Source organism: Nocardiopsis sp. JB363 (assembly GCF_900143625.1).
Taxonomy (GTDB): Bacteria; Actinomycetota; Actinomycetes; order Streptosporangiales; family Streptosporangiaceae; genus Nocardiopsis.
Window position 1 is genome coordinate 1 of record NZ_FRFF01000182.1, and the last position, 41634, is coordinate 41634.

The following is a 41634-nucleotide window of genomic DNA, read 5'->3' on the forward strand; positions in this document are numbered from 1 at the left end:
GCGGACGGTTGACCGACCCGCCCCCGCCCGGCTCGGTCAACCGTCCGCAGCGCTGGTCCCGTCAGTAGCGGTCAGGAAGGGCTGTTCGTCCCCTTCGGATCTTTAGCTTCCGCTTCCCTGGTCTCCATCGCTGCGCTGATCGCGTGGACCGCCGCCGCCACGACCTCCCTCTCCGGCGGGGTCCTCTCGAAGGTGGCGTGCATGGGCCATCCCTCGATGAGCACGTCCAAGGCCTTCGCCATGTCCGGTGAGAAGTGCAACGCGAGACTCTCCCGGCTGGTGTACAGCCAGGTCCGCGTCAGGTCCGCGACGGCGGCGTTGTGGCGGGCGTAGGTGTACATCTCGAAGAGCAGGACCATCTGTTCCTTCGACAGGTACGACGATGACACGTGTGTCGGTGACGCGTACGTCGGGCCGCAGATCAGGTCGACCACCGCTGCCTCCGCCTCCGCGCGTGAGGAGGCGTTCTCCATGCGTTCCCGGTACTGGGCGGACATGCGAACCATCAGCCGGGCGAAGGCTCGGGCCAGGACGTCGTCGAGGTTGGTGAAGTGGTAGGTCACCGAACCCAGGGGCACCTCGGCCCGCGCGGCGATACGCCGGTGCGTGGTGCGGTGTACGCCGTGTTCGGCGATGACTTCGAGGGCGGCGTCGAGGATGCGGGCTTTACGGTCGGGGTCGTTCGGTACGTCCCGGCGGCTTCTCGGCATGGCCCGGATTCTAGGCGGTTGACTTTCATGGAACCAAGTGCGTACGTTTGTACACTCTCGGTTCCCCCTTCCCCGCCTCTCCGCTCGAAAATCGAAGGTCGACACCCATGCCCGATTCCGCGCTCAAGCGGCGCAACGCGCTGTTCGTGCTGTTCCTTCTCCCCGGGTTGGGCATGTCGTCCTGGGTGACCCGCACGCCCGACGTGCGCGACCTGGTGGGTGCCAACACCGCCCAGATGGGGCTCATCCTGTTCGGGCTGTCGGTGGGGTCCATGACCGGGATCCTGAGCTCGGGCCCGCTGGTCTACCGGTTCGGGACACGACCGATCATCGTTGCCGGCATGCTGTCGACCGCCGTGGGCGTGGGCGTGGTGGGCCTGGGAGCGATGGCCGGTAACGGGGCGCTGGTCGCGTTCGGGTTGGCGCTCTTCGGGCTCGGCATGGGCAGTGGGGAAGTCGCTCTGAACGTGGAGGGGGCCGAGGTCGAACGTTTGCTCGTCAGGTCGGTCATGCCCGCCATGCACGGGTTCTTCAGTCTGGGAACGGCCGTCGGTGCCTGCTTCGGCTTGCTCGCGACGGCCCTTCGGTTCCCCGTGGTCGCCCACATGCTCCTCATGAGCGTCGTCATCCTGGCCGGATTGGCGCTGAGTATCGGACGTATCCCCGTCGGCTTCGGTCGCCGCGAGATCGTCGACCACACCGTCTCCGAACCCGCCCCCAAGGCGGCTCCATGGCGGGACACCCGTCTGGTCCTCTTGGGCGGTGTCATCCTGGCCCTGGCGATGGCCGAGGGAACGGCCAACGACTGGCTCCCGCTGGTCATGGTCGACGGACACGGGTTCGACGCCGTCTGGGGTTCGGCCATCTTCGCCGTGTTCGCCACGGCGATGACGCTGGGCCGGTTCGTCGGCGGGTCGTTCGTCAACAGGTTCGGTCGCGCACCGGTGTTGGCCGCCAGTGCGGTCATCGGTGCCTTCGGGATGGCGGGGGTGATCTTCATCGACCACCAGCCGTTGGTCGTGGCCTCGGTGGTCCTCTGGGGGCTGGGGGCCTCGCTCGGCTTCCCGGTGGCGCTGTCCGCCGCGGGCGACACCGGGCGTGAAACCAATGGCTCGGAGACGGCGGCCCGGGTCTCCTTCGCCGCGACGATCGGCTATATCGCCTTCCTTGTCGGGCCTCCCGCCCTGGGAATCCTGGGTGAACAGTTCGGGCTCCGCCCGGCGATGATCGTGGTCCTGGTCCTGGTCATCGTGGCGGCACTGCTCACCCCCGCCGCCCGCACCCCCCGACCGACCAACGAACTGAAGACGGAGCCGGCGGGGGACCGGGGCCACGTGTGAGCCCCGAACCTTCGCCGTCCGCGTCGGATCCCTTCGCCTACTCGGAGTCCTTCCGGTCCGTGTGACCGGGTCGCGGGAGTCTCCCGGCCTCGGCACCCCGCAGCCGGGTCTACCCTTCCGGTTGGGCACCCCCGTCCTTCAGAGGTCAGGAACGGACGGTGCGGGGCCGATCCCCCGTCGGATCGATGCAGGGCCCACCGGGTGCGCGTCTCAGTCGAGGGTGGCCTCCGCATGGACGAGAAACCACCCTTGCCCGGGCCGGCCGTTCCCAGATCGCCGGTGAGCATCGTGAGCTGTTGGACCAGGTGCTCGGCAAGCTTTGCGAGAGCCCGCGTCGCAGAAGTCCCTGACCACCCCACTGCGTCGGCTGGAGCGCAACGGCATGGTCGAACGAGTGGTCATCGGCACCCGGTCGGTCGCTGTCGAGTACCGCATCAGCGCACTGGGAACACGCTTCAGGAGCTCATCGACGCGCTTTTCGGTTGAGCCACCGCGTATATGCCGGAAGTGGAACGGACCCGGGAGAGGTTCGATGACGAGCACGATGTCCAGGGGGAGAGGTGTGAGGGGCGACCGGTTCCGGGGAGAACGGGATACGCGGCTGGGGCATGGATCAGGATGGATGCTTGGGCGCCGGGTCCAGCGCCCGGCGCTCTCCGGAGCGGGCGGCCCGCCATGCGCGTTCGCGGCCCCGGGGGACCAACGCGCCGGCGGCGACGGTGGTGAGGATGAGTGCCACCGCGCCGCCCACCACCGCCATTGTGCCGGGCAGGGACACCTCGCCCGGCCCGGGGTCGGACACGAACGCCGTACCCGGGGAGGGGTTCTCCCCAGACATGATGGGAGCGGTGGTGAGCGCGCCGACCGGGTCCACTCGCCCGCTGCCGCGCATCGTGTCACCGCGCCCGTAGGGTGAGGAGTAGGCGGTGGCCAACAACCGTTCTCGGACATCGGACGCCGACAGGTCGGGGTCGTAGGAGCGCAGGAGGGCGGCGGTGCCTGCGACGAATCCGGCCGCGACGACGTCCCCGGAGCCCACGAAGTGTCCGTCTCCCCCTGGCCCGACGCTGACGATCAGGTCGCCGGGGGCGGTCAGGTCCACCCGCGCCGGCACACCGTTGGAGTCCAGCGCCGGGGATCCGGCGACAGGGGTACCCTCCACCCCTACGGCGGCCACGCTGACCGCCTCAGGATGGTTTCCCGGTGAGGCGGGGAAGGAAATACCGTTGGCGGCGACCGTGGCGGGTGCCACAACGAGCACGTCGGCCTCGGCGGCGGTGTCCACCGCTGCTTCCAGTGCGCGGCTGGATTCAGCGATGGCCGCGCCGATCAGCACGATCTGGGCTCCTTCGCCGACCGCCGTGTCGATGCCGTCGGCGATGCCACCCGCGGTGGCGGCACCCTGGTCGTTGGTCACGGGGACGTCGAGCACCCGTGCGCCCGGGGCGACCCCCCGCAGCCCGCTGTCGTTCTGCGAGCGAGCGGCGATCAGCCCGGCCAGGAAGGTACCGTACCCCCGGCAGTCGTCGCCACCGGAGTTGACCAGTGCCATGCTGACCGCGGTGGCGTCGGCGTCGATTCCGCTACTGAGGACGGCGACGGTGACGCCGTCCCCTTCCGACAGGTTCCAGGCGCTGGTCAGATCGAGCAGCGGGGCGGTCCACGGTTTCTCCGCCACCACCGTGGACGAGGCGGCCACGCACTCTCCGTCGGGTGCGACGCCGATCGCGGGAAGTGCCTCCGATCCCGGCTCTGCGGCCCCGTCCGGGGAGGCCTCCGAGGAAGGCTGCGCCGTGTCCGCCGAAGCGGGCGAGACGGGGACGGCCGCCAATCCGCCGCAGGCGGCGGCCAGCGCGGCGGCGGTCGCGAATCGCACTGCCAGGGCCGTCCTGTTCCACAAGGTCATGGGGCACTCCATAAGCTGTCAGGTGACCGGGGCGAGTTCGCACGAGGGGAGGGGCCGGCTCGCCCTCGGCGATCCCGGACCGTGGGGCCGAGGCCTCGAGTGAGGTGTCGGCGCCACCGCCTCAGTCCTCTTCTTCCATGCCCTCGGCGATCGCGAGCTGGACCGGGACCGGATCGCGGCGGGAGATCCACAGGGCCCGGCCCGGCGACATGCGCTGGGCGCGCACGTTGCCGAAGAGCACGCCCTCCGATGGCGGGCTCGACAGCAGGATGCTGGGAGTGTTGCTCTCGATGAGCGACCGAATCGCAGGGTCGGAGGTGGCGCGGCCGAAGCCGCCCGCGGCCCGCGCCATGATGAGGTGCATGCCGATGTCGACGGCCTGCGGCAGCATCTCGATGATCGGCGCGAGCGGGCTTCCTCCCCCGGCGCCGGAGACCAGGTCGTAGTCGTCGATGACGATGAACAACTCCGGGCCGCTCCACCAGTCGCGGCGGCGCAACCGGTCAGGGGTGATGTCGGGGCCGGGCAGTCGAGCCTTCATGGCGTGCGCGGCGGCGCCCATCATCTCGCGAGCGCCCTCCGACGACACCGCGTAGCCGAGCTGCTGCTCCTTGGGAATCGCGTCGAAGAGTTGGCGGCGTAGGTCCACCAGCACCACCCGTGCGCTCTCGGCGGAGTAGTGCTCGCGGATGGCGTTGGTGATGTGGCGCAGCAGCGTGGTCTTACCGGTCTCGGTATCGCCGATGACCAGCAGGTGCGGGGTGGCGGAGAAGTCGTGCCAGAACGGGCGCATGCCCCGTCCCTCCAAGCCGAGCGGGATCCGAATCCCGCCGAACTCGGTGAGCTCGGCCGTGGGGAGTTCGGCGGCCAGAAGCCGGGTCGGCAAGGTGCGCACGGGCGGGGCGCTGGGACCGCTCCAGGCCCCGGTCACTCGGCCGACCAGCTCGGTGACACCCACCGAGAGCGAGACCGGGTCGCCGACGCCATCGGCGCGCGGCAGGCCGGTCAGGAAGTGGTACTGGTCGAGGGTGAGGCCCCGTCCTGTGATCCGTGGCACGGTCTGGGCCTTGCGCATATTGACGTTGGAGTCGACGGCGTCGCCCAGCCGCAGTTCGAAGCGGCTGCCCAACAGGTCGCGCACCCCGGAGTGGATGTCGGCCCAGCGGGGCGAGGCGACGACGAGGTGGACGCCGTAGCTCAGCCCGCGCTGGGCGAGCTGGGTCAGCGGGGTGACCAGGTCCATGAAGTCCTGGCGGATCGTGGACCAGCCGTCGATCACCAGGAACACGTCGCCGTAGGACTCCTCGGAGAACTCCCCGGCGGCGCGGCGCCGCCGGTAGGTGGCCATCGAGTCCACCCCGTGCTCGGCGAAGAATTGCTCGCGATGAGTGATGATCTCCATCATCTCCGACACGGTCCGGTTGATACGGGCGGTGTCCATCCGCCCGACCACGCTGCCCACGTGGGGTAGGCCGCGCAACGCCTGGAGAGCACCGCCGCCGAAGTCGAGTACGTAGAACTGCGTCTGGGCGGGGGTGTTGGTGAGGGCCAGGGCACAGATCAGGGTGACCAGCATGGTGCTCTTGCCACTCTGGGGGCCACCTGCGATGCCGATGTTGCCGCCCGCGCCGAGCAGTTCGGCCTTGAGTGGCAGCCGCAGCTGCTCGAAGGGCCGGTCGATGACGCCGAGCGGGACTTCCAGCAGCGGTTCGGACGACCACGCGGGACCGCTGTCCGGGAGTGGGCGGCCGATCATGGAGAGTAGTTCGTCCAGGGTGGGCGGCACGCCGAGCGGCGGCAACCAGACCCGTCGTGCCGGGGGACCTACGTTGTGCAGGCGCTCCAAGGCGACGTTGAGCAGGCTCTCGGTGTCCTCGTCCTCCTCCCTTTCGGCGACGGGCTCGGGCGCCGGTGTGGGGGAGCGGTCGGCGACGTAGCCCGACAGGAAGGGGACGATCTCGGTGGCCGCGGCGGTCTGGGGGCCGCTGCGCCGACGTACCCGGTAGGCGCCGGAGACGTAGGCGGCCTTGAACCGGGTCAGCTGGTCGGTACCGGTCTTGAGGAACCCGTTTCCGGGCGCCGGGGGGAGCTGATGGGCGTCGGGCACACCCAGGACGCTGCGACTCTCGATCGCGGAGAAGGTGCGCAGCGCGATCCGGTAGGACAGGTGGCTCTCCAGCTGGTGGATCCGACCCTCGTCGAGGCGTTGGGAGGCCAGCAGAAGGTGCACGCCCAGGCTGCGGCCCAAGCGCCCGATCATCACGAACAGCTCCATGAAGTCCCGGTGGGCGGCCAGCAGTTCGCTGAACTCGTCGACCACGACGAACAGCGTGGGCATGGGCTCCATCGATGGGTTGGCCTGGCGGGCCTTCTCGTACTCGTGGACGGAGCTGAAGTTGCCGGCGGCGCGCAGTTGCTCCTGGCGGCGGATGAGCTCACCGTGCAGGGCGTCCTGCATGCGTTCGACGAGGGTGACCTCGTCGGCGAGGTTGGTGATCAGGGCCGAGGTGTGGCGCAGTTTGTCCAGGCCGATGAAGGTCGCGCCGCCCTTGAAGTCGACGAGGACGAAGTTCAGCGTATCGGGGGAGTGGGTGAGCGCCAGTGACAGCACGAGTGTGCGCAGCAGTTCGCTCTTACCGGAGCCGGTGGCGCCGATGAGCATGCCGTGCGGGCCCATTCCGCCCAGCGCGGACTCCTTGAGGTCGAGTTCGAGGGGGGCGCCGTTCTCCTCGACGCCGATGGGCACCGCCAGTCGCGAGTCCTGGTGCAGGTCGCCCCACATCCGCTCGGTGTCGTGGACGTGCATGTTGGGGATCCCCAGCAGGGAGGTCAGCTCGAAGTCGGTGACCAGCGGCTCGACCACCTCGATGGCCATGCTCATGCGGTAGGGGGCGAGTAGCCGGGCCAGCGCGTGGACGCGCGCGGGGCTGAGCGTGTCGGGGCGGCCCAATGGGGTGAGGGTACGCCGCCCGCTGTGGTCCTGGCCGACCACCTCAAGAGCGTCGGGCTCAACCTTCAGTCCCAGGGTGAAGGGGGTACCGTCCCAGGGCAGCGGGTCGTCGATGTGCACGATGACGGTGTTGCGGTAGCCGCCGGAGGCGAACCGGGTGGCCGATTGCGCTCGCCCGCTGTCGACCACGATGACGATGAAGGGCTCTTCGCGGGAAGGGGAGCCGCCGGGCTCGAAGCGGGGACGGTCGGCCAGGTCGGGGCCGATGATGCGCTCCAGCTCGTCGGGGTCGCTGCCGATCAGCCGGACGGGGCCGGCACCGTCTCGGTCGGTGGGGTGCATCGTGTGGGGTAGCCACTTGACCCAGTCCCAGGCGGCGAGGTGCTCGTCGGCTGCGCACACGGCGATGCGCAGTTCGTCGTGTGCGTGGAAGACGGCGAGCTGGCCGATCATGGCGCGCACCATGGCGCGTGAGGCCTCGGCGTCGCCCTCCAACGAGATACGAGCGTATCCGCGTAGGTAGACGGCGACGGGCTGGTCTTCGACGGTGGCGTAGGCTCGGATGAAGCGGCGCAGCGCGTGGGCGCTGAGCGGTTCGAGGTCCTCGACCGGTTTGGTGGACAGCGGGGCGATGCGCATGCGCATCGCCTGCTCGCCCACCGCCAGCCGGACCTCGGCGAAGTCATCGTGGGTGGAGCGACGCTCCCACAGCCGTGAGGTACGCACCAGGGCCCACAGGGCATCGGGGGCGGGGGCACGCCACAGCATGGCGTCGCGCTGGGAAGTGACGACCTCGCGCGCCTTGGCTCGGCTCTGGGCGAGGTAGCGCAGGTAGTCGCGGCGATCGCCGTTGAGTTGACGCTTGCGCTCGCTGCGGGCGCGCACGTACTGGCCCACCAGCATGGCGACGGCGCCCAGCAGCATCATTCCGCCGGCGACGTAGGGCATGAAGGTGTTCATAGCACTGCCCTGGGCGCCGGGCCGGATGAACAGCAGGACCATCGCCATCGAGGTCATGGCCATCGGCAGGTAGTTGAACACCGCCGACATGGTCGATTGCTCCTCGGGGAGCTCGGGCGGCTCTTGGAGCTGGAACTCTCCGTCGGGCATGTCCGGCCCGGGGCGGCGGGACGGTCGGCGGACGAGGATGGTGCTCACGGAGGCGATCGTCTCCTGGCGGTTGGGGCGGGGTCGGCGACGTGGAAGGTCCGGAGAGGGCCGCACACGGGTGTCAGGACCTGGCGGGAACCAGAATTATGTCCCCAAACCAACATAAAGCCAACAGGACACAACATCTGTTCCCACATGGTGCCAATTTCGGTCCGACGGTGTTACCGTTGCGAAAGTCGTTGAATCATGAGGTTTCCTGCCAGTTACCGAGTGTAGTGTCCGCTTCCTCCCCCGGGTAGCACGAGACAGCACCATCGGTGATCCCGCCTCCGTCCCGAGTAGTAAGAACCAGATGAGCGACTCCTTTGCCCCCGACCTTTGCCGACTCGTCATCCGTGCCCCGGACCGCACTTTCGAGATCGCGGTTCCCAGCGACGTTCCCTTGGCCGAGCTACTGCCCACGATCGTCCTCTACGCCGAGGGTGACGGTGGCGAGGACCTCGACGAGGGCGGGCTCGAACACGACGGCTGGGTCCTCCAGCAACTCGGTTCGCCCGCCCTGGAGGAGGACGGCACCATACAGACCCTGGGTCTCTTCCACGGTGAGACCCTCTACCTGCGCCCGCGCCGCGACCAGCTCCCGCCTCTCCACTTCGACGACCTCATCGACGGCGTGGCCACCGGTATGGTCGAGCGGAGTCACGCCTGGCGCCCCACCTACACCCGCCGACTGCTGCACGCACTGAGCCTGTTCACCCTGTTCACCGGGTTCGCCCCGCTGGCGATGGGCGGCATGAACGGGCTCACCGCCCTGATCGCGGGCGGCGCCGCCGTCATTCTGCTCTTGGGCGCGTGGGCCGCGTCCCGGGCGATGGGCGACCTCACCGCCGCCACCGGCTTGGCCGCCGCCGCCGTGCTCTACACGGGCCTGGCCGGGGCCGCGATCCCCACCGGTGATCCCGGGGTGCCCCTTCTGGGCGCCCGTGCCCTCGCGGCCTGCATGGCCGGCGGGGGCGCCACAGTCCTGGGTCTGGCGGCCGTCGCTGGGGCAGTTCCGTTCTTCGTGGGACTCATCGTCTTCGAGGTCTTCGGGGCGGTCTCCGCGGTGACGCTGATGCTGGCGCCCGGTCTGACCATGACCGGCATCGCCGGGGCCGCCAGCGCCCTCGCGATCCTGCTCGGCACCTTCGCCCCCGCCATCGGCTTCCGTATCTCGGGGCTGCGGCTGCCCCCGCTGCCGTCCAACCCCCAGCAGCTCCAGGAGGCCATCGACCCCCACCCCGCGCGCGACGTCCTCGACCGCACCGCGCTGGCCGACAGTTATCAGGGGGCCGTGCTCGCGGCCACCGGCGCGCTCCACGTGGTGGCCCTACTCATCCTGGCCTCGGGTCCCGGCTGGCTGCCGGTCACCCTCGGCGTTGTGGTGGCGCTGGTCCTGCTGCTCCAGAGCCGTGGCCTGGCGGACGCCTGGCAGAAGCTCTCCCTGACGGCCCCCGCCTGCGTCGGCCTCGCCTTCATCGTCATCGCCGCCGTGGCCGACACCAATATTCTGTGGAGGCTGCTGGCCCTCCTGGGTGTCTTCGCCGTCGCCGCAGGCCTCACCGTCCTGGCGTGGATGATCCCGGGCAGGCGCGGCCTGCCCCACTGGGGTCGCGCCGCCGAGATCATCCAGCTCCTCGCGGCCATCGCCATGGTCTGCTTGGTCTTCGGCAACCTCGGCCTGTTCGGCCTGCTCCGCGGGATCGGGGGCTGAGCAGTGCAGACGCGCCGCGACCAGGTCGTCGCCCACAACTTCATGGTGGGCCGCCTGGGCACCGCCATGCTGGAGGCCGACCCCGACGCCATCGACGCACCCATGCAGCGCACCCGGCGCGGGGCCTTCATCGGGCTGGCCATAGCCGCCCTGCTGTGCGTCGGGTTCCTGGTCTTCGGACTGATCTTCCCGGGAGGCAATAGCTCCTGGCGCACCGAGGGCAGCCTCGTCCTGGAACGCGAGACCGGCGCCACCTACCTCTACTCCGGCGGCGCGCTGCGCCCCGTCGCCAACTACGCCTCGGCCCGGCTGGTCCAAGGTAGTCAGATGACCGTCCGTTCGGTCAGCGCCGATTCGTTGGCCGGGGTCCCCAAGGGCGGCCCCGTCGGCATCCCCGGCGCTCCCGACTCCCTGCCCGACGCCGAAACCATGTCCGCGGCCCTCTGGCGCGTGTGCGCGGTCCCCCCGGGGCAGGAGGACGGTGAGCCGCGAACCGCCCTGTCCATCGACGCGACCCCCGACGACGGCGCCCTGCCCACCGAGTTCGCGGTACTGGTCGAAAGCCCCGACAACGATCACCACCTGCTCTGGAACGGCACCCGGCTGCGCTTGGACGAGGAGAACGGTGCTCTCCAGGCCCTGGGCTACGGCACCAGCCCGGCCCGGAGCGTCAGCCGCGCGTTCCTCGACTCGGTTCCATCCGGGGGCGACCTCGCCGCCCCCGAGGTCCCTGGCGGGGTCGGCGAACAGAGTCCTGAGATCGGCGGCGAACGGCGCGTCACCGGCCAGGTCTTCGTAGTGCGCGGCGACGGAGACGCCGACCAGTACTACCTGCTCGGCGGCGGGGGCCTGGTTCCGGTCAGCGCCGTCCAGTCTCGGCTGGCGCTCGCCGACACGCGCATCACCGACGACGCCTACGGTGACGCCGCACCCGAACCCGTCGCGCTCAACGCCGCGGACGTCCAGCGCAATCTGGCCGAGAACGCGGCCGCCACCGACGACGGGCTCCCGGTCACCCCGCCCGAGCCGGCGGCCACCGACGGGCAGGCACCGTGCATGCGCGTCTCCGCCGACGGTGACGCTCAGCTCGTCCTGCATCCGCTGGAGGCGGTGAGCGCCTGGCCGGTCCAGGACCGGCCCCACACCGCCCACGGCTGTCCCACCGCCGACCTCATCGGCATCCCCGCGGGGACCGGCGCGATCGTCCGCGCCGAGCCCACAGGGGGTTCGACCTCGGACCCCACCTACTACCTGGTGACCGACGCCGCCACCAAGTACCCGTTGCCGTCCGCCGACACCGCTGGGGAACTCGGCTACTCGGCCGAGGCCGCAGCGCGCGTTCCCACCTCGCTGCTGCGCCTGCTGCCCACCGGGCCGTTGATGTCGGCCGAGGCCGCTGCCCAGCCGGTTCCGGCGACGGCCGCCCCGCCCGCCGCGGCCGGATGCGGCGAGCGGGAGGGAACCTGACCGCACCACCACGCAACCACGACCGGGGCCCAGTACCCCTTAACCGAAAGGAGAGGTGGACATGGTTCAGACCACCAGTACCGAACACGGCATGAGCACGGGCCGGATGGCGATGGAGACGGCCTACAACGAGTGCAACGCCGTCTACACCAAGGTCGACTTCCTGCGCGACTCCCTCAAGAGCACCTGGGTCGGCGGCGCCGAGCAGGGCTATGAGACCGCGCTGGTGAAGTGGCTGGAGGAGCTGCGGCTGATCGTCAACGGCATGAACAACATGATCGGCACCTTCGGCGGTACCACGCGAGGCATGTTGAACCTGGAGGACGAGAACCTCGTACTCTCCTCCACCTGGAACGACCAGCTCAACCCCAACCAGGGCGGCTGAGCGGAGCAAGGCGATCCCACCTGAGCGCTTTCCCCCTCCCCCCTGCGACGACCGCCCCTGTTGGTGGACCCGGAAGCGAAAGTAGGCAGCAGCCGATGAGTGACTTTTCCGTCCGTTACGCGGGCATGGACGATTCCGCGTTCGACCTGCGCGCTCGTACCCAGGACATCCGCAACTCCCTTGACGAGTTGGCCATGAAGATGTCCACGGTCCGCGGTGAGCTCGATGGTGCCACGGCCGAGAACTATGACACCAGCATGGCCCAGTGGCGGCTCAACGTGCAGGACATGGAGTTCCTGCTCACCAAGGCCGAGCAGGCGTTGATCATGATCCGTGACAACTACCAGAACACCGACAACAAGCTGTCCCTCGAATGGGTCTCGCAGAACATGTAGCCGCCCGCCCGGGCCGGGGCCGACGCCGGCCCCGGCCCCCCGGGCGCCGGAGAGTGAGGAGAGCAGACGATGGCCGAAAGCACCGAGATCACCTTCGGCTACATGGACGCCTTCCGGAAGGACAAGATCCTCCCGATGTTGGAGGACCTGAAGGAGCAAAGGTCTGCCCTGAACGACTACATCGACGACGGCGAGAATGCATCGGTGGTCGATCGTATCCGTGCGGGGAACGCGGACATCTTCCCCGCCGCGGGCCAGTTCGCCTTGGCCGTGAACACCAACGTGCGGGAGATGCGCGACCAGCTCAACGTCCTGATCGATCAGTTCGAGGAGCTGGACAGGAGACTGGATCAGGCGCACATCCGGTTCGAGGACGCCGAGGATGACGCGGTGATCACCGCACGCGATCTCGCGGAACTCATCGACCCCGGGAACGCGGCGTCGGTAAGGGCCGGCTCGGGAGACTCCGGCGGCGACGATGGCGATTCCGGCGGCGACGATGGCGATTCCGGCGGCGACGACGGCGCCTCCGGCGGCGACGACGGCGCCTCCGGCGGCGACGGCGAAAAGTGACCGTGGGAACCCCGCCGGTGCTCTGAACCGTCCGGGGCGAGCGTTGAGTGGTGCCGTGGAGAACGAATGAGGAGGCGTTGTGCCAGAAGGGAAAGAAGGGGACATCCCTCTTGGGTTGGACGAGGATCTGGGAGAAGGCGAGGGGCTGGGAGAAAAACCGCCGGCCGAGCGCGCTCTCGAAGGCTCGCCGTTTCCCAAGGATCTCCACTACATCATCAACACCTATACCGACCCGGACATGGGGGATACTTATCCACCGATGATGTCGCCCGACGAAGTCATGAAGGTCGACTGGTTCCTCAGCTTCAGGTCCGACCAGGAAAGCCCGGATGGTCTGGACCACTGGATGCAAACCAGCCTCACCTCGGGTGGAAACCGCAGGGGTACTGGGTCGAGTGATCCTGGCTATCAACCGAATACCGATTCGAAGACGACGTCATATTACTCCGGTATCGTCTACAACAAGAACTTCATGTACGAGCCCGCCGGCCGGACGTTCTTCCACCACTTGTGGCTCGCCCTCAACGGGCCGTGGAATGGGAAGGACGGCAGGAACTTCAGCCCGACGGCCATGGACAACCTCGCCACGGCAATCGAAGACCTGGTCACCATGGTGAGGGATGCCGAGAGCAAGGTCGGAGAGTGGCGTACCACCGCCAACGACACCTTGAAGGGGGCGACCGCCGACGTCTTCGTGGAGTACCTGCGCAATATCCAGTTGCGCTTCGACGATCTCGGCCATCAGGCCGCCAGTTACCCCGACCCCCTACGGAACACCCGGGACCTGGTCGTCAGCACGGCGGGCCAAAATATGCGCAACCTCTACAATGAGTGGCTCGCCACCGGTTTGTGGAATCCCTACCACGTCATCAAGAAATGGTTCGCTGAGAACGCCGACATCGCCACGCTCAACAAGGGCGATAACACAAGCCAGATCGGGGACATAGGTAAGGCGAACAACCCCAACACCTGGAAGGAGATCCAGGAGCGGATCAAGCAGGACTGGCGTAACCGGCTCCACGACCTCACCGCAGGTGCCGCCGAGAGCATGGAGACCATCGCCAACGGCTACACCGACAACCGCGGAAAATTCATCGAAGTCAAGGCGGACCAGGGGCTGACGCTCGACTGGTCCCCCGTGGGCCCCGGCCCCGGCTCCGGAGGTGGCCTCGGCGGTGGCGGTGGGGACGATGGTAAGTCCGACGCCCAGAAGGAGTACGAGGGGACGCTCGAAGAATGGTATGAGGAGCAGACCCAGTGGATGAAGGACGATCCGCCCGGCGGCGGTGGGGGTGACGAGGAGGGTAGCGGCGGCTCGTCCAAGGAGGGCGAGTACAACGACGCGCTCGACGAGTACTACCAGAGGATGATCGACGAGATGGAGAGCGGCCCCGAGGCCAGTGAGGGTGACCTCGGGGGCGGTGGTGGGAATTCCGGTGGTGATGGTCCGGCGTCGGAGGGCGAGTACAACGACGCGCTCGACGAGTACTACCAGAACGCGACCGATGAGCTGCGCGCCGGACCCGACGGTGGCGGGGGTGACCTCGGTGGCGGAGGCGATCTCGACGGCGACGGTGCGGGCGGTTCGACCTCGGAGGACCGGTTCAACGAGACACTGGACGACTACTACAACCAGCAGACCGATGAGCTGGAACAGGAGATGAACACCCCGCCCCCACCTGTGGGCGGCGGTGGGCAGCTGGGCGGCGGAGGAGGGGGCGGCGGTTCCGGCAACCGGAACCGGTCGTCGGAGGACCGCTACAACCAGGCGATCGACGACTACTACGACCAGGCCTCCAGGGATCTCGACGAGCAGCTGAACGGCGGCCCCGACTCCGGTGGCGGCGATCTCGGCGGCGAGGGCTCCCAACCATCGGCCGAGGAGTACGAGCGACGCCTCGAGGAGTACTACAACGAGCAGACCGGCGACCTCGACCGCCTCATGAAGGAGTCGCCCGACCCCGACGGTGACGGCCGCACCGACGACGGCCAAACGCTCACTCCAGCGCAGCAGGAGTACCAGAGCCTGTTGGACGATTACTACCAGGAGCAGTCCGCCAACCTGGAACGGCTGGAGTCCGGCCCCGAAGGGAGCGGCGGAGATCTCGGTGGCGACGAGTCGACGCCCGAGCAACGCCAGCAGCGCCTCCAGGAGTACTACGACGCCGAGAAGGCCGACCTCGATCGGCTGCGCTCCGATGTCAACGGGATCACCGACGAGAATGGGAATCCCGCTCCGGAGCTGGAGGAGTACCGGGAGCAGCTGTCGGACTACTACGACCAGCGCAGCCAGGAGTTGGACGACCTCGTCGCGGGTCCGGACTCCGGCGGTGGGGATCTGGGCGGTGGCGGATCGGGTTCCGAGGGTGGTGCTGACGGCTCTTCGGCCGATGAGTACCAGAACCGTCTGGATGAGTACTACGACCAGCAGCGCGCTGACCTCGAAGAGCGGATGAACGCCGGCCCCGAGAGCGGGGGCGGCGGCCTCGGTGACTCTCTGGGCCGCGACAACGGTGGCGGGGAGAGCGAAGGGACCTCCTACTCCATCGGTGACGGGTGGGGCAGCCCCGAAGCCGAAGACCAGATGCTCGCCCCCAATGCCTCGGGCGTCCAACCGGACGCCAACGGCATCCAAGCCGGCGGCGGCGACCTCCGTGGAGAGCCCGGTTCCGGTGGTGGCGACGCGTTCACCGGCGCGGTCAGCGGAAACGGCGGCGGAAACGGCGGCGGAAGCTTCGGCGGACTGGGCGCGGGTGCGGGAATGGGAGGCATGGGCGGCGGCACGCCCATGATGCCGCCCATGGGCGGCGGTATGGGAGGAATGGGCGGTGGCGGGGGACAAAACGACAACTCCCGTAACCGCTCCACCTGGATCTCCGAAGACGAACGAGTCTGGGGCACCAGCGAAGGCGACAGGCTCTCGGTCCTGGGAAGGCCCGGACCCGGCGACAACACGAAGGGAAATCCGAATGAGTACGTACCCGGAGCAAACGGAGCAGGCTCTCGCACGTCTACGGGAAGACCAGGAGAAGATCGCCCGGGCAAGCGCAAGCCTGGCATCGGAAACCGAAGAGGCCGTCTCCAAGGACCGGGCGATCAGCGCGAAGATCAACGCTGAGGGGGAGTTGGTCGAGCTGAAGTTCCGTACCAGTGCCTATAAGTCGATGGCGCCCGCGGAGCTGTCGGCGGCGGTCATGGACGTGATCAAGCGCGCCCATGGGCGCATGCAGGCTCGGGTGGTGGAGGCGTACGCGCCCTTCGCACCCGAAGGCATCGACCTGGAGACCGCGCGGGAGGGGGGATTCGACCCGGCCAAGATGCTGGCCGACCTGGGCCTGGACAAGTTCGACTTCTCCGACCTGGGCCGTCCCGGCCGTTGACCGACGCGGCGGCCCGCTCACACCGGCCGCCGCGACCCCTGGACACCGAAAGGAGCAACGCCATGTCCGGTGATTCCCTGTTCGTGGGCCCCGACCTGATGACCAAGTACGGCGCCATGCTGAACGAGCCGGCGGACCTCGCCCAAGAGATCCTCGCGCAGTACCGAGGAGGAAAGGACGCCCTCGGCGAAAAGCCCTGGGGTCACGGAGACGAGATAGCCGTCCTCTTCGAGGACAAGTTCGTCCCCGGCGAGCGGGACTTCCAGGACTACGTCGGCATCCTCGTCGACGTGTTCCGGGAGACGGCCACCAACACCATCCACACCGCTGAGCAGTATCGCAGGGCCGAGCTGGGCAACGAGGACATCTCGAGCAACCTCTTCCAGGACCTGCCAGACTCCCCCGACGGTCTCGGCGCTCCCGGAGGTATGCCCGGCGGCGGGCACGGTCGGCGATAAGGAACAACGGGGGGTATCCGGTATGGGAATGCAGTTGCCGTCGGGTCTGCGGAACCTTTTCTACGGGCTGACGGGCTCGAAGTGGTTCACCGCGGACGAAACGACGCTGCGTGCACTCTCCGATCTCCTCGACCAGACGGGCGGCCGGATCGAAACCGAGATCCCGCCGCTCGTCACCTCCGTCAAGCGCCGGGTACGCACCACCTTCGACAGCCGTGCCGCCGACTACTTCGAAGAATCGATCGACAAGTTCACGGCGGGGAACACCAATTACGTCAAGGCCGCCGCAGACGCGGCCCACCAGCTCGCCGACTTCGTTCGTGAGGCGGCCAACCAGGTCGAGTACGTGAAGTGGATGATCATCGGGCAGCTGATCCAGCTCGCCCTGGAGATCGCCTGGGCCATCGCCATGGCCAAGTGGAGCTTTGGGGCGAGCCTGACGATGATCCCCGTCTTCGAGCGGATCGCCAGCTTGGCCATCCAGCAGCTGCTGAGATTCCTGTTCAACACGTTGTTGGTGCACCTGGTGGTCAGCGTCACCTTCGCGATGACCTTGGACCAGCTCATTCAGCGGGCCCAGATGGCCAAGGGCAACAGGAAGGGCAACGACGACGAGCTCAGCACGGCGGCGGGTGTCGGTGGCGTCTTCGATGGTCTCTTCTCGGCCGGGTTCAGCTGGCTCGGTGGGAGGTTCGCCGATTGGATCACCGACAACTTCGGCGGCATCCTCAAGAACTACTTCAAAATCGAGCCGGACGCCGCGCTGCCGCCCGGTGGAGGCAGGGGGCCGGGTCCCGAGGACCTCCCCGGGAACGGGCCGCCGTCGCCGAAGATCGGTGGGGACGACCAGGTCGGAGGCGCACCGACGCCCAAGGGAGGACGCGACGACGTCGACGCCGATGGCCCGCGCCCCAAAGGCGATGACGCCCCCACACCGGCGCCCGTGGTGCGCGACGAACCGACCCCGCAACCGCCCCCCGTGAGAACACCCGAAACGGTGCCGCCGCGCCTCGCCGACGACATGGCCGACGCGCTCGCCCGCAACGCCTCCGACCTGGCCCGGCCCTTCGGGCGCAACCCGAGACCCTGGGACAACGTCGCCACCACGGCGCGATTTCGCGACGACGTCGGGAAGGTGTTCGAGAGCAACCTCGGTGACCGGCTCGGCCGTGACGCCGCGCGCGACCTCGGCCGGAACTACGCCGACACCTTCATCGCCAACTGGGGTACACGCGACATCGGTGGCTCCCTCGCGCGGGTGCTGAACGACGCGCCCACGGGCCTGGGAGGTCGACAGCTGTCGCCGGAGACCCGTGCCTTCCTGTCCCAGACCCTGCCCGAGGGGACCACCAAAGGCCTGACGGAATTCGCCGACAACTGGCGGCGCACCGCCGCGCACTTCGGCACCAACGTCGCCGAAGCGGCCGGGTCGAACTACCTGGGCGAGGGGTTCAGCAACATGGCCCTCTCAGAGGACCATAAGTTCGACGCGAACGGCATGTCGGCCGTCGCCGGGGCTGCGAACGTGGCCCTGACCACGGGCGGCGTTCTGGGCGGTATCAAGGGCCTGGACGCCCTGGAGAACCTGTTCGGGTCCAACATGACGGTGGACGTCCCGCCCCCGCCGGTCATGGAATCGGATTCCGTGGGCGCCGCCAACGACTCCGAGGTGTCGACCGGCGGTGGGAGCACGGGCGGCTCCGGAGGAGCCGGTGGCTCCGGAAGTGGGGGAGGCTCGGGTGCCCCTGGGCGCGGCAACGGGCCCGAGGGCGGCGAGGCGCCGTCGGACACCGACGCGGGCCCTGGAACCCCCGAGGCCGAGAACGCCGATCTCCGGAACCCCGCCGACTCGCCCGGGAGCGGAGACGTACCCGACACCGACGAGCGCGTGCGCCCGGTGCCACCGCCGGACGTGCCGTCGAGTCCCGAGGTTCCGATGACGGCTCGGGACGATGGCGACCCGACGGTGGAGCCACCGTCCGGGGCACCCCAGGGCCAGGACACCGGCGGTACGGATGCCCCCGCCGCTCCGCCCCCGCGCATGGAGGATCCGTCCATGTCCCGGTTCGAGGACGACGGCGGGGACAGGCCGCTCGTCGACGGGCCATCGGACGTCGTCGCCCCTCCCGACGCCGGGACGCCGCAGGACGTGACCGACACGGACGAGGTACGCGACCACCCGTTCGACGTCCCGGTCGCCGGGGACGGGTTCACGGGCGCTCCGTCCGCGATGACGGGGACGCCCCCGCCCGCGCAGGGTGGTGACGGTGCGGGAGCCTCCCGGCCCGGCTCGACCCCACGCGGCGAGGGCACCGCCTCCCAGGCAGCGCGGACACAGGCCCCGTCCTCGGAAGCGGACGCACCGTCCCACTCCCCGGACACCGGTCGGGTCCGCACCACCGGCGATACCGATTCGTCCGCCGACTCGAACAGAACCGACATCCAGAGCGACCCGGACCGCCCCATGTCGGATCGGGCGCCCGAGTCCGACCCCGAGCGGGTCGGGCCCGAGGTCGCCGACGGTCCGCACGAGGGCACGACCGAGGCCCCTCGGACACCGTCCCCACACGCCGACCTCGACGAACTCGGAGGCTTGTACGACGACCCGCCCGCACCTTCGCGGACCGAGTCCGACCCCGTCGACCCCGATGATCCGTGGCGGGGGAACCCTCCCAAGGGATTGGACCTGGGAGCCCTGCAGGACCCCAAGGGGGGCAAGGACCAACCTCCCACGATCGGTGAGGTCATCGCCGACCTCACCGAGTACCGGTACGCGCTCGACGACGTTCTTCCCTCCGCTGGCGACGCCCCCGCCCTCTCGGTGAACCTCGCCGATCGGTTCCACTACCACCGCTCCTACGACGACGGCTTCGCGGACTATGACGACGGCTCCAATGGTCAGTACCCGACCTCGGCCGACGACGGTGAGATCTTCGATTTCTCCCCGTCCACGTCCCCGACCCCTCAAGGGGGCGGCGGCTACGGCGGGTACCCCTCGCTGCCGACCTCCGGCCACCCGTCCACCCACCAAGGACCGGGCGACCGCGCGCCCATCGATGGCGACTGGACCCTGGACGACCTCGACGACCAGAGCCCCGAAGACGCCTTTTACCACTCCGACGAATCAGACGCCGTTCCCGCCCAGCCGGTCCAGAGGCATCCCCGTGTTCCGGGAATCCCCACGCACAACCCCTTCTTGTCCGGACCGGCGGGCACGGGGCTGCCGCCCGTCGTCGGTGGACTGCTGGAATTCCACGCTCTCTGGGGGGTCGGCGCCACGGCGCCGGACGTGCGCACGTTCGCCGACAACGCGGAGGCGATCGGGTTCGGCCGTGACCACTGGGACGGATACGTACAAGACCTACCCGAACGCGAGGCGGACGCGGTTCGCGCCTATACGGCTGCGGGCACCTACCGCCAGATGAACACCGCGCTTCGCTCCGGCGGTCGCCTCGACTCCGAGACCCGGCAGTACATCCGGAGGATGGACCGGGCGCTGGCCGGAAGGCCGGTGCCCGAGGACGTCATGGTGACCCGCGGCATGGGAATCAGCCACCTGCCCATGTCTCCCCAGGACATGGTGGACCAAGGAACCCGTTTCCACGAAAGGGGCTACCTGTCCACCGCCTTGGGACACGCGGCCCCGTCCTTCGACAACAACGAGGCGGTGCTCTACATGCGGATTCCCGCGGGCACCCCCGCCATCTGGATGGAACGGCTGTCCACCTACGGTGTTCAGGAGCGGGAGCTCGTGCTCGGCCGTGATCTGGAGTGGTCGATCGTCGACGCCGTCCATCGCGACGGGCAATGGCACATGATGGTCGAGGTCGCTCCCGACTCCCTGCCCGCCGCTCGCGAGGGCGCCACCACATCCAGCCGCTTCGACGGCAACGGCGATCACCACGATCCCAGGCATGACCGCACGGGCGGCGACCAGCATGGTGGGTTCACCGATTCGGGCGGACGGATCGGGCAGCGGACGGCTCCCCTGGAGACGGGGCGAACGGTACGATTCGATCCACCGGAGGTCGCCTCCGCGCACCCGTCCGCCACGCGGTCCGCGGATCCCGCCGCGGACCGGCCGGTGACCGCCGTCACGCGGACTCCGGTCCCGGACACCGCCGGCGCCCCGGTGTTCGGGCCGCCCGTCAACCACCGACCCGGCGACCCCGCGCCGCTTGTGGCGGACCTGCCCGGATCCGACCAGTGGGGGCCGGAGCAGAAACCAAAGGTGCGAAGGTTCTCGGGGCTTTTCGCGGACACCCTGAAGCCACCTGCGGACGCGCCGCCGTTGACGGTCGATGTGAACACCGAGAACGGTCCGATGCGTGCCCGGGTGCGGATCCACAACCTCTTCTTCGAGTCCACCACGAGAGAGATCCACCGTGAGAGTGACGATGACGAAGGGCCGTCCTCGGTCCTTGACGTGAAGCTGCGGGTCCTGAGCCTTCCCGCTCAATCCGGTATGGACAAGCAGGCCCAGGCCGCCGCGTCGCGGGCCCTGAATCAGCACGTCGAGGCGGTGTTCAACGACCAGTTCGTGTTGCCGCGCGGTGGGCGGCAACTGAACGTGAGCGTCGTTCCGGTGACATCGGGCACGCTTGAGAACGTGCACGCCCGGGTGTCCTGGTCCCCGGTGCCGTCCGCGGCCGATGGTTCACCGCCACCCGCTCTGGGGCCGGACACCGACGGCCGGGGGATCGGCGAGGTGCTGCGTCGGCTGGGGATGCTGGACGGGGACCCGGCGCGCGGTGAGGGCCACCCGTACGTGGCGCGGCGGACGCTGGAACGGATCGAGACGATGGTGGAACCGCGTCCGGCGCGCCGGAAGGTCGATCCCCAGCGCGTCGAACCCGCACGGGTGCACACCGGCCTGGCGGATCCGTCCGTGTGGGAGGGCGCACGGGCCGACGTGCCCGTCCACCAGGTGGGCGGGCCGAACGTGAGCGCCGAATGGGCCGATCCCGGGACCGACTCCCGCGCCGCTCGCCCGCTGGACATCGGCCCCGGTGGTGACCCGGTCGACCCGGCGACGGTGGTGGACAACCCCGACGCCCGTCCCGGTGATCCGCAACGGTTCGTCAAGGCCGAAATGAACTCCCGGTGGGCCGACCGCAGGTTCGAATGGGCGCGGATCCCGATCCCTGAGGAGAACCGAACGCAGGGAGGCCCGACCCATGTCCTGGAGCTCACCTTCCGCCCGCGAATCCACCGCGACGAAGGCACCACGACGCCAGAGCGGTACGAGACCTACCTACGGGAGTACGCGGCCACGCTGGACGCCATGTGGAACCGGCAATTCCGGATCCGCGGGGACGGAACCGTCGTGGGTGCGAAAGGCACTCGGGTGCACAAACTCGGCGACGACCTGTTCAGCACCCTCTTCGGAGAGGGGAGCAGACCGGACCGGGACGACATGGAAGTGGCCTATTCCGTCTCGGGTGCCGAGTCGCCCCCGCACGGGAGCGGGGACCAGTTGCACATCCGCCTCCTCTTGGCCGACGACTCCACCCCCGATGACCAGGTCCACAGCGAGATCTACTTGGAGTCCCGGCCGGATACGGACCGCATGGACATGACTACCTGGAACACGAGGTTCCCGGTGGAAGCGGGAGTCCATGAGACCGGGCACAGGCTGGGGCTAATCGATGAGTACTTCGACCCGAGCACCGTCTTCCGAGGGAGCCGGGACGCCAACGCCGTGCGTCCCGGCGACGATGCCCACGGCTACGGCGTCATGGGCAACGAATGGGTGAAGCGTGGCGCCGACGGGAAGCGGTACAAACACCGCGACCCCGTCGTGCTGAACGGGTACCTCGACACGATCACCTCGATGGTGGAACACGGCACATCGGATTACACGCGGCCACCACGGGTCGCCGAGCTGTCCGCCGAAGTGAAGTCGGACATCCTCCGGATCCTCGACCCCGGTCTGACCGAGAACGATCCGCGGCGGTTCGAGGTGTTCGAGCGGTTCGCTCTGGCCATCGACGTGTTCGCTCGCGGTTGGGGCATCGACCGGGTTGCCGAACAGTTGGTGGCTCCCGGGGACGCCGCGGCGCTTGGTGTCGTTCGGGAGCAGCTCGGTGCCGCCGCCGACGCGCGTGCCGAGGCTCGTCGTGAGGGGGCGCGTGCCGAGCAGGCCCGTGCCCTTGGTGACGAAGCCGGAGCTCAGGCGGCTGCCGCTCGTGCGGGCGAGTTCGAGGCGGCGGCGCGTGCCGCTGACGTGCGTGCGGCCCAGGCCCGTGCGCGTGCGACCGACTCCGGTGTCGATGTCCGTCTCGCCCAGGCCCGTGCCGCCTTCGAAGCGAACCTCGGCGGTTGGCGGGAGAGCGGTCGGCTGGCACGGGCGATGGACCTCGCGGACCGGAACGGGGTGCGCGTTTCCACCTCGGTCATGATCGACGTGTTGCCCGGGGCCATGCGGGACACGCTCGAAGACGTACTGACCGATTCGACTGATCTGGCCAACGCCGACGCGCTGGCCATCTTCGCCGCTGGGCGTGACCACATCGCAGGTCGCGCGCGGATCGAGGACATCCCCGACGTTCAGGGACGCCCTCACATCACGGCCGGTGATGTCAAGAGGCAGATCGACAAGTGGCGTGGCAGAGATGAGCTGATCGATGCGTTCATCGTGCTCGCCGACAGCAGCCTGGGGGTGACGGGCAGAGAGTGGATCGGAGCCCTGCCGGAGAGAACGAAGGAGGGGGTCGCCCGCCGTTTGTGGTCCGGATCGGATCCGGCCCTTGGCGGCCTGGGTTTGGGCCTGGACCGGGGCTTGGACCAGGCGGGGCTGAGCCACGTGGCCCTAGAGGTGTTCAGCGCCGGGTTCGACCAGATGCTGTATCGTGCACCGGCACGAGGACTCACCATCACCGTTCCGGACGGCTCACGAGTCCAAGTAACCGCGACGCAGGTGTACGGGCAGCTCAAGGCATGGCGGAAGCAGGGAACGCTGGCCGATGTGCTGAACATCCTACGGAACTCCGGTGTCGTCGTTCCCGACGATGTCCTCGCCCGAGCCTCCACCAGGCGGGCCGGGCAGCGGACGGTCCCCGTGGGTCCGGGACGGCCGGTGCCGTTCGAACCGACGGACGTCGTTTCCGCGAACCCGTCTGCCACGGCCCGCACCGCAGCACCGCCTCCCGCGGACCACAACGACGTGCTCACGGTGCCGTTCGCCAGGAGCGACGCCGCGCTGAGTGAGGCCGGCCGGTCGGAGATCGAGGACTTCGTCCAGCGCAGAGTCGACGAAGCCTACCGGGCGCTGCTGCACAACAGGCAGTTGCCCGCCACGGAGGTGCGGGGCCACGGCAGTCGGGCCGGCGCGTCCGACACGGCGGAGTCTCGTGGGGAGCAGGTCTCCCACGCGTACAGGGAATTCGTCCAGAGGCGAGGCGTGCACAGGCTCGGCATCTTCGCGGACGACCTGTTCCCCACCGTTCTGGCCCCGTCGAGGGGGCAGGGCGGGAAGGAGACCAACCGTTCCGCGGAACTGCGCAGCGTCGCACCACCGGCGCGGCGAGTCGTCGTCGGCGGCCCCGGAGACAGCGGCCGACAGGTGCCCCGCATCCTGCACATGAACTGGTTCCACGGAAAGATGCCCGAGGCCAGCGCGCAGAACATGCGGCACTGGGTCACGCGTGCCACGAAGGCGGGCTGGACGGTCCGCCTGTGGACAGACGATTCGGCGAATCGGCGCAACAGAGCACTGTTCTCCGACCTGGCGGGCACAACCGGGGCCGATGGCCGGCCAGCAGTGGAGGTCTCGACGTCCCCCGCCGACGCCCTCGGTATCAAGGGCGGAGCACGCGAGCTGCACGACTTCGCCGTCGAGCGGGAGGTGTGGCCGATGCAGTCGGACATCGTCCGTTATCACGCCCTGGCCACCCACGGCGGGATGCACGTCGACTCCGACATCGGCCCGGGATCGATCGACCTGAGCCTCTCCCCACCGCCGATGGACGCCGACTCCGTGCCCATGCTCGCCCCGCTGCTGCGCGACCAGGAACAGGAGCACCAGGTTCAGCAGAAGGTGTCGGGCCTGGGGCTGCTCACCGGAGCCGGCGAGGCCGAGCTTCCCACACCCGCCCGATACCAGTGGCGTTTGGGAGACTTCAACAACAACCTCATCATCGCTCCACCCGGCTCACGCTTCCTGAACGAGATGATCTCCGGGCTGGCCCTCACCGACGAGGTCCGCAAGACCGTCCCACGGCCGCTGCCGCAGCTTGAGGGCACTCAGGCGGAAGGAGCCAAGGGTGCTGCCGCCCAGTTCACCGGACCGGGCAGGATGCGCACTCGCCTGGCCTTCCACATCGCGGCTCAAGAGCCCCGGCAGATCGATGGCAGACACCTCTTCGGTGAGTTCCGGAAGGGCAACTGGACGGTCGACCCCCGCTATGCCGACTACCTCTCGGGCGTCGTGTGGGTCACTGACGACAGCGCCGACTACGACAAGTACGTCGCCACGGACTCCGGCAGCGGCTCCGACTCCGGTGGAGGACCCGTGCGCGCCGGGACCGCGCAGGCACCGGACGAAGGGCGGCGGGATCCCGCCACGTCGTCGGTCCGGTTCACCGCGAGTTCCGAGATCGGTGCGGGGACTTCGGCGGCGGGCGGTCCCACGGCAGGCGATTCGGCGGCGGGAGGTACTGGTCGCGGTGGGCGCGAGCCGAGGTTCCTTCTCCGGGAGCCGGCACCCGTCCGGGACGACCTGCCCGCGTTCGATCCGCGACAGGAGACGGGACGGTCGGAGTGGGTGCGGTCCTACCCCTTCGTAGAGGAGCCCGATGGAGCGCCTTCCCGGGTGAGCGTCGAACTCGACACCTCCCACGGCCGGATGCGCGCGGATGTGGAGGTCCACCGTCCCTTCTACGACTCCTCCGTGGTCGAGGTCCCCGGTGAGAACGGTGCGGATAGCCGCTACGTTCGCCAGATCGAGGTGCGATTCCGCGCGCGTGCCAACCTCGACGTCGCCTCCCGGGGCGCCGCGACGGCGGCCTCCGCGGCGTTGCGGCAGCAAATCGAGGCCTTGTTCAACAGCCTGCACGTCCTGCCGCACAGCGGTGACCAGTTGCATGTGTCCGTGGAGCCGGCTGAATCCGGGCGGCCTTACCATGCCGACGTCGTATGGCACCAGGTTCCGCCCGCGGTCGACGGGGCGCCGCCGGTCGTTCCCGGGCCGGCCGCCGACGGTCGGGGAACACGCGACCTCCTACGGCGGTTGGGATTGCTCGACCATGACCCGGCGCGCGGCCGAGGAGAGCCGTTCGTGGCTCGGCAGACGCTGGAACGGATCGAGAACGCCGCGCCGACTCGGGACGGCCTGTCCGACTTCGACCAGAACTGGTCCAGGAAGAGGAAGCGGGGGGACACTGAGCCGAAGTCGGAGGACCGCTGGTTCTCCCGTGACCTCGCCAACGCCCTCAAACTGCCGGATGACGCCCCTCCGCTGAGCGTCGAGGTGGGTACCGGCCGCGGACGGATACGCGCGAAGGTGGCGTTCGACGCTCGATTCTTCATGTCCGACTCGATCGAGACCGTCCGAGGTGGGGGAGAGGGTGACCGGGGTGGTCCGGTGTCCTTCCGGCGAGTTGTGCTGAGGGTGCGCGCCGCCGCGGGCGACGGCGTGGACGAGCCGGGCGCGCTCGCGGCCACCATGCAGGTGAAGCGATATGTCGAGGAACTGTACAACCGCAAGTACGTGCTGCCGCGCAGCGGCGAACAACTCCATGTGTCCGTCGTGGTGCTGGAGAGCGACCACCCGCTCGACCAGGTCCACGCCACTTTGACCTGGTCTACGGTGTCGTCCTCACAGGACGGCGCGCAGGACCCTGCTCCCTCCGGCGCTCTCGAGGTTGCAGGGATCGGCGAGGTGCTGCGTCGGCTGGGGATGCTGGACGGGGACCCGGCACGGGGCGAGGACCACCCGTACGTGGCGCGGCGGACGCTGGACCGGATCGAGGCCATGGCGGGGACAGGACCGCCACAGCGGAGGGCCGATCCTCAGGGTGAGGTCCCGCTTTCCGACCATGAACACAAGGTGGTGGGGAACCCGGCGAAGTGGCGGGGGGCGGGGAGGGACGAGTGGGAGATCGCGCGGGCGGCCGCGCGGGTCCACCAGGTAGGTGCACACGTGAGTTCCGCGGGGGCCGAGATCCAAAGGTCCGCCCGCGCGGCCCGGCCGCTGGGCGAGAACGACTTCGATGCGCACGGTGCCCTCAAGAATCCGGCGGGGGTGGTGGCGGAGGGCACGGCCCTGGGCGTGCCGCGCTTCGTCTCGGCGGATATGAAAGCCAAGTGGGTCGCTCCGCGCAGGTTCGAGCACCGGCGGATCCCGATCCCCGAGCGGTACCGCAAGAAGACCGGGAAGGATGGCCCGACCCATGTTCAGGAGATCACCTTCCGCGTGCGGCCCATCCGCCACTCGAGCATGACGAAGGGACAGTTCGACGCCTATCTCAAGGACTATGCCAAGAAGCTGGACGCCATGTTCAATGGCCAGTTCCGGTTGCGTGGGGACGGGAGCCTCCTCGACCAGAGCGGTACGGTGGTGCACCGGCTCAGCGGGGACCTGTTCGAGACGCTGTTCGGCAGGGACAGCGTTCGCGACCCGAAGGACCTGAAGGGCAACGAGATCACGGTGCCCGGCGCCGACCCGTTGCCCGGAACAGGCGACCAGCTGCACATCCGCCTCGAACTCGTCAAGGACACCACACCCTCGCGCGACGTGCACGCTACTCCCATCGTGCGCCACTACGAAGACGGGGCCCAGTCCAAGGACATCCCGGGTATGGACATGCTCAGCTGGCACGACGGGTACCCGGTGGAAGCAGCCGTACATGAGACCGCGCACTGGCTCGGGTTGATGGACGAGTATTTCGACCCGCGTTCGGTCTTTCGCTGGCGTCGGAGAGCCGGCGCCGTACGTGTCGACGGTGCTCTGATGACGAACGTCTGGACCAAGTTCTCCGAGGGTCGGGTTCGGAAGGTCCAGGACCCTACTCTGCGGACCCGGTACGCCGACACCATCGCTTCGGTCATGGACCACGGCACCTCGGACTACGCGCCACCACGTTGGGCCGACATGACAGACGAGGACAAGTTCCTCATTGTCCATCTCCTCGAACCCGGCCTGGGCACGTCCGACCCGCGGCGGTTCGAGGTGTTCGATCGGTTCGCCCCGGTCATCGACGTGTTCGCTCGCGGTTGGGGCACCGACCGTGTTGCCGAACAGTTCGTGGCTCCTGCGGACGCCGCGGCGCGTGGTGCCGTTCGTGAACAGATGAGTATCGCCGCTGATGCGCGTGTCGCGGCCCGTCGTGAGGGGGTGCGTGCCGCGCAGGCCCGTGCCTCCGGTGAGGACACCAGGGCTCGGGAGGCCGATGCTCGCGCGGTCGAGTTCGAAGAGGTGGCGCGTGCCGCCGACGCGCGTGCGACCGTGGCCCGTAAACACTCTGCCGACTCCGGCGCCGATTCCCGCGTAACCCAGGTCCGTGCCGCTTTCGAAGCGGAGTTCAACGGTTGGCGGGCCGACGGTCGGCTGCTGAGGGTGATGGACATGGTGATGGCGTCCGCCGATCTGTTTGATGCCCTTGTGCCCCCCACGGCCTTGATCAGGGCGCTTCCCCCGGGCGCGATGCGCTCACTCGCTCAGGGCCTGTCCGGTTCGAACGACCCCGGTAACGGCAACCTCGCGCTCAGCATCTTCGCCGCGGGTTTTGATCGTGCCTTCGGGCAGGGGCCGTTCACCGACATCCCCGCCGGGCACGGGCACCGTGCTATTTCGGCGCGTGGTGTCGAGGCTCAACTGGAGCACTGGAGAGGCGGGAACACCCTGGTGATGGGGCTCCGCGTCTTCCACGACCACGGTGCGCGGGTGTGGGGTCGCAAATGGATCGGTGCCCTGCCCGACGCCGGCCGCGCAGCGGTCGTGGCCACCCTGCTACCTGTGGGCGGCCCGCGGCAGAATTCGGTGCTGGGCGGTCTGGGACCTCTGCCGCGGCCTGTGCTGGAACGGGTCGTTCTGGACCTTCTTGGTGTGAGGTACGACCATTACTACAATGACCGGCTGCTGCGGGGTATCAAGGTGGCCGCCCCAGGGCATCCGGACGTCCTGCTGACCAAGGACCAGGTGGACTCCCAGCTGAGGGAATGGTCCACCGAGGGCGTCCTGGCCCCCGCTGCGAAGCAGCTGGCTCGGTGGTATGTGCCCACGAACAAGCCCGGCCCCAGGAGCACCGTGCCCGCTTTGACGGTGCCGCCCCGACAGCAGGCGGCTCCGGGGGGCGAGGGAGCACCCGCTCCCTTCACGGCGGACCCCCACAATCGTCCAGCGGAATTCGTGCCCGCCCAGGAGACGGGGGGCGGGCACGAGGAACGGGGGAACCCGGTGACCGCCTTCACCGGTCCCGCCTACCTTCCCGAGCCCGTGCCGGAGCCGACGGACGCGATGGCCGGGCTGGACCGTGCATATCTCGACCCCGATCCCGTGGTGGCAAACTCGGACCCGCGCCGGTTCGTACCCCTGAGTCCCGACAACTTCGACACCGACACCGCCACCGAGCCGGCCGAGGCCGCGCCCGGTCCGTCCGTGCGGGAGGCGACCCGGGTCGCGCCGCAGGACGGGAGCGCGACCGCGCCGACGCCCCCGGATACGTCGGGGCGGACGCCGCCCGCCACCGAGCCACAGCCGTCCCTGGCGGACACGTGGGACGGCGTGCTCAACCCGACGTCCCGCAGTCGTGACGGCTCGGTGCATGGGGACGCCCACCACCAGGTGGCCCCTTCCGAGAACGGTACGGACACCCTAGGGGCGCGGAACGTCACGGAGCCGGCCGAAAGCTCCCGCGCCGAGGACGTCCCGCCGGTCGTCGGCGACCCCGACCCGGTCCGGGAGAGGACCGACGCCGAGCACGAACGCGAACTCGCGCGTGCCCGTCGGGGCAAACGGCCCGAACCGGCCGCCGCCGAGCGATTCGAGGCCGAGACGCTGGAGGCAGAAGCGGATCAGGCACGGCTGCGGGCCGAGACGGAGCGCGACCTCGCCGACGAGAGCGCGATCCGGACAGCGGCGGCCGCACGGGACGCCGCGCCCACCACCTCGTCGCGTGTCGAGGACATGACCACCGAGGCCGCGGTCCGCGAGGACCAGGCGATACGGACCGACCGTCTGGCCGAACACATGGGCGATCTGGCCCGCCGGGCGCGGTTGCGCGCCGAGGCCGCGAAGCGGGCCGCGGACCGCGAGCTGGACGAACCGGCCCGCGAGCGTCCCACCGGTACCAGGCCCGAGGTCGCCCGTGCGGGAGGGGTGGAACCGGACACTCACGCCGCCCGCACACCGGGGCATGCCCGGGACACGAGCGGCGCTGAGGAACGGGCCCCCGGCAGTGAACCGGTCCCCCAGACGGCTCCGGAGCCCGTCCCGGGTGTCCCGGAGGTGACCGAGGCGTCCCATGGGCAGGAGCCGGGCGCACCACCGCACCCCCCGGTGACCGTTGACGCCGCGCCCAAGGACCGTTCCGACGTCACCGACGCACCGCCCACGCCTTCCCAACCGGACCAGTCGGCCCAACCGGCCGGAGCCGATACGACGCGCGGCACGGAACCCCCGGTGGTCCCGCCGCGTCCACGCCCACGGCGCACCGGCCAGGACGGTCCCGACCCGGTCCGGCCGCCGGAGCAGCGGGACGACGTTTCCGGGCGGGCACGGAACCCCGAAGATCGGGAGGCCACCACGCCGCCGAGTCCGGACCCGGCCGCAACCCCGTCCTCGACCCCGCTTCCGACCCCCGGCCGAAGGCTGAACTACCTGCTGAGGAGCGGACAGATCGACTCCCCGCTCATCGGCCCCGCCGCGGACCGGATCATCGCCCGGATTCGGGCCGACCTCAGCGGGCGGCTCTCCCACGGCGAGATCAACGCCATCGAGCGGCGGGTGCGCGCCGACTTCGCGCGCGACTCCCGCCCCTACTTCGCCCCAGGAGGCCACACCTTCACCATCCCGGGTCGTAGTGGCGAACGGAGGGTCATCCTGAAACTGTCACCGGAGGGCGATTCCTGGCGTCTCGCCCCCGAATCCGGCCTCGCGGCGGAGGAGGGGCCGGACAGCGCTCCCAGGGCGAAGACCAAGAGCACGGCGGAGCACAAGACCAAGGTGTCGAGGAAGGGCGCGGCGACCTCCACGGCCGCGGTCGGCGGGTCGTTCAAAATCACCGCCTACGGGCTGGTCCCACCAGATTCGGCTGTCGGTCCCGCGTTCAGCTTCTCGATCAAGGGGGCTCACAACCAGCGCTCCACCAGTTACTCGGTGAGTGACGGCGCCGTCGGCAGGAGCGAGGTGTCACTGAAGGGCGACCTCGAGGAGTTCCTGAGCGATCTCCGGGTGGAACTGACCGTCGACCCGCCCGTCGACCCGCTCGCCGCCCCGCGCGGTGGCCTCCAGGGGATGGCGGACCGGTTCCGGGACCGCCAGGGCAGCGCCGACGTGGAACTGTCCGAGCGCCCGGTGGTCTTGAGCGTGGTCGAACCCGGTGGGCTGAGCATGTCCGTTCCCGGCGGGCTCAAGGACCGTGACGCGGCCGTCGACGCCGCCACCGATGCCCCGGAGCGCATCGTCTTGCCCGACCCCTTCGACAACGGGCCCCGCATCCCGGGTACACAGAACGGGCAGGGGACCCGGGTGGGCAGCGGGCACCCGCTCGCCGTTGAGCCCATCCATGGCCTGAAAGGGCAGATTCGCCAGCAACTCGGCGTCGACCGGAACAACCCCAGTAGCGCCGAACTGGACCTTGCCACGGCCCCTGATGCCCTTGAGAAGAACCTTGCGTCGCTGGACCGCGGGCCGACGCCGATGGCCTTGGTCGCCGACATCCACGGTGTGCCGCGAGTCCTCATCATGTGGTCGGTCCCCCGGGAGCTGACGAGGGTCGAGGACGCGCCGGGGAAGGCGTCCTTCAGCCGCAGTCGAAAGGGCGACAAGAAAGCGGGCCTGACGGCGAAGCGGTCGACCAACCTGACGATCGGCGCCGGGTTCGGTGCGGTCGTGACCCTGCTCCAAGGCACCCTCCGTCTCAACATGCCCCACTTCGACGCCTCCTACAAATTCGACGCCGTGTCGACCAGGGCCCTCTCGACGGAGGGTGCCCAGACGGCCAAGGCGCATTCCAAAGAGGTCGAGACCTACAAGGTCGAGCGGGTCTTCTACGCCATGCTCTCCGGCGACGCCACACTGATGAGCTCGTGGGGCCGGTCGATCGAGCAGATCGCGGTCGCCGATGCCCGACGCATGGCCGGCCTGGACGAGCCGACGGACGAAGCGGGGGCGCGGCGCGTCCCCCGCTTCGACCACCTGGCCGTGGACCGTCCGGCCCATTGGGGAGGCACGACCCTCAGAGAGGTGGTCCACGAGGACGGTAGCCGTTATCGGACCGCGACGCCGGCGAACGGTGCCACCAACTCCGCGCCCCGGCCCACCACCGTCTATGAGGACTATGCGAGTGCGGTGCTGAACGGGATCGCCGATGAGCACCCGGGGATGGTGGTGCCCGATCTGGTCACCGGGTCCAAGGCGTCCTACGCGCGCCGTCCGGGCGCGGGGCCGGACGGCCACCGCACGCCGCGTGAGTTCCCCGTTCTGCGCCGGAACTACCATCAGGCCATCGCCAACACGATCATGGTGTTGGACGCGATGACCCCGCACAACCTGGAAGGGCGGCCGGACGAGTGGATGGGGGCCGGGATCGACCTGCTCCTGATCGAGACCACGAGCATCGACCCCACCCTGGCCAACCGAGGCGGCCTGTTCCGGCCCCCGTTCGTGCCGGTGCGACTGTACGCCGACGCCACCGGGCGCGTGTTCGGGGGCACCTCGACGATGGGGACCGAGTCCACGGTGGCGGGATCGGCCGGGCAGACCGACGGGCGCGAGCGCACCCACACCTGGACCGAGCAGCTCAGCGTCGGGGTCCGGGGCCGGGATCCGGCGGTCGACGCGGCCGGCGCGCGAAAGAACGTCGGGATGCTCGACGCGACGGCCGAGGCCTCGCAGCCGCGCGGACGTACCCAGGAACACGGGGTCAAGGGGGCGACCGAGAGCACGGTCAAGACCACCGGCGACACCGATGTGTGGCGCTACGGCGTCGACCTCATGGCCAAGATGGGTAAGTTCCGCAAGGCCGACGACCTGGCCGTGATCGACGATGACGACGGCGGCGCCGCAGCCCGAGCCCGGGACGGAGTCGTGTACGACGGGCACGCCATCACCATCCAGGGCCCACGTGCGCGGCTGGAGGTGGAATCCCCGGCGGGACGGGACGTGGAACACGCCGCCGACCGCACCACGGCCATTCATCAGTCCACCACGCAAGACGGGACCACCGACCGGCCGACGGGCCGGCGCCGTCTGTCGGACACCGAGGCCCGTGCGGTCGTGTTGGGCACCGCGCGGCCTCCGGCGCCGCACCCGATGGACGGTGTGCCCACCGCGACCACTACCGTGACCGCACCCGATCTGTACCGGCTGGGCAACCGGCTACTGACCGACACCATTCCGGGATTCCAGGAATTCCTGCGGCGTTCGCGGGGCGCCCACGACTACCTGCGACAGCTGCTGTTGCCGCCCATGCTCGGCGGTAACGTCCCCCAGATGCTGTCGCGGTTCGGGCTGCGCAGCGGTCGATTGCAGGTGGACACCGCGTGGCGGTGGCGGGGGCTGCCGACCCTGGTCCTTCGTGCCGCACGCGGCGGCTTTCGGTTGTACGAGGTGATGCCCACGACCACGGTGGAGGTCTCCTCCAGCGGGGAGGTGAGCATCGGCGCGGCCGGTACCCGCGGCGGCCACACTCGCTCACTGGGGTTCTCCGCCCGGTTCCGGCACAACCCCAACGACGAGGCCCCCTCGGGGGGCGGGCCGGCTTCCGGTACGGACACCGCGAGGAGCGGTCACCCCACCCTGATGCCGGGAGGGAGGTGGACCCCTTATTCGCGCTCGGCCACGGAGAACACGGCCATGTCGGTCACCTTCTCCCGGGCCACCAAGGTGACCCCGCAGGGCGGTGCCTTCCCCTACACCGCCGATCTGTCCTTCGACCAGGCGGCCGAGGTCAAGAAGGACTGGAAACTCGGAGTGACCGTGCCGCGCCGCACCTCCACGGCCTCACACCACGGCGTGCACATCGAGGTCCCCGGGGCCGAGTTCGGCTACATCGCCGAAGCCGAGGCCTATGCGGCCGACCTGGTCGACGACGCCGTGGGGACCGACACCGACGGCACCCCCATCGCGACCGCGCTGCTGGGCCACCACGCACCCCGACCGAACTGGGAGCCACGACCCGGGTTCGTCGGGCTGGGCCACTACCGCCAGGGCCCCGATGCGGGCCCCGTCGTCGACGATCTGTTCCGACGGCTGGCCGCTGAGGGACTGGAACTGACGGGGACCAGCCGCGAGGAGCTGTTCCAGCGAGTCGGCGCGCACATCACCCGAGGACTGGACGACGCCACCGCACGGGCCGTGCCGATCGACGTGAAGGTCCGCTCCACGAGCCTGGCCCACTCCTCGTCTCAGGGCAAGATCACCTTTGACGTCATTCGGCGGCGCGGCGAGGTCGACCGGGTGGGGGCCAAGGCCGACTTCGTCGATTCGCGCAGTCGCGCCACTGAGATCAACGAATCACGGGGCAGGCAGAAGGACAGCACCGTCGGAGGCGGATTCGGGCTGGTCGGCACGCTGTCGTCCAGCGACGAGCAGCCTCCGTCGTCACAGACCCCCGACAAGCGACCAGTGACCCTCCTCCCCGGGATTGGCAACGCCTCGCGTCAGAGCGGGACCTCGACCACACGGAACACGGGGGACTCGACGACCGAGACGGTGGACACCCTCGTCTTCGGTCCCTACGCCGTCATCGGTACCGATGCCTCGCTGCGCCTGTACCTGGAGACCAAGGGCCATGTCATCGTCGCCGAGGCGCCCGCGGGGCGGATGAGTGAGCTCTATCCCGCCCCCTACCTCATCGGAACCGGCGAGTCGGCGGCTGAAGCGCTCCGGGCGGGCGCCCCGCGGCTGCTGCCCTCGCCCAACCAGCTGCTCGACCCGGCGGCCGGGGAATGGGCCGCTGACCGGCGCTCGGGCGCTCGAGCGCCGATGCCGTGGCTTGAGGCACTGTCGGTGGCCGGCGACGGGGCGGCGGTCACCGCCGCCGGGTACATCGCCACGGCGCGGGCGTCGGGTTGGCAGCCGCCGCAGGACGTGTCCGCACCCGCCCTCGTCCGCGCCGCGCGGGACTACCTTGTCGACAAGATGGGGCCCCGGGCGGAGAACATTCACGTGGCTCTCACCGGGCTGGCCCTGGTGGCGAACTTCGCTCCCGCCGCCGACGGCGGTAAAGGCCTGCCCAACCTGTTCCGGGACAGGCTGATCACCTTCGCCGACTTGAGATGGCGCTTGCACGCGGTGCCACGTGCGGAGGGGGCACGGCTGATCGATGTCTCGGTCGACTCCGCGCACGGAGGTTCCCGTAAGGGCGAGCACAAGGACGAGACGACGGCGGACCATCCCTCCACCACCACCGGTGGCGCTACCGGAGGCGCGATCGGATCCGTCCCCGACGAGCACCGGTCCATGGGTTTTGTGAACGACACCCAATCCACATCCGTCTCGTCCGCCGCGGGTGCCTCGAAAAGCACCCGGACCGACCACCCCGGCCGACCGCCCGTGGGGAGTAAACGGGCCTATCTGGTGGCGATTCCGACGACGTGGCTGGTGGCGGCGGAGTCTCCGGTGGCCGAGACTCGCCACATGGGGTTCTCCCGCGATCAGGTCGGCATGGCCGAGGTCGAGTCGGAGGCCCTTGCCTGGGTCGACCACGACCAGGCGCGCGAACTGGGGGTCCTCGAAGGGGTCGAGGCGAACAAGGCTCTCTGGGACGGCTTGTACACGGCCCAGGAGGCGTTCGGCGAGGCCGAGAAGACCTACTTCGACGCCCGTCAGAAGCTGCCGGAACTGGTGCGGGGAGTCCAAGAAGCGCATCGGAGCGGCGACGCCGGGCCTCTGAGCGACGCGCGGGCGGCGTACACCGCCCAGCGGACAACGGTGGACGGGCTGCACAGGGATCTCCTGCGAAATTTCGAGGTCTGGAACGCCGCCCGCGCGGCGGCTCGGGAATCCCTGAGACCGACTGGGCCGGAGCGAACGCTGCGGGAGGCCCACCCGGACCAGGAGGAGGAACGAACCCGGGCCGCGCGGGCGGCCGTCGATGCCCAGCGCGCGACGATGAACCGTCCGCACGCCGAGGCCGAGCGGGTCTACACCGACGAGGACGCCGGTCCTGCCAAGCCCGCGTCGACGGTCGAGTCCACGGCACGACCCGATCGGCAGGTCCCTCCGACGCCGGCACCTTCGGCGCCCCCACCACCTCCGCACGTACCGGAGCGACGGTCTTCGCCGGCGACCGAGGGGAGCGGGCCTCCGAAGGCGAGTAACGTGACGCCGAACCTGGATTCGCCCCCGGCTCCTACTCAGCGGGACGTCTTCGACGAGGTGCTGAACGGCCCGCCGCCCGTGGTGGCCGCCCCCGGTACCGGTACGTCCCAGCGTCCTGAGGGCGGCCGAGCCCCTGAGGGGGAGGACCGCGACAAGTGATCCACGCCCCCGACCGGCCCCAGGTGCCACCGCGTTCCATCGCCCGCCTGGCCGACCGCTGCGCACTCCCATCTTCCTCCCGTCCTCGTCAGGACACGGAGGGTTTCGGGGTGCCCGCCCCGATTTTTCACCATTCCCGAAGAAGACCGAAAGGACCAGTGGCACATGACCGAGAAAGCCGCGGGAGGGGATGTGCCGTCGGCACGCGCGCGCGAAGACTCTGATCCCTCCACCACGCAGGACACGGCGGCCGGCGCTGACGCCGCGCGGACGGCCGGCGAGACCGGCCCCGCGGCCACGTCCGGTGCCGCGTCTCCCACCGACGACGCGCACCCCGGTGCCGCCGACGGCCTGCTCCCCGACGCGGAAGGAGACCGCGTTTCCTCAGTTCTCACGAACGGGGCGCTGGGCAGGTCGGACGCCGCCGCCCTCGGATCGTTGGCCGCCGACACGGGCTCTGTGGCACCGGCCCCCGAGATCGCCGCGCCGTCCGACCTCCTGGATCCGCAGGGGACCGCGGCCGAGGCCACCCCGAATACGACCGCCGCCGCTGTGGGCGCGACCGCGGCCGAGGCCGACTCCGGGAGCAGGCTGGGGCGTCCGGGACGCCCGGTCCTCGCGTTCGCCGCGATCGCGGGGGTGGTACTCATGGTCACCCCCTTCGCGGTCAGCGAGACCTCCCAACGCCTGCCCGGCACCGAGTTCGATCTGGTCGACCAGGAGGGCGTGCTCGGCTACTTCGTACGGTCGGACACCAGCGCGAGCGCTGAGAGCGCCGCGATGACCGCACAGCGCACCTCTGTGCCGGGGTCGATGGCCGGTGTGGAGGAGCCCGCCCCTGACAGCGGCTACGTGCCCGAGGTGCTGTCACAAGAAGACCCCGAACAAGGCGGTGTTGAAGACACGGAGGGTCCGGGTTCCGATGACTCCGGATCGGAAGCGGGCGGTTCGCCCGATGGCGGATCGGGCGATTCGTCCGACGGCGAAGACTCCGACGCGTCGGGGAACGACCCGTCCTCGGGCCCGGGCGGTGAGGAGGAGGACGAAGACACTCGGGAATCCGGCTCCGGCGGGGAGCCCGGTGAGGAGGAGGAAGAGGACACCCGGGAATCCGGCTCCGATGGGGAGTCCGGTGACTCCGGCGATTCCGAGATCGATGGAGACTCCCCGCTCGGTGACTTGCCGGATCACAACACCAACGGGCCCCTGGCCTTGATCGCCCCCGACAACTCCGGCCAGGCTGATGACGCCGACGCGCCCGCAGAGGAGGCCGACGACGACGATGACGCCGACGCGCCCGCTGACGACGATGACGCCGACGCGCCCGCCGACGACGAGAGGGACGGCGGACCCGCCCCTGAGGACGAAGGGCCCGGGACCGAGGAGGAGGCGCCTTCGGAGGCGCAGATTCTCGCCGAGCGGCGGCCCGTGTCCGTGGGCGAGCCCCTGAACACGGACGAGGAGACCCCGCTGGCCGAGGTCCTTTCCCAGGAGGCTCCGGAGGAGGGGCGGTCTCAGGAAGAGGTGGACCAGGAGTCTCCCGCCGACGAGGAGCCCCCGCCGGAGTTCCGCTACGCCGAGGTGGCCGGGGTGGGCTGTGCCCCGAACGAGCGCATCGCCTACGGCACCGCCGGGGAGTTCTGGGAAGGAGACGGCACCCACAGTTGGGCCTTCGGGTTCGAGGGTGGTTTCGACACGGAGAACTGCGATGGCCGGTGGCACGCCATTCCGGTCTCCGGGGACCCGGACGCGCCGAACGGCAGGTACGCGTTCTGGACGTTCAACATCGGTTTCACGGACGCCCAATGTGAAATCTACGTTCACATCCCCGACGCGGAGAGCCCACGCTGGGTCGGGGGAGCCCCCGCCCAGTACCAGCTGCACCCTTCCGCGGACCCGGCGACCAGTGAGCCGTTCGCGTCCTTCACGGTCGACCAGGTCGCCGACAAGGGCGGCTGGGTGCACGTTGGCGCCTACACCCCGCCGGGTGACACCATCAGCGTGAAGCTCCAGAACAGTGGAGCCGACCAGATCGACGGCCAGGACACCAACGCCCATGTGGTGGCGTCGGCGGTCCGTACCCGCTGTAACTGATCCCCTACCGGGTGGGTCCGGCCAACAGGCCGGACCCACCCCCGAACGACAACGGTGCCGCTCCCCGCGTGGGTAGCGACCCGATGAAAGGACCCGGCGATGTCCCGACAGCTCCTCAAGGTCGCACAGGATGGCAGGGACGCGCACCCGACCATCCGTGCAGCTCTGGCCGTGGCCCGGAGCGGCGCGCTCATCTCCATCGCGCCTGGACGCTATGAGGAGAGTCTGATGATCACCAAGGTGGTCACCCTCGCCGCCCAGAACGGGCGGGGCAGCGTCGAGGTCATCGCCGACTCCGGTTGCGCGGTCGCCTCCATCGCGGAGGCCGTCAAGATCACCGGTCTGGTCGTGCGCGGGCGTGACGGCGATAGGCCCACCGTCGACATCCCAGCAGGGCAGCTGGAACTGGCCGACTGCGAGGTGGACGGCTCGGCCTGGGCCGCGGTGGTGGTGCGCGACGATGGTGCGCTGGCCATGCGGGACTGCCGGGTCACCAACACCGGGGGCGCCGGGGTGGTCATCACCACCGGGCAGCCCACAGTCCTTGAGGACAGCACCATCGAGAACGTTGAGAGCACCGGCGTGGTCATCGGTGGCAAGGGCCGTCCCACCGTGCGCACCTGTACCATCCGTGACGCGCGCGGCAACGGTGTCTTCGCCAACGACCGCGCGGCCGGATCCATCGCCGACTGCGAGATCACCGGTGTCACCAAGCCCGCCATCGTCCTGGACGACGATGCCACCACCACGATCAGTCGCGTGCGCGTCCACGACGTCGCCCAGGACGCGCTACTGGTGTCCAGCAGCGGACGCCCCCGTGTCGAGGACTGCGCGCTCGAGGACGTCGGCGGACGCGGCATCGCCGTGCACAGCGGCGCCGACCCCCAGATCAGCGGGGTCACCATCACCCGTCCCGCCACCGTGGGCGTGCACGCCTGGGGCAAGGCACGCGGCATGCTGACCGGCTGCGCGGTGCACGACGCGGGGGAGGACGCGGTGCGCGTCGAGGACCGGTCCTCCACCGCGTTCGTGGAGATGACGGTGCAGGGCGGCGGGGGTGTCTTGGTCAGCGGGGGCAGCACCGCCGAGTTCGATCGCGGCCGGGTCGCGGAGACCACCGGGTCGGCTTTCACCATCGAGGCCGCCGCGCCGTTCCTGCGCGGCGTGTCCATCAGCGAGGCCCGCGGGCACGGCGTGCACTTCGTCACCGAGAGCCAGGGCCGCGTCGAGGACGTCGGGATCGAGCGGGTCGGCCGCAGTGGCATCCAGGCCGGGGCCGGGTCGCGCCCGCTGCTGAGCAACGTGCGGGTGCGCGCCGCCCGCGACAACGGCGTCACGGTCGCCACGGACGCGGTGGCCGACCTGCGCGACTGTGACGTAGCCGAATGCGGCGGTGACGGGATTTCCGTTCAGCCCGGAGGGGAGGTCACCGCGCTGCGATCGCGTATGCACGGCGGAGGCCGCAACGGAGCGATGGTGGCCGCCGGCGCCCGCGCCGACCTGCGCCATTGCGAGGTCTTCGGCAACGTCGGCGACGGCGTCCTGGTGCACAGCGCCGAGGACGTCACACTGGACGCCTGCTCGGTACACGACAACCAGCGTGCGGGCCTGCGCCAGACGGTGCGCAGCGAGCGCGTGCGCGCAGAGGGGCTGGTCAGCGTCGCCAATGGCAGCCCCGACGCTTATGGTGAGTCGGCCGGCGCCCTCGTCCCGCCACCGCTTCCGGCAGAGGCCGCCGAACCGCCCGGCTCCGGCGATGACGGCCTGTTGGAGGTGGATGGCCCGCTCGCCGAACTGGAAGAGCTGGTGGGCCTGGAGAACGTCAAGCACGAGGTCACCACCCTCGTCAACCGCAACCAGCTGGCGCAGCGCCGGGCGGAGATGGGCCTTCCCTCGCTGAACATGGGCCGCCACTTGGTCTTCGGTGGCCCGCCGGGCACCGGCAAGACCACCGTCGCGCGCCTCTACGGTCGCATCCTCGCCGACCTCGACGTGCTGCGCTATGGCCACGTCGTGGAGGTGGCCCGAGCCGACCTGGTGTCGCAGTACGTGGGCGGCACCGCGATCAAGACCACCGAGGTGTTCGACAAGGCGCGTGGCGGCGTGCTGTTCATCGACGAGGCGTACACGCTCGCCACCCAACAGGACGGTGGCGGCAGCGGCGCGGACTTCGGCCGCGAGGCGATCGACACCCTGGTGAAGCTGATGGAGGACTACCGCGACGACGTGGTCGTCATCGCTGCGGGCTACACCGATGAGATGGCGCGGTTCCTGGCCGCGAACCCGGGTATGGCGTCGCGGTTCAGCCGCACCATCGAGTTTCCCAACTACACGACGGACAACCTGGTCAGCATCGTCCAAAGGATGTGCGCGGTATCCCACTACGAGCTTTCGCCCGGCACCGAGGCGGCTCTGCACGGGTACTTCGACCGCATGCCCAAGGGTGCCACGTTCGGCAACGGGCGTACGGCCCGCAAAACCTTCGAGGAGATGGTCGACCGACAGGCGTTCCGGCTCGGCGCGATGGTCCCCGGTGACCCGGGGGAGCTGTCCCGTCTACTGCCCGAGGACCTCGGAGTGCGGCCGGACGGACCGGACAGCGACGCCGATGGGGAGGACAGGCTCACGCGCCTGCGCGCCGAGCTGACCGAAATGGTGGGGCTGGCGCAAGTCAAGTCCACGGTGACCGATCTGGTCAACCTGATCGCGACCGGTCACCAGCGTCGCCGGATGGGACTGCCCGTACCGGTCATGAGCCACCACCTGGTCTTCGCCGGACCGCCCGGAACGGGCAAGACCACCGTGGCCCGGCTCTACGGGGAACTGCTCAACGCCTTGGGCGTGCTGCCCACCCCCCAGATCGTGGAGGCGGCCCGCGCCGACCTCGTCGGACGCTACATTGGCCACACCGCCCAGCTCACCACGGAGGTGTTCGAACGCGCGCGCGGCGGGGTGCTGTTCATCGACGAGGCCTACGCCTTGACCCCCCAGGGGGGCACCGGCGGGGACTTCGGCCAGGAAGCGGTGGACACCCTGGTGAAGCTGATGGAGGACCACCGAGACGAGGTGGTGGTGATCGTCGCCGGCTACACCGCGGAGATGAACCGGTTCCTGGCGTCCAACCCCGGTCTGGCCTCCCGGTTCAGCCACCAAGTGGAGTTCGCCGACTACTCCGACGACGAACTGGTCACCATCATCCGGCGTATGGCCGATTCCAACGGCTACGCTTGCGTGCCGGAGACCGTGGAACGGCTGCACGAGCACTTCGCCGCGGTGCCGCGGACGGCGTCGTTCGGCAACGCGCGCTACGCTCGGCAGACCCTGGAACGGATGATGACCCGCCAGGCAGGTCGGCTGGTGCACCTGCCCGACCCCACCCGCGAAGACCTCACCGCTCTGGCACCCGAGGACGTGCCCGCACCCTGAGTAACGCCTAGGGAAGGGGGCGGGCACGTCCTCGGGTGCCAG

General features: G+C 69.6%; 15 protein-coding genes. 12 read left to right on the plus strand and 3 right to left on the minus strand.

The features are described from left to right. Positions 1-71: 71 nt before the first annotated feature. The gene (locus BQ8420_RS27880) at positions 72-710 is read right to left on the minus strand and encodes a TetR/AcrR family transcriptional regulator (protein ID WP_087102879.1); all 639 of its coding nucleotides are present in this window, start codon (positions 708-710) and stop codon (positions 72-74) included. A 107-nt stretch (positions 711-817) separates the two neighbouring features. Between BQ8420_RS27880 and BQ8420_RS27885 the strand changes: the two genes are divergently transcribed. Then, entirely contained in the window at positions 818-2050 is a 1233-nt protein-coding gene (locus BQ8420_RS27885) for an MFS transporter (protein WP_087102881.1), read from the plus strand. A gap of 613 nt (positions 2051-2663) precedes the next feature. Here BQ8420_RS27885 and BQ8420_RS27895 read toward each other — a convergent pair. Both BQ8420_RS27895 and eccCa read right to left on the minus strand, forming a co-directional pair. Beyond that, entirely contained in the window at positions 2664-3956 is a 1293-nt protein-coding gene (locus BQ8420_RS27895) for a S8 family serine peptidase (RefSeq protein WP_160049464.1), read from the minus strand. Between the two features lie 121 nt (positions 3957-4077). Further along, positions 4078-8064 (minus strand): type VII secretion protein EccCa, encoded by a 3987-nt coding sequence (eccCa, locus tag BQ8420_RS27900; RefSeq protein ID WP_087102885.1) that lies wholly within the window; start codon positions 8062-8064, stop codon positions 4078-4080. A 304-nt stretch (positions 8065-8368) separates the two neighbouring features. On the opposite strand from eccCa, the gene eccD reads away from it, so the two are divergent. The 11 genes from eccD to BQ8420_RS27950 all read left to right on the plus strand — a co-directional run bounded on the left by eccD (position 8369) and on the right by BQ8420_RS27950 (position 41592). After that, on the plus strand, positions 8369-9769 hold the full coding sequence (gene eccD, locus BQ8420_RS27905) for a type VII secretion integral membrane protein EccD (protein WP_087102887.1): 1401 nt from the start codon (positions 8369-8371) through the stop codon (positions 9767-9769). A 3-nt stretch (positions 9770-9772) separates the two neighbouring features. Then, on the plus strand, positions 9773-11236 hold the full coding sequence (gene eccB / locus BQ8420_RS27910) for a type VII secretion protein EccB (RefSeq protein WP_087102889.1): 1464 nt from the start codon (positions 9773-9775) through the stop codon (positions 11234-11236). 61 nt (positions 11237-11297) lie between these two features. Next, positions 11298-11621 (plus strand): hypothetical protein, encoded by a 324-nt coding sequence (locus BQ8420_RS27915; protein WP_087102891.1) that lies wholly within the window; start codon positions 11298-11300, stop codon positions 11619-11621. A 95-nt stretch (positions 11622-11716) separates the two neighbouring features. Beyond that, positions 11717-12016 (plus strand): WXG100 family type VII secretion target, encoded by a 300-nt coding sequence (locus BQ8420_RS27920; protein WP_067605255.1) that lies wholly within the window; start codon positions 11717-11719, stop codon positions 12014-12016. Positions 12017-12085: 69 nt separating this feature from the next. Continuing rightward, positions 12086-12589, plus strand: coding sequence for a hypothetical protein (locus tag BQ8420_RS32495; RefSeq protein ID WP_087102893.1), 504 nt, complete (start codon positions 12086-12088; stop codon positions 12587-12589). 472 nt (positions 12590-13061) lie between these two features. After that, entirely contained in the window at positions 13062-15707 is a 2646-nt protein-coding gene (locus BQ8420_RS33100; RefSeq protein ID WP_255404913.1) for a hypothetical protein, read from the plus strand. Then, entirely contained in the window at positions 15643-15969 is a 327-nt protein-coding gene (locus BQ8420_RS27930; protein WP_255404914.1) for a YbaB/EbfC family nucleoid-associated protein, read from the plus strand. The genes BQ8420_RS33100 and BQ8420_RS27930 overlap by 65 nt, the downstream gene beginning before the upstream one ends. A gap of 62 nt (positions 15970-16031) precedes the next feature. Then, positions 16032-16427: a hypothetical protein gene (locus tag BQ8420_RS27935; protein WP_087102897.1), complete on the plus strand. Its 396-nt coding sequence runs from the start codon at positions 16032-16034 to the stop codon at positions 16425-16427. A 22-nt stretch (positions 16428-16449) separates the two neighbouring features. Next, positions 16450-36072, plus strand: coding sequence for an ADP-ribosyltransferase (locus tag BQ8420_RS27940; protein ID WP_143847606.1), 19623 nt, complete (start codon positions 16450-16452; stop codon positions 36070-36072). A 165-nt stretch (positions 36073-36237) separates the two neighbouring features. Then, the gene (locus BQ8420_RS27945) at positions 36238-38166 is read left to right on the plus strand and encodes a hypothetical protein (protein WP_087102901.1); all 1929 of its coding nucleotides are present in this window, start codon (positions 36238-36240) and stop codon (positions 38164-38166) included. A gap of 99 nt (positions 38167-38265) precedes the next feature. Then, a complete protein-coding gene (locus BQ8420_RS27950; protein ID WP_087102903.1) occupies positions 38266-41592 on the plus strand; it encodes a right-handed parallel beta-helix repeat-containing protein in 3327 nt (1108 codons plus the stop codon). Positions 41593-41634: the final 42 nt, after the last annotated feature.

Bases quoted from the DNA above. Each gene is read 5' to 3' on its own strand.
- BQ8420_RS27880 (WP_087102879.1), bottom strand. From the start codon at position 710: ATGCCGAGAAGCCGCCGGGACGTACCGAACGACCCCGACCGTAAAGCC.
- BQ8420_RS27885 (WP_087102881.1), top strand. From the start codon at position 818: ATGCCCGATTCCGCGCTCAAGCGGCGCAACGCGCTGTTCGTGCTGTTC.
- BQ8420_RS27895 (WP_160049464.1), bottom strand. From the start codon at position 3,956: ATGACCTTGTGGAACAGGACGGCCCTGGCAGTGCGATTCGCGACCGCC.
- eccD (WP_087102887.1), top strand. From the start codon at position 8,369: ATGAGCGACTCCTTTGCCCCCGACCTTTGCCGACTCGTCATCCGTGCC.
- BQ8420_RS27915 (WP_087102891.1), top strand. From the start codon at position 11,298: ATGGTTCAGACCACCAGTACCGAACACGGCATGAGCACGGGCCGGATG.
- BQ8420_RS27920 (WP_067605255.1), top strand. From the start codon at position 11,717: ATGAGTGACTTTTCCGTCCGTTACGCGGGCATGGACGATTCCGCGTTC.
- BQ8420_RS32495 (WP_087102893.1), top strand. From the start codon at position 12,086: ATGGCCGAAAGCACCGAGATCACCTTCGGCTACATGGACGCCTTCCGG.
- BQ8420_RS33100 (WP_255404913.1), top strand. From the start codon at position 13,062: ATGTACGAGCCCGCCGGCCGGACGTTCTTCCACCACTTGTGGCTCGCC.
- BQ8420_RS27935 (WP_087102897.1), top strand. From the start codon at position 16,032: ATGTCCGGTGATTCCCTGTTCGTGGGCCCCGACCTGATGACCAAGTAC.
- BQ8420_RS27940 (WP_143847606.1), top strand. From the start codon at position 16,450: ATGGGAATGCAGTTGCCGTCGGGTCTGCGGAACCTTTTCTACGGGCTG.
- BQ8420_RS27945 (WP_087102901.1), top strand. From the start codon at position 36,238: ATGACCGAGAAAGCCGCGGGAGGGGATGTGCCGTCGGCACGCGCGCGC.
- BQ8420_RS27950 (WP_087102903.1), top strand. From the start codon at position 38,266: ATGTCCCGACAGCTCCTCAAGGTCGCACAGGATGGCAGGGACGCGCAC.